This is a genomic window from Micromonospora sp. DSM 43699, from assembly GCF_055517075.1.
The window spans coordinates 1-56367 of the sequence record NZ_JBTMMT010000030.1; the positions used below are offsets into that span (position 1 = coordinate 1).

Here is a 56367-nt window from a genome sequence, read left to right on the forward strand (position 1 = left end):
CGTCACCGCCACCCCGAATCGTCACCCAAACCTCTTTATCACCAGCCCAGCCAGCCCCAGCCCAGCCAGCGCGGGCGGGGCAGCGCCGGTGGGGCTGGCCGAGTGATCCGGTTGTCGCTCGGCGCGGTGATCAAGAAGTTTGGGTCAGCTTTCGGCGGAAGGTTGACGTAAACCTCTTGATCGCCGGGGACAGGGCGGGGCGCCGGGGACAGGGCTGGGCGCGGGGGACAGGGCTGGGCGCGGGGGACAGGGCGGGGCGCCGGGGACAGGGCTTGGCGCGGGGGACAGGGCGGGGCGCCGGGGATGGGGAGGGTGGGGTGGTGGGTGGGGGTTAGCGTGCGGGCATGAACGACTCTGCGGACAAGCGGTCCGCCTTCATCGTCGACGTGTTGAGCGAGGAGTTCGGCGCGTCGATGGCGCTCGATCCGGCGGCGTTCCGTCGCAAGTTCCGCAAGATGGCGGCGTCGCCGTTCTCCTTCTACCGGGGCAGCGCCGCGCTGTTCTACGCCGACCAGCGCGGCGACTTCGCCGACGACGCGTTCCTCGACGAGCGGACCAGCCGGGTGTGGATCCACGGCGACCTGCACGCCGAGAACTTCGGCACCTACATGAACGGCTCCGGGCACCTGGTGTTCAACGTCAACGACTTCGACGAGGCGTACGTCGGGCCGTTCTCCTGGGACCTCAAGCGGCTTGCGGCGAGCGTGGCGTTGCTCGGCTACGCCAAGGCGCTGTCCGACCGGGCGATCGGTGAGCTGGTCACCGGCTTCGCCCGGTCGTACCTGACCGAGCTGCGGGCCATCGCCGCCGGTGGGGACGACGCGATCGGGTCGATCACCCTGGACAACGCCGACGGGGTGCTGCGCCGGGTGCTCCAGCAGGCCCGGCTGAGCACCCGGGTCGACCTGCTGGCCGCGCAGACCACCGTCGACAACTACGAGCGGCGGTTCGCCCTCGGCGACGGGGTCTACGAGATCGACGGGGAGACCCGGGAGCAGGTCTGCGCCGCGTTCACCGGGTACCTGGGCACGTTGCCCGAGGCGACGGCCCGGTTGCGTCCGGTCGCCACCCAGATCAAGGACGTGGTGCTGCGCAAGGGGGTGGGCATCGGTTCGGCCGGGCTGCCGTCGTACAACCTGCTGCTGGAGGGGCACACCGAGGCGTTGGAGAACGACGTGGTCATCTACATGAAGCAGGCGCAGGTGCCAGCGGTGGCCAGGCATGTCGACGACGAACGGGTCCGGGGCTACTTCCGGCACCAGGGCCACCGGACGGCCGAGTCGCAACGGGCGTTGCAGGCGCACGCCGACCCGTGGCTGGGCTTCACCGAGCTGGCCGGGGCCGGTCAGCTCGTCGCCGAGGTCTCCCCGTACGCCGCCGACCTGGACTGGTCGGACGTCAACGAGCCCGAGGAACTGGCCGGGGTGCTCGCCGACCTGGGCCGGGCGGTGGCCCGGATGCACTCGGTCGCCGACGACGAGTCCAGTCACGACCTGGTGGACTACTCCACCGAGGAGGCGATCGTCGCGGCGATCGGCGAGGACACCGAGGGCTTCGTCGGGCACCTGGTCGAGTTCGCCCACGCGTACGGGGTCCGGGCCCGCACCGACCACCAGCTCTTCGTCGACCTGTTCCGTAACGGCCGGCTCCCCGGCATCTGAGCCGCACCACCGGGGATCACTGGCCGAACTCCAGCACCACCTTGATGTCCTCGTCGGCGTGCGCGTACGCCTGCGCGTACGCCGACACCGGCACCCGACGGGTGATCAGCGAGTTCAGCCAGGACTGGTCGGCCTGGGCGAGCGCCCGGGCGGCCAGTTCCCAGTGCCGCCGGTTGGCGTTGACCGAGCCGAACACCACGTTGTTCTCCAGCACCAGCGCCCGGTTGAGCGCCCCGGCGTCGAAGTCGATGGTCCGGCCCCCACTGGACACCCCGGTCAGGCAGACGATCCCGGCCGGGCCGACCTTGCACATGGCGTCCAGCACCACCGTCGGTGCTCCGGTGCACTCGACCACCACGTCCGGCTCGAAGTCCAGCTCGTTCACCGACACCGTGTGGTACGTCGCGCCGAGCGCCCGGACCAGGTCCGGTTTCGGGCCGGTGGTGCTGCGGTCCAGCACGTGCACCGACAACCCCCGTTGGACGGCCAGCAGGGCGGCCAGCAGCCCGATCGGCCCGGCTCCGGTGACCAGCACGGTCTGCGGCTTCCACTCGGCCCGGGTGCCGATCTGCGCGATGTGGTCCCACGCCTTCGCCACCACGCTCGCCGGCTCCAGCAGCATGCCGACCGGGGCGAGGACCGGGTCCAGCCCGACGGCGAACTTGGGTTGCACCCGCCACCGGTCCCGGGCGAAGCCGGACAGCCCCTTGATCCCATGCTCGGTGTACCGGCCGTTGCGGCACATGTCCCACTCGTCGACCGCGCAGTTCGGGCAGGGCACCGGGTCGGGGTGCCGGACGACGCCGGCCACCAGGTCACCGGCCTGCAGGGTGCCGGACGGATCCTCCAGCACCCGGCCGAGCGACTCGTGACCGAGCACCAGTTCCCGCTGGCCGGGCGGGGCCTCGCCGTAGTCCCCGGCGATGATCTCCTGGTCGGTGCCGCAGATGCCGACGGCGAGCGCCTCGACCAGGATGGCGCCCTCCTCGGCCGCCGGCTCGGGCCAGTCCTGCACCAGTCGCAGCGAGTCGCGGACCCCGGGAGTCACCGTCACAGCGCGCACGGCCCCATCTTTCCCCGCCCGGCCCCGGCCCGCTCGGCAACGCCACAGATGCCCGGCCCTGCCCTGCCCCGGCAGGCGCCACAGATGCCCCACCCCGGCCCGCCGGGCAGAGGCACGGAAAGCCCGGCTCGGCCCACGCAGATGCCCGCCCAGGCCCCGCCTGGCAAGCGGCAGACGCCGGGCGCCGGCCCGCCGGGCAGAAGCACAGAAGCCCGCCCGCTCGGCCCACGCAGATGTCCGTCGGGCGCGGACGACCGGACGGGCGCACCCGGGGCCGGGCCCACGGCCATAGGATCGACCGCATGACTCCGGAAGAGGTCGGTCGGCGGGTGGTCGCGCTGCTCACGCCGGTCGAGGCGACCGCGTCGGTGTCCGGCGGGCAGGCCCATGCCCGGGCCACCGTCGACGTACCCCCGACGGCCTGGGCGGACACGCTCCGCGCGGTACGCGACGACGCCGAGCTGGGCTGCGACTTCTTCGACTGGCTCTCCGCCGTCGACGAGTTGGCCGGCGGCTTCGACATCGTGGTCCACCTGTGGTCGACCCGGCACCGGCACGGGGTGCTGCTGCGGACCCGGGTGCCGAGGGAGACACCGACTGTGGCGTCGGTGGTCGACGTCTTCCCCGGGGCGGCGTGGCACGAGCGGGAGACCCACGAGATGTTCGGCGTCGACTTCGCCGGCCACCGGGGGCTGACCCCGCTGCTGCTTCCGCCGGAGTTCGAGGGGCACCCGTTGCGCAAGGAGTTCGTGCTCGCCTCCCGGGTGGCGAAACCGTGGCCGGGGGCGAAGGAGCCGGGCGAGTCCGAGGCCGGTGGCGGTCGCCGGGCGGTCCGCCCGCCCGGGGTGCCCGCCCCGGGGGAGTGGGGCGTGGTGCCGGCCCCGGCCGGTCCGGTGACGGTGGCTGCCGGGACGGCCCCGGCCCGCCCGCCCCGGGAGCGTCCGGCCCGATCCGCCCCGGGGGCCCGTCCGCCGCGTACCCCCCGCCCCGGCGCTGCCGGCGACGGCCCGGCAGCCACCGATCGCCCGGCTTCCGACGGACCCGCGGCGACCGGCGGCCCGACCCCCGGCGGCCCGACCGGCGGCCCGGCGCGCGGCGGCCAGGGCGGCGACGAGGGGGGTACGGCCTGATGCCGACCTGGTTGGAGCTGGTGATCCGGATCGGCGGGGTGCTCGTCGCCTTCCTCACCCTGCCGCTGATCGTCGGCCAGGCCGAGCACAAGGTGATGGCGCACATGCAGGGCCGGCTCGGTCCGATGTACGCCGGTGGTTTCCACGGCTGGGCGCAGCTCGTCGCCGACGGGATCAAGTTCGTCCAGAAGGAGGACATCACCCCGCGCGAGGCGGACCGGGCGGTGTTCCGGCTGGCCCCGGTGGTGGCCCTGGTGCCCTATCTGCTGGTGCTGCTGGTGATCCCGCTCGGCCCGGACGACCTGGTCGGGCAGCCGCTGGACATCGGGCTGTTCTTCGTCCTGGCGGTGGTCGGGGTCGGCGTGGTGGCGGTGCTGATGTCGGCGTGGGCCTCGGCCAACAAGTACAGCCTGCTCGGCGGGTTGCGCGGGGCGGCCCAACTGCTCGGTTACGAGCTGCCGCTGGTGCTGGCCGCCGCCTCGGTGGCGATGGCGGCCGGGACGCTGAGCCTCGGCGGGATCGTCGAGGCGTGGCAGCCGTGGTGGCTGTTCTGGCAGGCGCCCGCGATGATCGTCTTCTTCGTTGCCGGGCTGGCCGAGATCCGGCGGCCCCCGTTCGACATGCCGGTGGCCGACTCCGAGCTGGTCTTCGGTTACATGACCGAGTACACCGGGCTGCGGTTCGCGTTCTTCCTGCTCGCCGAGTACGTCGGCATCGTGGTGATCGCCGCGCTGACCACCGTGCTCTTCCTCGGTGGCTGGCAGGGGCCGTTCGCCGACGCCCAGCTCGGGTGGTTGTGGACCCTGCTGAAGGTCTTCGCCGTCTCGTTCGTGATCATCTGGCTCCGGGTTTCGTTCCCCCGACTGCGGGAGGACCAGCTCCAACGACTGTGCTGGCTGGTCCTGGTGCCGGCGGCGCTGGCCCAGTTGGTGCTGACCGCCGCCGTACGCCTGTCGTTGCACTGAGCCGGGCGTCCGGGATCACCGGACGCCCGGCTCGGTGCGGGTCGAGGTCGGGTCCGGCGGGGTCCCGGGCGGCTACCCGGGGCCCCGCCGGCACGCGTCACGGCGCGGCGTAGAGCAGGCGGTTGGGGGAGCCGGTGCCCGGGTTGACCACCTTGCCGGTGGTGGCGGCGGCGATCAGCGCGCTCTTGGCCGTGGCGAGGGTGGCCGTCGGGTTGGTCTGCCGGTAGCGGGCCAGCCAGCCGGTGACGTGCGGGGCGGCCATCGAGGTGCCGGACCAGCCGCTGGCCACGGCCGTGTTCGAGGCGATGCCGGCGGAGGTGATGTCCACCCCCGGGGCGAAGATGTCGACGCAGGTCCCGTAGCTGGAGAACGAGGCCCGGTTGTCGCTGATGTCGGTCGCCGCGACGGTGATCCCCCGGGTGGAGCGGGGGCCATTGGTGCAGGCGTCGGTGTTGAAGTTGTTGGCGATGAAGACGGGGTACACCCCGTGGTCGATCAGGTTCTCGATCGAGGTGTTGGCGGAGGTGCCGTAGCCCTGGAGGCTGAAGTTCGCCACCGAGGTGGTCGCGTGGTTGGTGGCCAGCCAGTCGACCCCCTCGATCAGGTCGGTGCTCCACCCTGAGTTGTCGCACTGGAGGACCCGGACCGCCCGGAGGGTCACCGACTTGGCGACCCCGTAGGTGGTCCCGCCGATGGTGCCGGCGACGTGCGTACCGTGGCCGTGGCAGTCGTTGGTGCCGTTGCCGTCGCCTACCGCGTCGTAGACCCCGGCGGCCCGGGTGCCGAAGTCGACGTGGGTGGCCCGGATGCCGGAGTCGACGATGTAGGCGGTCACCCCGGAACCGGTCGAGGTGTAGCCGAAGCTGTTGCTCAGCGGCAGGTTGCGCTGGTCGATGCGGTCCAGCCCCCAGGACGGCGGGTTGCTCTGCACCGCCTGGATCGACACCCCACCGGCTGCCGTCTTCCCGCGCGGCGTGGTGCCGGCCTGGGCCGACTTCCCGGTCCGGACGGGTGCCTGGCCGGCCCCGCTGGGGGTGGTGCTGGTCAGCCCGCCGTGGATGCGGGTGTCCCGCTCCACGTACTGCACGCTCGGGTCGCTGCGGACGGCGGCGAGGGCGGCCGGTGGCAGGACGGCGGCGTACCCGTCGAGGACCTGGGTGTAGCGGTTCAGCACGGTGCCGCCGGCCCGCTCGGCGGTGGCGGCGGACTGGCTGGTCCGGGCGAGGCGGGCGGTGCGCTCGCCGCTGCCCGGCTTGTCGGAGAGGACGACGATGTACCGGTCCGGCGCGGCCTCCGGGCCACCGGCCAGCAGCGGCGCGGGCGCGGCCCGCCCCGGGCCGGGAGTGCCCGGGGCCGCGACGGCGGCGTGGGTGGTGGCGAGCGCACCGGCGAGGACACCAGCGAGTACGCCCAGACGTGCGGCTGTGCTACCCAGCTTGCGCAAGGCTCGTTCCTCTCAACAGGGGAGTCCACAAAGGACAGTGCTGCCCGAAGCCGCCCGCAGATCGCGGCACCGAACCCCCCTAGTTGAACAGGTTATATTGACCATCGTGTTAACTCTTGAACACCCCACGTGAATGTGCGACACCTCTCAGTGCCCACCCCCGTGCCCACCCCCATGCCCACCACCGTGTCGATCATGGAGTGGTGGTGGGCGCTTGGCGCTGGTTCGAGACCTTTGCGGGCCACCACAACTCCATGATCGACAGCCTGTCGGTCTCGGGGTCAGCCGATCGGGGTGTGCGAGGGGGGGACCTGTTCGGTGGGGAGGGGAGGTTGGGGGGGAGTGCCTTTGCCGAAGGGGTGGCCGCCGAGGGTTTCCCGGCCGTGGGGGGAGAGCCAGTTGACGAGGTCCGGGCCGAGGGGGACCACGCCTGTCGGGTTGATGTCCCGGTGCACCTCGTAGTAGTGCCGCTTGATGTGGTCGAAGTCGATGGTGTCACCGAAGCCGGGGGTGGCGAACAGATCCCGCGCGTACGCCCACAGCACCGGCATCTCGCTCAGCTTCTGCCTGTTGCACTTGAAGTGGCCGTGATAGACCGGATCGAAGCGGACAAGCGTGGTGAACAGCCGCACGTCTGCCTCGGTGATGGTGTCGCCGACCAGGTAACGCTGGTTGGTGAGCCGGTCGCTGAGCCAGTCCAGCCGGTCGAACAACCGCCGGTACGCCTTCTCGTACGCCTTCTGCGAGCCGGCGAAGCCGCACCGGTACACGCCGTTGTTGACGTCGGCGAACACCACCGCGTTCACCTCGTCGATCTCGGCGCGCAGCGCCTCCGGGTAGAGCTGCGGGGCGCCCTCCCGGTGGTACGCCGTCCACTCGGTGGACAGGTCCAGGGTCATCTGCGCGTAGTCGTTGGTGACCACCTGCCCGGTCGGCACGTCGACGATCGCCGGCACGGTGATCCCGCGCTCGTAACCGGGGAACCGGGCGAAGAACGCGTCCGCCAGCCGTTCGATGCCGAGCACCGGGTCCCGCCCGCCCGGGTCCAGGTCGAAGGTCCAGCTCCGGGCGTCGTGGGTCGGCCCCGCCACCGCCATCGGCAGCGCCTCCTCCAACCCGAGCAGCCGCCGTACGATGATCATGCGGTTGGCCCACGGGCAGGCCCGGCTGACCACCAGCCGGTAACGGCCCGGCTCGACCGGATAGCCGTCCCGCCCGTCGGCGGTGATCCGGGTGGCGATGTACCGCTGGTCGCGGGTGAACTCACCGCCCGGCTCGACGTACTTGCCACCGGTCGTCGTGCCTGCCTCGTCGCCCACGTCGCCCCCAGAGTCTGCGTCGTTCGTGTCTCTGCCCCATCCTGACTGATCTCCGCGCCCTCGGCCCCCCGAGTGCCGGTCCCGGCACCGGGCGTAGTCCCCGAACGCGGGGGTCCGCCCCGGGCGTCGGCCCCCGGATACCTCTCCTGCGGGCGTCGGCCCGGCGGGCGGGCTGGTTACGCTGCCCGGATGATCGACGTGGAGGCGGTGGCCCGGCGGTTCGTGGCCGACGTGTGGAACGCCGGCCGCGAGGAGTCGGCGTACGAGCTGGTCGCCGAGGGGTGCCCGGGGCTCGGCGGCACCGGCCCGGCGGCGGTGCTGGCCTGGCACCGGGACCGCCGGGCAGCCTTCCCTGACCTGCGCTACAAGCTGGTGGACGTGGTGGCGACCGGGGAGCGGGTGGCGCTGCGCTGGCGGGCCGCCGGCACCCAGGCGGGACAGTTCGGCCCGGTGCCGCCGACCGGGCAGGTGGTCAGCTATTCCGGGGCGACGTTCCTGCGTTTCGACGCCGCCGGCCGGATCGTCGACGTGTGGAGCGTCAACGAGCTGTTCCAACTGCTGCAACAGTTGGGCGTGGAGATGCTGCCGCCGCTCACCGACGCCGGGGCGTGATCCGGGCGACCGACAGGTTCACCGGGAACGGCTCCCCGGTGTCGACGAACTTCGTCCACCGCCCGGTCTCGACGTAGGCCTCGTTCACCGCGTCGATCTTGTAGGTGTGCACGACCAGGCCGTCGTCCTCCACCTCGATCCGCCAGTAGAACGGGATGCCGGCCTGCGCGTACAGGGTCGGCTTGAGCACCCGGTCGATGGACCGGGTGCCGGGGGAGACGATCTCGACGGCCAGCACCACCTCGTGCGCCTCGTACCGGGACGGTTCGCGGGCGGCGGCGGTGGACGTGGTCACCAGCACGTCGGGGATGAAGGAGCGGGTCCGGTTGATCCGCACCTCCACGGCCTGGGTCACGTCGTAGTCGTCGGGGCATTCCTCTTCGAGCGCGACCATCAGGCGGCCGGCGATGGTCTGGTGGATGCGGGTGGGGGAGACGGGCAGGATCAGCACTCCATCGAGAAGTTCGCGGCGGCGGCCGTCCTCGGGCAGCGCGTCCAGATGGTCGGTCGTCCAACCGCCCTCGGGTGGCTGGTCGCTTCGCAACGCGGCGGTCATCGGTCGGTCCTTTCCGGTGCGTCGTTCTCCCCGGCTGTCACGGTAGCGCCGGCAAACGCCGGGTGGTGGTCGCGCGCGCCGTGGCCACAGGGCAGGATGAGCCCATGAGCGAGCGCATCAGGGCGACACGGTGAGCGAGCGCGGCGGCATTCCCGGCGAAGGGCTGGTGAAGGGGCTGGCGGTCACGTTGAAGACGATGACCCGCCGGTCGACCACCCAGCAGTACCCGGACGTCGCCCCCGAGCTGCCGCCCCGCTCCCGGGGCGTGATCGCGCTGCTGACCGAGAACTGCACGGTCTGCATGCTCTGCGCCCGGGAGTGCCCCGACTGGTGCATCTACATCGACTCGCACAAGGAGGAGGTGGCGGTGGCCGGCGCGGCCCGCCCCCGCCAGCGCAACGTCCTCGACAAGTTCGACATCGACTTCTCGCTCTGCATGTACTGCGGCATCTGCATCGAGGTCTGCCCGTTCGACGCGCTCTACTGGTCGCCGGAGTTCGAGTACGCCGAGTACGACATCAAGAACCTGCTGCACGACAAGGACCACCTCGGCCAGTGGATGGCCACCGTGCCGCCGCCGCCCGCGCACGACCCGCACGGCGAGCCGGCCAAGGAGGAGACCACCGCCGCGCGCAAGGCCGCCGCCCCGACCAGCTCCGCCGCCCGCCCCACCGTGGTACGCCCCGAGTCCGCCCCCGCCCCCGCCGCCCCCCGCACCGCCCCCGGCGTAGCCCCCGTCGCCCCCGAGCCCGGCCCCGCGCCCGCTCAGAGCCCGGAGCCCGGCCCCGCCCCCGAGCCCGGTTCTGCCGGCGACGGAGGTGCCTCGCGGTGACCGGTGCGGACGTGCTGCTGCTCGCCCTGGGCGCGGTGGCGGTCGGGTCGGGTGTGCTGGTGGTCGCCACGAAGCACCTGGTCCGGGCGGGCCTCTACCTGGTGCTCTGCCTGGGCGCGCTGGCCGGCGACTACCTGGTGCTCACCGCCGAGCTGGTGGCCTGGGTGCAGGTGTTGATCTATGTGGGCGCGGTGGTGGTGCTGTTGCTGTTCGCGGTGATGCTGACCCGCGCCCCGATCGGGGCCTCCGACGACCTGGACCGGCCGGGCTGGCCGGCGGCGCTGATCGGCGGCGGTGCCGGGCTGGGGCTGGCCGCGCTGCTTGTCGACGCGTTCCGCCTGTCGACGGTGGAGCTGCCGGCGGCGGGCACCGCCGAGGGCATCGGCGAGCAGGTGTTCCGCTCCTGGGTGCTGCCGTTCGAGGTGCTGTCGGTGCTGCTGCTGGCCGCCCTGGTCGGCGCGATCATCCTGTCCCGCCCGGACATCGGCCGCCGCCCCGCTGCCGCCCCGCAGTCGCGAACAGGGGAAATCCGGTGAGGCCGGTCATCCCGTACGTCACCGCGGCGCTGCTGTTCGGCCTGGGCGTCTACGGCGTGCTGCGCCGGCGCAACGCGGTGCTGGTGCTGATGGCTGTGGAGTTGATGCTCAACGCGGTCAACCTGATCCTGGTCACCGCGGACACCACGGTGCAGGCCGTGCTGCCGCACTCCGGGCAGGTCTTCGCGCTCTTCGTGATCGTGCTGGCCGCCGCCGAGATCGGGGTCGGGCTGGCCATCGTGCTCCAGCTCTACCGGCTCCGGGCCAGCGTCACCGTGGACGACGTACCGCTCACCGAGCCGGCCGTCGACCGGGTCGGGTCGGCCGTCGACCGGGCCGGGGTCGGTTCGGGCGGCGAGCGGACGGAGGTCGACAGGTGACCGGGCTGCTCGGGGCGGCACTGCCCCTCGTACCACTGGTTGCCGGGTTGCTCGGGTTGCTGCTGCCGCCGGCGCCGAAGGGACCGGCCAGCAGGGAAGGCGCGGCCACCGGGGAGGACGCGGCCCGGCGGGCGGCGATCGGCCTCGGGGTGGCCGGCGCGGCCGGCGCGCTGCTGGTCGCGGTGCTGCTGCTGGTGCGGCTCGGCGACCCGGTGGAGACCAGCACCACCTGGATCGACCTGGGTGGGCTGCGGGTCACCCTCGGGGTACGGCTGGACGGTGCCGCCGCGCTGGTCGCGGTCGCGGTGGCGGCGGTGGCGCTGGCGGTGCAGGTCTACTCGGTGGCCTATCTGCGGCGCGGCCCGCACGACGACGTCGAGGTGGACCACCGCTACCCGCCCTATGCGGCGCAGATCAGCCTCTTCACCGCCGCGATGCTGCTGGTGGTGGTCAGCGGGGACCTGATCCTGCTGCTCGTGGGCTGGGAGGTGATGGGCCTCTGCTCCTACCTGCTGATCGCCCACGACCGCCGGCTGCCCGAGGCCCCGGCCGCCGCGATGAAGGCGTTCCTGGTCACCCGGGCGGGTGACGTCGGTTTCCTGCTCGGCATCGCGCTGCTCGGCGTCTCGGCCGGCAGCTTCCGGATCGCCGACGTGCTCGCCCACGACTATTCCGCAGGCACCCTGACCGCTGCCTGCCTGCTGCTGCTCGCCGGGGTGGCCGGCAAGAGCGCCCAGTTCCCGCTGCACACCTGGCTGCCGGACGCGATGGCCGGCCCGACCCCGATCTCCGCGCTGATCCACGCCGCGACCATGGTCGCCGCCGGGGTCTACGCGGTGACCCGGCTCTACCCGCTGTTTACCCAGGCCCCGGTGGCGTTGGCGGTGCTCGGGGTGCTCGCCTCGATCACCCTGCTGCTCGGCGCGTTCGCGGCCACCGCCCAGGACGACCTGAAGCGGGTGCTCGCCTGGTCGACGGTCTCCCAGATCGGCTACATGACGGGCGCGCTCGCCGTCGGTGCCCCGGCCGCCGCGCTGTTCCACCTGCTCGCCCACGCCGCGTTCAAGGCGCTGCTGTTCCTCGCCGCCGGTGCGGTGATCCACGCCGTCGGCACCACCCTGCTGTCCCGGATGGGCGGGCTGCGCCGCAGCATGCCTGTCACCTTCTGGTGCACGCTGATCGGCCTGGGTGCGCTGGCCGGGGTGCCGCCGCTGTCCGGCTTCTGGAGCAAGGACGGGGTGCTCGCCGCCGCCGAGTCGGCCGCGCTCGACGGCACCGGTCCCGCCCCGGCCTGGGTCGGTTGGCTGGTCTGGCTGGCCGGGCTGCTCGGGGTGCTGCTGACCGCCGCGTACGCCACCCGGCTGCTGCTGCGCGCGTTCTTCGGCGAGCCCCGGCTGCCGCTGCTGCACCCGCACGACCCGCCGGCCCTGATGCGCTGGCCGGTGCTGCTGTTGGCCGTCCCGGCCACGCTGCTCGGGCTGGCGGGCTTCACCAGGTGGTTCTGGCACCGCCTCTTCTTCCCGACGGTGCCCACCCTCCCGCCCGGGGACCAGGTGCTGGTCCACCTCGGTCCGGCACTGCTGCTGCCGCTCGTGCTGCTGCTGGCCGGCGCGGGGCTGGCCTGGGCCGGTTGGCGGCGGGATCCGGCCGCCGACCCGGCCCGCGCGCTGGGTCCGCTGCGGCCGGTGTTCGCCCGCGCCTTCCGCCTCGACGACCTCCAGCACACCCTGGTCGTACGCCCCACGACGGCGCTGGCCCGGGTGGCGCGTACCGGTGACGAGGTGGGGGTGGACGGCCTGGTCGAGGGGGTGGGCCGGGGGGCGTCCGCCCTCGGTGCCGGGCTGGCCGGGCTGCACCGGGCGGCGCTGCCCCGCGCGACGGCGGCGGTGCTGGCCGGTGCCCTGCTGATCGGCCTGGCCGCCGCCCTGATCGGAGTCTCCTCATGAGCTTGGGACAGGTGTTGCTGGTCGCGGTGCTGGCGTTGCCGGCGGTGGGGGCGGCGCTGGTCGCCGTCGTGCCCGGGGAGCGGGCGGCCCGGCTGCTCGGCACGGCGGTCGCCGGGCTGACCCTGGTCGGGGCGGTGCTGCTGGTGCTCGGCGACCACGGCTGGTTCGGCTACGGCCCGGCCCCCGCCGTGCAGCCCTGGCACCAGGTCGACCTGCCCTGGGTGCCCGGCCTCGACCTGCGCTTCCACCTCGGGGTGGACGGCATCTCCTGGCCGCTTGTGGTGCTCACCGCGCTACTCACCCTGCTCTGCTGCGGCTACACGGTGCGCCGGGTGCCCGAGGGCGGGGGGAGCGGCCGGGCGCTGGTGGCGCTGCTGCTGGTGGTCGAGGTGGGCATCCTGGGCACCTTCCTCGCCCTCGACCTGGTGCTCTTCTTCGTCTTCTTCGAGGTCGTCCTGCTGCCGATGTACGCGATCATCGCCGGCTGGGGCGGCACCGGTGCGGACCTGCCGGCCCGCGAGGCGGCCCGTGCGGCGGCCCGCAAGTTCGCCCTCTACACGCTCTTCGGCTCGGTGCTGCTGCTGGTCGGCGTGTTCGTGGTGGTGGCCGCCGCCGGCACCGCCGACCTCGTCGCGCTGACCGGTGGGGCGGGGTTGTCCCGGGGCACCCAGTTGGCCGCGTTCACCCTGCTCGGGCTGGCGTTCGCGGTGAAGGCACCGCTCTGGCCGCTGCACTCCTGGCTGCCCGACGCGCACACCCAGGCCCCCACCGTCGGCAGCGTCATCCTCGCCGGGGTACTGCTCAAGATGGGCACGTACGGCCTGATCCGGATCGCGGTCGGGGTGGCCCCGGAGGGTGCCCGCTGGGCTGCGCCGGTGCTCGGCGTGCTGGCCGTCGCGGCGATCCTGGTCGGCTCGCTGGTCTGCCTGGCGCAGGAGGACCTGAAGCGGCTGATCGCCTACTCCAGCGTCGGGCACATGGGGTTCGTGCTGCTCGGGGTGGCGACGCTGACCGCCACCGGCATCCAGGCGGCGCTGATCGGCAACGTGGCGCACGGGGTGATCACCGGGCTGCTCTTCTTCCTCGCCGGGGCGGTCAAGGACCGGGCGCACACCGGGGCGCTGGCCGAGCTGTCCGGGCTGCGGGAGACCGCGCCCCGGCTGGCCGGGCTGCTCGGCTTCGCGGCGGTCGCGTCGCTCGGCCTGCCCGGGTTGGCGGGTTTCTGGGGTGAGGCGTTCGCCGTGGTCGCCGCCGTCGAGCGGGGCGGGCCGCTGTGGACCACCCTGGCGGTGCTGGCGGCGGTCGGCGGGGCGCTCACCGCCGCGTACTTCCTGCGGTTGCTGCGCCGGGTGACCCACGGGCGGCCGAGCCCGGTGGTCGGCCGGTTCACCCCCGCCCTGGCCGGGGTGGAGCTGACCGCCTGGGTGCCGCTGGTGCTGCTCGCCCTCGCCGTCGGCCTGGTGCCCACCCTGGTCCTCGGTTACGCCACCGGCCCGGTGGACGCCCTGGTGGGGATCGTTCGGTGAACGGGGTGCTTCGGTGAGTCTGGTGCAGAGCGTCGACAACGTGGCGTTGCTGCCGGCGTACCTGGCGGCCGGCACCGCCGTACTCGTGCTGCTGGCGGATCTGCTGATCGGCCGGGCCGGCGCGACGGTGGCCGTGGCCTGCGCGGGCGTCGTCGCCACCGGGGTCGGCGCGGTGGTGGTCGGCGCGGCCGGCACCCGGCGGACGTTCTGCGTCGGTGCCGACTGCTCGTGGGTGTTCGACGGCCGGGCGGCCCTGATCGCGGGGGTGTTCGCCCTGCTCACCTTGGGCGTGCTCGGGCTCTCCGGTCCGCTGCTGCGCGGCGGTCCGACACCTGTCGGCGAGTACTGCTTCCTGCTGGCCTGCTCGATGACAGGTGGCGTGGTGCTCGCCGCGGCCGGCGACCTGATCACCCTGATCGTCGCCCTGGAGACCCTGACCCTGCCGCTGTACGTGCTTGTCGGCCTGCGCCGGGGCAGCCTGGCCAGCGCCGAGGCGGCGGTCACCTTCTTCGTGGTGAGCGTGGTGGCGACGACAGTCACCCTGCTCGGCGCGGCCCTGCTCTACGCGGCGACCGGTGGCCTGCACCTGGACCGGCTCGGTGGGTTGCTGGCCGATGCGCCCGACCTGCCGTTGATCCCGGCGGCGGTGGCGCTGGTGGTGCTCGGGCTGGCCTTCAAGGTGGCGGCGGTGCCGTTCCACGCCTGGGCGCCGGCCACCTACGACGGCGCGCCGCTGCCGGTGGCGGCCTACCTGTCCACCGCGTCGAAGCTGGGCGGGGTGGTGGCCCTGCTCGCGGTGGTGCAACGGGCACTGCCGGCCGAGGTGACCGGCCCGGTGCTGGCCCTGCTGGCGGTGCTCACCATGACCGTGGGCAACCTGGTGGCGCTGCGCCAGCGGCGTACCGTCCGGTTGCTCGCCTGGTCGTCGGTGGCCCAGGCCGGTTACATCCTGGCCCCGCTGGGGGTGCTGGCGCTGACCGCCGGCCGGGGCGACGACGTCCGGGCCGGGGCGTACGCCGCCGCGGTGGCGTACGCGGTCTTCTTCGTGGTGGTGGAGCTGGCGGCGTTCGCGGCGCTCGTGGCGCTGCGCCCGGCGGGTGCGGACGGCGGCACGGTGGCGGACCTGCGCGGAGTGGCCCGGCGGCGGCCCTGGGCCGGGGCGGCGTTCGCGTTGGCCCTGGTCGGGTTGGCCGGCCTGCCTCCCGGGCTGGCCGGGCTGTTCGCCAAGGTGACTGTGGTCCGGGCGCTGCTGGACGGCGGGGCCGGCTGGCTGGCCCTGGTGGTGGCGCTGAACGCGGTGATCGGCCTGGCGTACTACCTGCGCCTCGCCGCCACCCTCTACGCCGACCCGACCCCGCTGCCGGCCTCCCCGGCCCTCGCCGGGGCACCGACCGTGCCGGCCGGGGAGCCCACCGGGGTCGCACTCGGTGTCGCGTCCGGTCGGGCGGCCTGGCCGGTCACCGTGGCGCTCGCCGGGGCGACCGCGCTGGCCGTGGTGATCGGCTTCGCCCCCCAACTGGTGCTGGACCTCGCGGCCCGCTGACCCGGCGGCCCGCTGACCTGGTGTCCCGGGTCGTCCCTGGTGTCCGGTCCGTCCAGCGGGTTCACAGCTTCCTTCAGTCAACTGCCAGTCATGAGCTGGATGGTTGACGGGTACCGGTGACGTTGTACCGGTCAGCGGGTCCCGCGCGACCCGCGCACCGAAGGAGCGATCGTGCATCACAACCGTCTGAAGACCGCAGCGCTGCTGGGCCTGCTGACCTCGCTGATCCTCGCGGTCGGCTACTGGTTCGGCGGGAGCGGCGGCCTCGTCATCGCCGTCGTCGTCTCGTTGCTGATGAACGGTGTGACCTATTTCTTCTCCGACAAGCTGGCGTTGCGCTCGATGAAGGCGCAACCGGTCAGCGAGGCCCAGTTCCCCGAGCTGTACCGGATGGTCCGCGAGCTGGCCACCGAGGCCGGGCAGCCGATGCCCCGGCTCTACGTCAGCCCCACCGCGCAGCCCAACGCGTTCGCGACGGGTCGTAACCCGGCCAACGCGGCGGTCTGCGTCACCCACGGGATCACCGAGATCCTCGACTACCGCGAGCTGCGCGGGGTGATCGGCCACGAGCTGTCGCACGTCTACAACCGGGACATCCTGATCTCCAGCGTGGCGGCCGGTCTGGCCGGCATCATCACCATGCTGGCGAATCTGGCGTTCTTCATCCCGCTGGGCGGGAGCAACGACGAGGACGGCCCGAACCCGGCGGTGTTGCTGCTCACCATCATCCTCGGCCCGATCGCGGCCACCGTGATCCAGTTGGCGATCAGCCGGAGCCGGGAGTTCCAGGCGGACGCCTCGGGCGCGCAGCTCACCCGGGACCCGTTGGCACTGGCCAGCGCCCTGCGCAAGATCCATCTGGGCACCCAGGCCCGACCGCTGCCCGCCCAGGGCCAGCTGACCAGCACCGCCCACCTGATGATCGACAACCCGTTCAAGCGGGGTGGCGGCATCGCCGCGCTCTTCTCCACCCACCCCAGGATGGAGGAGCGGGTGGCCCGGCTGGAGCAGATGGCCCGCAACGCCGGGCCGGTGCAGTTCCAGCGCTGACCCGATCCCGAGCGACACTGACCGCGCCCGCGTCCGCCCCGGACGCGGGCGCGGTCGTCTGGTGTCAGCGGGGAGAGCCGGTCGGCTGCGGGCCGGTGTCGGCCGGCAACCGGTCGGGGCGGGTCAGCAGCACCACGACCAGCAGCAGCACCCCGGCCAGCAGGTACGCCACGGCGGGCCCGAACAGCGCGGCGGCCGACCCGAGCAGGAAGATCCCGCAGCCGCCGACGACGATGTTGGCGGCCACGATGGTGGCCTCCACCTGCCCCATCCGTTCCACCGGGGCCAGCCGGGCAAAGGTGGCCTGCGCGCCGATCAGCCAGCCGCCGCCCGCGCCGATCAGCGCGTTGGCGCAGGCCAGCGCCCAGACCGGGGCGTGCACGGCGACCAGGAGGGCGGCCAGCAGCAGCGCCCCGGCCAGGGCGGCGGCCACGGCGACCTGCCCGGTCAACCGGCCCAGCCAGGTGCCGCGCCCCAGCGCCAGCACGAAGATCGCCCCGCCCAGCGCCGACGAGGCCAGCACCACCGGCCGCCAGGCCCCACCGGCGAGGTTCGGGGCGAGGGTCTCGGGCAGTGCGCCGGAGAGCACCGTGCCGAGGGTGAGCAGGGCGACGCCGCGCAGCACCGGGTGCCCGGCGATGGTCCGGATGCCGGCGGTGGCAGGTGGGCGCTGACCGCGCCGCCGCTGCTGCCCGGTCGGCAGCCCGGCCAGCACCATCGCCGCGACCAGGAACGAGACCAGGTCGATCAGGAGCGCCACCCGGGGGCCGAGCGCCACGGTGATGCTCGCCCCGGCGACCAGGCCGATCACCTGCCCGGCCTGGTTGGCGAACGCGGACAGGCCGAACAGCGGCAGCCGCAGCGTGGCGTCCACCGCCTCGGCGGCGACCGCCACGTTGACGCTGGAGTAGGCGGCCCGGACCGCGCCGAGCAGCCCCGCCGCGACGATCGCCGGCACCGGCTCGGGCACCGCCAGGGGGACCGCGATCAGCACCGCGCCGGCCACCGAGAGCCAGACCAGCAGGGTACGGCGGGCCGGCACGTCCAGCCAGCCGCTGAACACCGTGGCGACAAGCAGGGCCGGCAGGGCGCGGGCGGCGTACACGGCGGCGGGCCCGAGGACCGACTGCGTCTGGTCGTACGCGAGCAGCAGCAGCGCGGCCAGCCCGACGAAGTCGCCCAGCTCGGAGATGCCCCGGGCGGTGACCAGGCGGGAGGCCACCGGGTGGCGGAACAGGGCCCGGTAGCCGGGGGGCGGCGCGAGCCGTGCGTCGGCGTCGGTCATCAGCTCGGCCGTACCTCCCTGCGGCGTCGGAATGAACCTGTAGGGCACATCCATCTGGTTCGATCAGCAAGTTACCCTCTCGCCGCCACCGGGTCAGCGGCCCGGGGTGTGAGTGAATCGACCATTCCCGGAGCGACCTGCGGCGTTAGGGTCTACAGGGTTCTGACTCGTTACCTGATCGTCTCCTTGGGGGTGCACCGTGGCCGCACTGCGCCAGTACCTGGGCGTCTGGCGGATTCCCGGGGCGCCGCTGCTGCTGCTCCTCGGTGTCGTCGGCCGGCTCGGCATCGGGATGACCCCGCTGGCGTTGCTGCTGGTCGTGGAGCAGGTCACCGGCCGGTACTCGCTCGCCGCCGTGGCCGGCGGCATCTACGCGCTCTCCGGTGCCGCGCTCAGCCCGGTCGCCGGCCGGCTGGCCGACCGGGTCGGCCCCACCCCGGTGCTGCTGGTCACCGCCGTGGCCCACCCGCTGGCCCTGTTCGGGCTGCTCGGGGCGAGCCGCGCCGACGGCACCGACCTGCGCCTGATCTACCTGGCCGCCGGGGTGGCCGGGGCCACCTACCCGCCGCTGACCGCCGCCATCCGGGGGGCCTGGAACGACCTGACCGCCCCGGCGACCGGCCGCTACCAACTGCGCAACACCGCGTTGGCCGCCGAGACGTCGCTGTTCGAGGTCGTCTTCGTCATCGGCCCGCTGCTGGTGGCCGGCTTCGTCCTGCTGGCGGATGCCGCCGCCGCCCTGGTCGGCGCGGCCGTGGCGACCCTGGTCGGCACCGCCGGGGTGGCGCTGGGCCGGGTGATGCGCGCCTGGCGACCGCACGCCCGCGAGCACCACGCCCGGGGTCTCGGCCCGCTGCGGGTGGGTGGCTTCCCGGCGCTGCTGGTCTGCGTGGCGGGCCTCGGCATCGCCTTCGGCGCGGCCGGGGTGATCGTGCCGGCGTTCGCCGGCAACCAGCCCACCGACGACCCGCAGAGCCTGGCCGGCGTGCTGCTCGCCGTCTGGGGGGCGGGCAGCGCCGTGGGTGGTTTCTGGTTCGGGGTACGCCGCCCGGCGGCCAACATGACCCGACAGTTCGCCTGGCTGCTCGCGGCGGTGGCCGGCACCCTGGCGCTCTTCGCGGTGATGCCCGGCCCGGTGTCGCTCGGCGTCGCCCTGGTGATCGGCGGGGCCACCATCGCCCCCGCGCTGACCCTGGAGAACACCCTGGTCGGACGGATCACCCCGACGGGCATGCTGAACGAGGCGTACACCTGGGTGGTGACCGTGTCGGTGGCGGCGAGCGCGGCCGGCGGCGCGGTCGCCGGCCTGATCGTCGACCACACCGGCGGGGTGCCCTGGGCGTTCCTCTTCGCCGCCGCAGCCGTCGGCGTCGGGGCCGGCGTCGCGGCGCTGCCCGGCGGCCCGATCGCCCGCGCCGAGGCCGCCGCCACCTGCACCGAACACCCCGTCACCGTCTGATCCGCGCGCCCGTCACCGCTTGCCGGGGTACGCCGTAGCGCACCGCCCGATCCGGTACGCGCGCCGAGCGGCCGTCCCGTCCAGGGGCGACCGCTCGGCGCGTGGAACCCGGCAACCGGGGTAACCGGCGGCGCATGTTCCTCTTCTTCTCGAACCGGATGGGCTGTCTCGGCTCGATCCTTGTCAGCGCGATCCTGACCGTGGTGCTGCTGTTGATCTTCTCGCGCTGATGAGATGGGTGTAGGTGCGCAGGGTGAAGCCGGAGTCGGCACGGCCGCCCGGCCCGCCACGTCAAGCGGACCTTGACGGCTCGTACAGGCGCTGGCGGGTCGGGCTGGCCCGCTCCCCAGAGGGCGGTCGACGGCAGACGGGATAGTCGCGGTGGTAAGTCGTATGGGTGCGTCAACGAGTCTGCCAAGATGCCCAGCGTGAGCCAACTCCCCGAGGACGTGCGGTCGGCCTGTCGGTACTTCGCGTTCTACATCGCGAACGGCACCCTCGATGTCGAGCTTCTCGACGGCATCGACTACAGGCCAGCCCTCGTGCAGTTCGGGTCGCCACTCGAACAAGTCTTCGCGATCTTTACAAACGTGCTCGACGTGCAGCCTGACGGCAGCGTTACCAACGCAGGAGAAGCCATGTGCCGGGCAGCTCAATACGTGCGCCGGTACTGCGACCCGAGCTACATCGTCGATCCGCCATTCGAAGATTGGGAAACCGAACTGGTGTAGAAGGAACGCAAGTGCGAGGGGGTCGAACTGGGTGACTACCGGGTGAACGCTGAGGGACAACCACGGACGGTCAGGGATCGTTCGCGCAGCTCGTAGGCTCATCAACAGCAGGTCAGGCGACCGTGATCGTTCCTTCACACCGAAGAGTTCATTCGACGAACGCGCCATCCGGCAGCATGATCTCGTCGCGCACCAGCGGAACGAACGCCGACCAGCCCCCGTCATCCACAGCGACCACCATGCGGATACGCCCATCGCCGCCATCGAGGGCGTAGCTGACCACGCTGTACTGCTTGCCATCCTCGCCGACGAACTGGCGTACGTCCTTGTCGTCGAGCATCGCGCGCCACCCGCCATAGCTGACGCGTTGCCATTCAGTCAGACGTGCATCGGCGAGCCGCCCTGCTGTCTCCTTGTTCATCCCCACGTACTCAGCCTCTCACCCGGACGACGCTTGCCCTCGATGACGTGCCCGATGCAGGGGTGAACATGAGCCAGCGTCGGCATCACGGTGGCCACAACCCGAAACCCCCGTGTTCCTCTACCGGGCGATGCGAGGGGAGGGGGCCCGGTTGCTGTCGACAGCAGTGGTGACAGCAACCGGGCTGGGCGCCGGAGACGGGCAGCGTAGAGCTACGGATCAGCGCCCGACGTCAGAGACGTGTGTGGCTGCGCCCGGACGAGACCGCCCAGAACCTACAAGGCGAGGGGTTGGAACGCGGGAGGTCGCGGGTGGGTCGACGGGACCGGGCCAGGCCGTCGGAGGCCGATCATGAGCGACCAACGACGACCACTGGTGACGACGTTTGCCCAGTTACAGGGCGTGGCTGGCCCGGTTACCAGGCCGGCCAGGGCTTGGCTACCTGTAGTTGGTGAACTGGAGGGCCACCCCGAAATCCTCGCCCTTGAGCAGGGTGATGACGGCCTGGAGGTCGTCCTTCTTCTTGCCGGTCACCCGGAGCTGGTCGCCCTGGATCTGCGCCTGGACGCCCTTCGGGCCCTCGTCGCGGATCTTCTTGCTGATCGCCTTGGCCTTCTCGGACTCGATGCCCTGGATCACCTTGGCGTCGATCTTGAAGATCTTGCCCGAGGACCGGGGGTCACCCGCGTCCAGGGACTTCAGCGAGATGTTCCGCTTGACCAGCTTCTCCTTGAACACGTCTAGCGCGGCGGCGACCCGCTCCTCGGTCTCCGCCTGGAGGCTGATCGCCTCCTCTCCCGACCAGGAGATCTCGGCGCCGGTGCCACGGAAGTCGAACCGCTGGGCAAGCTCCTTCTCCGTCTGGCGAAGGGCGTTGTCGACCTCCTGCCGGTCGACCTTGCTCACGATGTCGAACGACGGGTTCGCTGCCATGCTGATGCTCCTGCTTGTCCGGCGGTGTGTCAGGGTCGTCGCGGCGCTGACCAGCCCCACGACCCTCTGACGGTACCCGGTTGCCACGCCCCCGGGGGCGACCGCTATCCTTGCTCCGCTGCCGCGTTACGGCGCGGTGGTGTGCCCTGGCGGGTTGCCCGAGCGGCCAATGGGAGCGGACTGTAAATCCGTCGCGAAAGCTACAGAGGTTCGAATCCTCTACCCGCCACCAGGCGCAGATGCGGCCCCTGACCAGCAGGAATGCTGATCGGGGGCCGTTGTCCTTGATCTAGCGGAGTCCGGCTGAGTCCAGCCGTTGACGACTGGTTGTGGGCAGATGGTGGGCGGGTCGATCTTGTCCGCTGAGAGCTCTTCTGGGGCTGCGAACGCTGGGGTTGGTGGCCCGTCCCGGTCTGGCGGAGTCCGCGCGTGTAGCGATCGGCTGAGGGGTCCGCGGTGAGGTGTCGCCGGGCTGCGAGAGAGGGGCCGGGGCAAGCCAGTCCCGGGGTTGGACTGGCGCGGCAGTCGGAAGCCCTGATCGTCGACAAGGCCGACCGGTTCGGCTTCCGTACCGCCTGGCCGTGATCGTGTCGCCGGCCGGTTCAACAGACTCGGGGCGGCGGTCCGGCGGTAGTCGGTGGGCAGCACCAGCAGCGACTTGTCGCCCCAGCGCTGCACCACGTCGCTCTCCGCCCCGGGTGCCATAGGCGGCCGGGGGCGGCTTGCCGCCGGCCGGGTTACCGCCCCGCGCCGCGTGAGCGCGGCACCTTGATCCAGAACAGAGCAAATCGGCAATAAGAAACCTACCCTGCCCTGTCCTACCCGGTCCATGGTGTCCCGGATGACCACGGCTAGTGCCGCCAGTCTTTCCCCGAACCCCTCCGGCGACGCGCCGATCACCTCCAATCGGACGGATCCACGAGCTAGACAACGGGCCAGCCCTAGCTTGGGCGCTCGGAGGGCATGCCAGAATGTCGCAGCCTCGTTCTAACGTCGTCCATATGACTCTCACCGAAGTGACTCGCGCCGGTGTCCTCGCCGCCATCAAGGAGTTCGACCGCCTTGGCCGCGAACGGTTTCTCAAGGTGACGGGCTTCGGCCGTGCACGGGCTTACTACCTTGACTACGAGGGACGCCTCTACGACTCCAAACCGGTCATCGGCTATGCACATGGCGTCAGCACGGGAACAACATCTTGGGGACTGACCAAACTCAGAGGCGGCGACAAGACTATCGCCCAACGGCTGGAAGCGCTCGGCTTCACTGTTGCCTTTCTGCCAAACCCTGACTGGACTCGCGACGAGATTATTCTTGTCTGTGAGCTGGTTGAAGCCAACGGCTGGCACCAACTCGACGCTACCGACGAGCGTGTCAAGGCCCTTTCTGAACTGTTGCAGAGCACAGGGATTCACCGCGGCCGCCGCAACCCGGACTTTCGCAACCATGCCGGCGTCGCCTTGAAGACCTACAACATCGTGGCCGACAGCAGCAACGGCAACCAGCTTGACAAGCTGGTACGCGAGGAGTTCCGCGCCAACCCGCAGGAGATGCGTGCGTTGGCGGGCCGGATCCGGGAGCTACTCCGCGAAGGTTTGGGCGGAGAGCCAGTGACGGATCCCGACGTGGAAGAGACGTCGGTGCGTGAGGGGGGAGTAGTGCTGCGCGCCCACCTCCGACGGGAGCGCGACCCCAAGCTTCGCCGTAGGAAGCTCGCCGATGTAAAGCGCCGCGGCCTACCGATCGTGTGCGAGGTATGTGGATTTGACTTCGAGCGAGTCTACGGCGACCGGGGACGCGACTACATCGAGTGCCACCACCGCACCCCCCTGCACGTCACCGGCGAGACAGATACGCGGCTCCGCGACCTGGCGTTGATCTGCTCCAACTGCCACCGGATGGTGCATCGCGGCAACCCGTGGCTGACGGTTGAAGCACTGAAGACCCTCGTCGTCGGACGGGCAGCCCTCTAGCGTTCGGCGCTGCGGTCATCACCGCTCCGGCGAGTCGGTCGGCGCGCAGTCGACCTGCCATCAGCAACTACGCCGTTACTGCGAGTCGTACGGATGATCGAATCATCACAGATGAGTGTCATGCCTGGGGAGACCCACCAGCGCGCCTATAGGCTGCACCGATGATGGGCGAAGGAGGAAGCATGGAGAACGCGCCCATCAGGGCGGCGGAGTTCTTTGCTGGTATCGGACTGGTCCGAACCGCCCTTGAGCGTGTGAAGGGCGCTCAGGTGCAGGTTGTGTGGGCCAACGACATCAAGCAGGCCAAGTACGACGCCTACGCCGCCAACTTCCCTGACGCGGAGGAGCACTTCAAGGTCCGTGACATCCGCATCGTCAAGGCTGCGGACCTCCCCGAGGGCATTGAGCTCGCGACGAGCAGCTTCCCATGCATCGATCTCTCACTCGCCGGTAACAGGCGCGGCCTGGTCGGCGATCAGTCGGGGATGTTCTGGGAGTTCGCCGAGATCTTAGAGGCCATGTCTTCCCCGCCGTCGGTGATCCTCCTTGAGAACGTTCATGGATTCGCCACTAGCCACGGGGGCGAGGATCTCGCGGCCGCACTGGCTCGCCTGTCGAAGCTCGGCTACTCCTTGGATGTGCTCGCGATCGATGCTCGGCACTTCGTGCCGCAGTCTCGGCCACGGATGTTCATCGTCGGCATCCAGGAGGAGAAGCTTCCAAGCCAAGCCCGGCATGGCGTCCCACCGATCACTGATGCGCGCCCCGCCTGGGTCCGGGCTATCCACGAAAAGCATCGCCAAACACTGGATATGCACTATATCGACCTCCCAGCCTTGCCCGAAGGTCCGCCGGACCTGGATGGCTTCGTGGAGACGGAGGTCAGCCCTGACTTGTGGTGGGGCAACGATCGGGTGGAAGCCTTCCTCAAGTCGTTGAGCATTGTGCAGAAGGCTCGCTTTGACGCTCTTCTTGCAGGCGACGTCATCACGTACCGGACTGCCTATCGACGTACTCGTCAGGGCGTCTCAGTGTGGGAGCTTCGCAAGGACGGCATCGCTGGGTGCCTACGGACCACGGGCGGTGGGTCAAGCAAGCAGGCTCTGGTTCGCCTGGGAAGGGGCAGCAAGGCGATCCGATGGATGACCCCCCGGGAGTACGCCAACCTCATGGGTGCCCATGACTACAAGCTCGTCGCGGGTACGCCAAACCAGCAACTTTTTGGGTTCGGCGACGCCGTCGTCGTAGACGTCATCGAGTGGATCGGCAACCACTACCTAGTGCCGGCCCTGAGGCCAGACAGCACGGGGGTCGCGGAGTAGCCTCACCGGGTCATCGCTCTACGTTGACTCGGAGGCAGCCATGTTGCCGCGCCAGATCGAGCTGGCTACGACCGTCCTCCCACGCGAGGTCCAAGCGATCCGCGAGGCGATCGCTCAAGCCCTCAGGGCAAGGGATCCTGAGCGCCCTAGCCAGGCCATCGGGCAGGCTAAAGCGGGCATCTACGCTTTTTACGATTACGACGGCGAGCCGATCTACGTAGGCCAAACCGCCGAAGGGTTCAGCGTGCGATTGGGCCGGCATCTGACTGGCCAACGCTCCGACGCTGTAGCCAAATACGTCTTAGACCCCTTCGAGGTGCGCACCATCTCCATGTGGTCGCTTCCACACATCGGAGATATGCCGGCTAGGGAGCGGAAGGCAGCGCTAGACCCATACGAGTACACCGTCTATCGGCAGCTGCTTAGGGCTAGCGCCTTCGGTGCGATCCTCAACGAAGGAGATATTCCGGCAGGCCCGCTTCAGGAGCTGCCAGAACCAGTCACCCGCATTATCGTCCCTGACGAGATCTTTCCCGACCGCAGCCACCCCGACGTGCGGATCGCTCGGCGCGCTCAGACCATCTCGCTACTAGCCAAGAACATTAGCGAGCGCAAGGTGTCACCAGGATTGCGCCGGACTCTTGTAACCCAAACTGAGCGACTGAACGCCTTGGCCAGGAAGCGCTATGAGGCGTTAGGCGGTGCCATCGATAACGAGGGTGCTGAGGGTGTGGTGGAGGAGCCTGATGACCTCTTCTCGGGCACCTAAAGTAAAGGCGCAAGGAGCAGCAAGAAGACTTCCGCCAGCGCCGCCGCCATCATCCGCTAGTAAGACCATGAAGGCGAACCGAAGTAAAGACACTGGGCCGGAACTTGCACTACGGCGAGCGCTCTTCGCCGAAGGGATGCGCTATCGCGTAGGCATCCGCATCAGCGCACCGGGACGACATGTGCGGCCGGACATCGTCTTTACGCGTCGCAAAATCGCCGTATTTGTAGACGGTTGCTTCTGGCATGGATGCCCCCAGCACGGTCGCATGCCGTCCGACCCATCAGGCTATTGGCGAGAAAAGCTTGCTCGAAACCGGACCCGAGACGCGGCCGTGAACGAATCACTACGCAGCGCCGGTTGGACTGTAGTGCGGATTTGGGAGCATGTGCCTCTTCCTGAGGCTGTAGATGCAATCAGACAGGCAGTGAGTCATGCGGCTGTGCCCAGAAGCCAGGACTAGGAGTCTGAGTTGCCAAAAAGAGCCCCCCGCCCGGTCCCACCCCGAGCAACGCGCCTCATCAGGGCTAAGTATGACGAGTTCATGCGCTCTCCTGATCCGAACCAACCCGGGTGGAGCATCGGACAGGCTAACGCAGCCGTCTACGGGTTCTATGATTTCGACGGCGAGCCGATCTACGTTGGCCAGACTGTTGCAAACGTCAAAGACCGCGTAGGCCGGCACCTTACGGGGCAGCGCTCCGACCCTGTCGCCAAATTTGTATTGGACCCGTTCGAGGTGGCTGAAGTTGAAGTATGGACAACTCCCGAAATAGCGAATATTTCCTCCAATGCTGCCGAAAGAACCCGAGCCATGAGGCCCTATGAAGCGGCCGTTTACTACAAGTTGAAGCGCGAGTCAAGGTTCGATGCTGTTCTCAATGAGGCAGTGCCGCACAAATTTGCACCGTTAAAGCTCCCACAAAGTGTCAGAGGGAGAATCATCCCAGATGAGTTGTGGGAAGACCGAAAGCATCCGGACGTTCGAATCGCTCGTAGGGCGGCGCATGTCGGAAGGCTTGCCCAATTGGTTAGCGAGCGGCAGCTCCGCGGTGAGGGCCTCCGACGCACTCTTCACCTTCAAACGCAGCGCCTTGAGTGGCTCACGCATCGGCGGCTCGTCGAGCTGAACTTCGTCGAGGCTCGGCCGGGAGAACCGACGGACGTCAAGGAGGACTGACATCAACGCAGAGGCACGCTGCGCGTGGCCGGTGTGCGACTGCAAAGGCCGTCCGAGGATGACTGACGGATGCTCACCGCGTGCGTCCGCTGGCAGGCCCCTCGTGCTCGGGTGCAGCCTTCCTACACTGACGGCCCGAGCTAGCCCTGCCTGTGGCGCGCAAATTCGGGGCTCCCGTTTCGGGCCATGTCCTGAAAGGATGGTCCTGGCCGAACCCTAGAGGGTGGAGCCGGGCAGGCTCAGGCAGCTCCGCCAGGTCCTGCTAGCCCTGGTCTAGACATGCGGAGATATGAGATGGCACCATCGAACGCTGACAGGTTGGTCGTAGATTCGCATTTTCAGGAGTTTTGCGAGACAGAGTATCCTGGAGAAGACGTCGACGATGTATTCGAAAAGTACGCCGTCATTCAGGTGCTAAAGCCGAGAGACCTTTCCTCCGACGAGCTTTCCGCGGGGATCGTGGACGGGGGAGGCGACGGCGGTATCGATAGCCTGTTTGTCTTTTTGAATGGCATACTGCTCAGCCCGGACAGCCCATTTCTGATTCCCGGAGACTCCTCGCTCAGGAGTTTGGCACCGCACCCCGAACTTACGGTTTTCCTTATTCAGGCCAAGAATAAGAACAAGTGGGAGGAGTCCGTGTGGGAACACCTGCTTAGTTCACTAGCCAAGCTCTTGGACTCCGGCGCAAAGGACGCGGAGCTTGAAAAGATCTTCAAGCCCGCCGTAGTTGAGCGCACGGGCATCTTGCGGAAGGCGGTCCGGTCGCTAGGGTCGAAGTTTCCCAAGGTTGTGTTCCGATTGGTTTACGTCACGAAGGCACCGGAGCCCAACCTTACTTCAAGCATCTCGGCGAAGGGTGACCAAGTCCGCCTGCTCGTCGAATCCTTGCTCACTACGGGCGCAGAAGTAATCGCCGAGCACGTAGGGATCAGGGGGCTCTACGTCTTGGCCGGCACAGACTACAGTGAGCCAGCCACTCTGGTGTTCAGGAACCTGATCCGTGAGCGGGGATCGTTTGTCGGAGTTGCAAGCATCTCCGACTACCTCGAATTCATTAGGGACAAGAAGACGCATGCTCTGAGGGAAGAGCTTTTCGACTACAACGTCCGGGACTTTGAAGGCGATAACCTCGTTAACGAAGCCATTGGGCAGACGTTGGCCGGTCCTGATGACGTGGATTTTTGGTGGCTCAATAATGGCGTGACCGTTATCGGTGATCAGGTGGATAGTCCTCAGCAAACGCTTACGATTTCTCGTCCACTGATAGTGAACGGACTTCAGACCTCGTACGTTCTCGATAGGGCCGATCGGGAAAATACGCTCCACCCCGACCGTCTCCAAAACGGCATAGTTGTCCGCGTCATTGCATCTACGGACGAAGAGATTCGTGACCGCATCATCGCAGGAACAAACCGGCAGACTCAGGTTCCCGGGCCCGCGCTGTTCGCCACACAGCCACGACAACGAGAAATTGAAAAGTTTTTGAAGGTTCACAACTGGTACTACGAACGCCGAAAGAATCGATACAAAAACCAGGGAATGCCCGCTAGGCGGCGCGTTACAATGGGCTTGCTAGCGCAAGCCCTAATCACCCTGCTTCTTACTCAGCCCGACGTGGCCAGGGCTCGACCCTCTACCATGCTGTCTCGAAGGGGCGGATATGAAAGCATCTTCCCCGAGTCGCTAGACCTAGACGCATACCTAGCGGCCATCGAGTTGCTTTCGCAAGTGGACGATTTCCTCAAGAGCGACGGTGCAAAGCAAATCCTTGACGAGTTTACGAACACGCGGTTCTATGTCTTGGCGGGGTACGCAATTACTCGACTTCGCATCAAAGACCCCAGCAACCTGCGATTCGGGACAAACTATCATCGGCTTATTGGGTCGCCGAAGAAGGCTTCCCTCATCAAGGCCTTGACGATACTCGCCGCGGCCGCGAATTCGTTTCAACAGACGCACTCCGGGATGGCCCGTGATGCCGTCTTTAAGAATGCGGACTTCCGGGACGAGTACTTTTCGCTGCTGACTAGCCCATCTACGTCCATCAGGCTTCGGTGATCCTATCGCCGGATAGGCTTCCCTGGCGCTTGTACTATGGACATGCCCAGATGCCATCCCATCTGGCTCTCACCCGCCCTCCTTGGGGAGCGGCCCGCCGCCCCGGCCCGCCATGTTATCCATGAAGAGCCTTGGCACAGATTTGGACAATGGCGGGTCGGGTGTAGTCTGCTCGGCCCGCCCGGTTCGACGGCAGGCGGGATGGCCTACCGCAACCACCCACGGACCGTGACCCGCCGGCGGAGCCCGGCCATCCTAGAGCCGGAGCGCCCCGCCGGAGGCGCAGTAGCCGCAACCCCGGGACCGCCGTCAGTTTGCCGACTCAGCCGGCGGCGCTCCCGTGCGCCGGCGCGGGCTCGTGGCCCGGCCGGCCGCCGACCCACCACTACCGCCGACGGCCTATCGTTCTGCGCCGGCACTCCGGGCTGCCCAACTTTCCGCGCCAACGCTGTGCAATCAGACGTGACGGCCGTAGAGCGTGAGGTTTCCCGGCAGCGGTCGGCGCGCGCCCTGGCGGCGCGTGCGGCCCGTTGCGGCCTGCCTTGAAGGGCTATTGAAGTCCGCACGGACCCTACTGCTTGGCTTGCAGTAGGCGGTAGGCCCTAACGATTGCCTCGACGGCCCCATTTCTTCGAGTGACGCTCTGGTGTTCGGTCAGGGCAGTACCCACCTCGACAGCAAAAAGGGCAGCAAGCTCTGGGTCCGCTGGGACTTGGCGCTCTCGTGTCTTCGTCTCGGGGCCCTCGCCGGGGCCTTCCTTGTGTCTTTGGGGATTCGCGTAGGTGCCGCGGCCGTGTTCGGTAGCGACCAAGCGTTCATCCCGCAAGACTGAAATGGCCTGGCGGATTGTCCCGCGACTTGCCCGGAACTCGGCGGTGAGCGCGCTCTCGGTTGGCAAGAGGGAGCCTGGCGGGATGGCGCCGCTCTCGACGCGCTCCCTCAACTCGTCGGCGATGGCGCGATCCCGGTGCTCGTCGGTAACCTGCGCGATCGCCTGACCGTGGATGGTGGTGAGGTCCTGGCCGTCGTCGGCCGCCAGTTGGCCGAGCAGCGCCCCGCCGAGCCGGCGGGTGTACCAGGCGACGCCGTGGAGGCAGGTCGATGTGGTGCCGGATAGGCCGGCACCGTCGAGCAGGACGACGGCATTCGGTACGGCACCGGTGAAGTCTTCGTTGGGCTGGTCGGGCTTGGCCGGGCTGGTTGCCATGACGACCTGCATCAGCGTCCTCTACACGGCTCAGGGGCGGTGATCCGATCCGGCGGGTGGCGTCGGTGGCCGGCTTCGAATCGGTGACTATCAGGCTGGGTCGGCCATCCGAACCACCCGAGTACGATGTGGTGCCGGATAGGCCGGCACCGTCGAGCAGGACGACGGCATTCGGTACGGCACCGGTGAAGTCTTCGTTGGGCTGGTCGGGCTTGGCCGGGCTGGTTGCCATGACGACCTGCATCAGCGTCCTCTACACGGCTCAGGGGCGGTGATCCGATCCGGCGGGTGGCGTCGGTGGCCGGCTTCGAATCGGTGACTATCAGGCTGGGTCGGCCATCCGAACCACCCGAGTACGAGGATTACTGATCGATGTGAAGTGCGGGTTACCCGACTTCGGTTGAACGTTTCCGGGTCAGGATGACTCCGGCAAGGACCAAGGCGATACCCGCCACGATCGCGGTCGTGATGGCTTCGCGGAGGATGACCCAGCCGAGGAGCACGGCGACGACGGGCAGCAGGTAGGTAACTACCGAAGCGGCAGTCGGCCCCTCGTCGTCGATGATGCGGTAGTTCAGGACGTAGGCGGCCCCGGTGCCGAGCACCCCGAGTACGAGCAGGCTCACCACCGCGTCGAGCCGCCACTCCGGCGGTTCCAGCCCGGCGAACGGCAGCGCCGGAACAAGTAGCACGGTAGCCGCGCCGAGTTGAGCCGCCGACAGCATGAGCGGCGGGATTCCGCGCCCGGTCAGGAACCGACCCATGTAGACGTAGCCGAGCCCATAGCTGGCGGCTGCGGCGAGGCAGGTGAGCCCGCCCCAACTGGCGATCTCACTCGCGGATTCCCACGGCGAGAAGATGACCACGACGCCGAGGAACCCGAGGGCGAACCCGGCGGCCTTCTTCATGGTGACGGCCCGGTCGACGCCGACGAGGAACGCCAGGAGCAGTGTCCACAGCGGCGTGGTCGCGTTGAGCACCCCGGCCACGTTCGACCCGATCGTCTCCTCAGCGATGCCGAACAACAGGTACGGCACGGCGTTGGCGACCAGGGCGGCAACGAACAGGTGACCCCAGAGCCGGCCTTGCCTCGGAAAGCGAAGTCCCCGGGCCAGGGCGATCGGGGTCAGGATCAGGAAGCCGAGCAGGAGCCGGGCGAACACGATCTGCACCGGGTTGAAGCCCCGCAACGCGAGCTTGATCCAGAGGAAGCCGGAGCCCCACAGCAGGGCGAGAGCGGCCACCCGGGCGATGCCTGCCCGGCTGATGTGCGGGCGGTCAGTCTTCAACAGGCATCTCGTAGTCGAGGCCATTCACGTCGGCGCGCATGACGAAGCGGGTCACCTCGAAGGCTCGTTCATCACCATCGAGACTGGTGTGCAGCAGTTCGATCACGGGCACGCCCGGCGGTATCGAGAGCGCCCTCACCTCTTCCGGTGTCGGCATCCGGGCACTGACCTCCTCGCGGATCCGCGCGATCGGGTAGCCCAGATCCTCGAACCGTTGGTAGATGCTGCCCCGGCCGAGTTTCTTCTCGCTCGCCAGCGGCGACCCCTCGACAATCCCCGCCGGGATATAGGTCACCCCGACCTGCATGGGTTCGTCGTCGGCGAAGTACCAGTTCTCCCGTCGGACGACCTCCTGACCGGCGTCGAGCCCCAACCGGTGGGCGACTTCGGCGGGCGGCTCGACGGTGGTCACTGATCGGCACTCGGTGTGCGGGCTGCGCCCCTGCCGCTCCACCTCGATCCGGAACGGCGAGAGCCCGGTTTCGTTCCGTGCGCGGCGGGAGTACCGGTCCCGACCCATCCTCACCAGCGGACGCCGCAGGCGTACGAACACGCCTCGACCTTGCTGCGCCTGGGCAAGGCCCTCGGCCTGCAAGATGCCCAACGCCTCCCGGGCGGTGTTGCGGGCGGTGGCGTACCTGGACGCCAGTTCGCGTTCGGAAGGTAGCTGGTCGCCGTCCCCGAGGTCACCGCGCACGATGGCGGCTCGTAGCTCCTCGGCGATGCGGCGGCTCGGCGGCTGCCGCTCCTGTTGCTCACTCAACTGGATCACCACTCCTCAAGGTGGCACCCAGGTTAGCGCAACTGGCTCAAGCCAGCTATTGACAGGACGATGGCCTTCCCTGAAGCTGGCTTAAGCCAGTACTGGTTCAAGCCAGTTGATCCAGGTCCGTCTGTCAGGAGCGGGCTTCTGGATTCGGCAGCCTGAAGTCGGCCTGGCCAGTGCGGCGGCGGCGAACAACCCGGGGTCATCGGTCCCCGGTTACCTGTGGAGGTGTGATGTCTGGCACTCATCGTCGATGTGGCTGGTTCTCGTCTTGGCGGTCCCGAAGGCGTTCACCGTCGCGACCCGGCCGCCACAGCGCCCCGCCCGGCCGCAGGCCTACCCCGACCAGCCCGCCCGGCGGTTCTGCCCTCCCCGCGCCGTGGTGGTCGGTCGGGGCCACCCGGGAGCTGCCCACGCTGCGGTGCGCCCCGCTGCTGACGGTGGGCCAGGCGCGTCGGGGCAACGGTGGGCGGTGGCCGCGATGACGCGTACCGGAAAATCCGCAGTCACCACCCACCCGCGGTGGTGTACCCCCGAGCGCTGCGGATTCCTCGCGCCGCCGGTGATGCCGCACATGGCCCGCCGGCATCGCGGCCCGATGCTCCGGGTCGGTGGGACTCGGGCGAGTGGCCTCGTCATGACCTACCTGATCAGCGCGGCGGTCCCGGGCGTGCCGCTCGTCGGTGTGCACGTGGCGGGCCGGGCCGGCAACGCCTGGGCCGAGTTGTCGCTGCCCCAGGCCACCGAGCTGGCCGAGCAGCTTCGCGGCCTGCTGACCGAGGCGACCGAGCAGGACGACGCGGGCCAGGACCACGCCGAGCAGGACGACGGGGACCGGGACCACGCCGGCCGGCAGGGGGACGGCGATGAGTGAGGGGGCTCGGCCGGTGGTCTGCCCGGCGTGGTGTCGGGGGTGTGGGCCGAACGATCCGATGCACAGGGGGTTCCTCGCCACCGTGGGGCGGGAGCGGACCGGCTGGGTGAACCTGCAACTGCTCGTCGACCGGTTCATCAGGCGCGAACCGTCGATCAAGCTGGACGCCACCCGGTACGGCGGCACCCAGGCCGTGCTGCTGTCGAGCGGGCAGGTCGACCGGCTCATCGAGGAGTTGACCCAGGCGCGGCGGCTGATGCGGGCACCGGTCGGCCCGCCGGGGCGGGCGGGGGAGCGGCGGTGAGCGGCGGTGGCCCGCAGCGCCCCGGGGCGGCGGCGTCGGCGAGGATCGCGGGATGTCCGACGACCGTTTCCTGCGTATCCACAGCCCCGAGTTCCAGGCGATGGCGGCGAGGGTCCTGCGGGTCACCCAGCTCACTTCCCGGCTGAACAACCTCCCGTTTGACGACGAAGCAGGCAAAGCGGAGTTGTTCGCGCAGATCTTCGGCCGGCCCCTGCCGCCGAGGGTCACCATCTACCCGCCCTTCTACACCGACCACGGCCTGCGCCTGGAACTCGCGGAGCGGGTGTTCGTCAACCAGAACTGCACGTTCCTGGATTACGCCGGCATCCGGCTCGCCGAGGGCGTGCTGGTCGGCCCGAGGGTCACCTTCATCACCGGCGGTCACCCGGTCGATCCGCAGGAGCGGCGGGAGTGGCTGACCGGTGCGCCCATCGACGTGGCCGAGAACGTGTGGATCGGGGCCGGCGCGACGATCCTCCCCGGCGTCCGCATCGGCCGCGACGCCGTGGTGGCGGCCGGCGCGGTGGTCGCCGACGACGTCCCGCCCGCCACCCTGGTCACCGGCCCCAAAGCGACGGTACGCCGCCAGTGGTGACCCCCGGCCCGACCCCGGCGTCGCCGCGTCGGGGGCGGGCCGGTCGCGTGTCCCGGCGACGCTGGGTCGGTCAGCGCCCGTCCCGGCCGGGTCGCGCCGACTCCGGCGTGGCCTCGTGGCCGGGCATCCCGTGGGTACGCCGCCGCTGCTTCATCTCCGCCTCGTAGATGTGCCGCCGGCCGCCTGCCAACTTCTCCCGCGCGTCCCGCTCGATCTCCTGGAACGTGGCGTAGTAGCCGTCGTCGAACTCCTCCACGATCTGGAACGTCCACCGGCCGGGCAGCAGGTTGCGCCCCAACAGCTCGTGTTCGACCCGGTCGGCGACCTCGTCGTGCCCGGCCCCGCGCAGCAGCGTCACCACCTGGTCCAGGGTGAGATCCGCGCCGCCGACGAGCTGGTGTGCCGAGTAGAGATGCCCGCGCACCCGGTGGATCGTCTCCAACGCCTCACTCAACTTGCCCAACGCCTCGACCGTCGCGTCGTCGACCCCCGCCGGCCGCGCGTGCTCCACATCCACCGCCCCATCCTGACCTGCCATAACCCCCGACATACCCTCAAACCACCCCAGCTATCCCACGGTCTCCCTGCCGACACCCACCTCAGAAAACAGCCCTCCTCGTCAATCCGCCAGGCGGAACGCCAGTTGCGTCTTCCATGTGCTCCGGTCCGGGTCGTCGTCCGGGCCGCTGTGGTAGATCTCCAGCCGGCAGCCCCAGCGCTCGCCCGCCTCGCTGTCGCTGGCGTCCCAGCGCAACCCGTTGCGCGCCGCCCACGCCAGGAACGCCCCGGTCACCGCCACCAGCTCGTCGGGATCGCCGACGTGGGTGGTGGTGAGGTAGCGGCCGGCGGGGAGCACGCCTGCACGCATCGGCGCCTCCACCGCGATCTGCGCGTCGGCCGGCACCGGCACGCCCGCCTCGACCTCCAGCTCCCGCGCCATGTCGATCACGTGGTACCGCAGGAAGGCCGGGCCGGGCCCGGTGACCCCCTGCGCGGCCAGCCAGGTGGTCATGTCGGACATGGTGCCGGCGAAGTCGCCGATGGTCTCCATGGTCACCGTGCGTCTGATCCCCACGTACGGCTGGGCCGGGCGTTCCTCGATCACCGGCGTCACCGGCGGATGCGATGTCATGGATTCACGACACCATTGCGGTACGACAATCGGGGGTCGGGCTCTTCTGAGAGGTGTTTCACCTGCTAGCGGCAGCTCGCCACCGTACGACTGTTTTGTCGTTGATCTGGTGCGGAGTCCGTCGACTCCCGACAGGCCGCTTCCGTACCCGGCGAAATGAGCTATGGTGATCGATGTGACGGTTCCGGGAGCAGTCGTCGCGACCCTCGGGTCCGAGGGTCGCCCTGCCGCCCGGGGAGCGGCTCCGCGCCGTTAAAGATCGGGTTTGCGTCGATAGTGACATTGAGCGATTCGTGGAGGCTGTTACCCGTCCTGGTGCCGCTGATCTGGCACGGGGAGGTGACGGCGGTGGGCCGAACGGCGGAACCTGCCCGCTGCTCGGACCAGCGCCGCTCTTCCCGCTTTTCTGGGTACCCGAGGTGTGGCACGATCGTGGAACCTCCACCATCCCCCGTGAACACTCACTCGACAGGAGCAATCATGTCTGGTCGAAGGCTGGGCCGGCTGTTTGGCTCGCTCCTCGTGCTCGCCACCATCCTGGGTGGACTTGCCGTCACCGGCATCCGCGCCGCCGACAGCGGTGCGCAGATGGCCGACGTCGTCTGGACCATGGGCAGCGCGCGCTAAGCCCCCGCGTCGTCCCCGCTCCCGGTGCCCTGGGGGCGACGTCTCTCAGGGAGAGGGTGGCGGATGGCCAGCCGAGATCAGCGGCGTAAGTCCACCGAACGCGCCTGGTTCATCACCGCACCCCTGGCCCTGTTGGCCATCGTCTTCAGCACCGCGATCGGTGTCCTGCGCCCCGAATTCCGGGATTGGGGCCTGGCGTTTCTGATATTCGTGGCGATGACGGGGATCAGCATCCCGGTTCTCAACGTCATCGTCCGGCGTCAGTCGGTCGGAGTGACGTTGACCGAGGTGCCCCTCGTCGTCGCGCTCTTCTTCCTGCCGCCGCTGACGGTGGTGTTGATCTACACGCTCTCCGTGCTGATCTGGAGCGCGTCGCACCGCTTCGCGCCGGCCAAGTTGTGGTTCAACGTGGCCAAGGCGGCGGCGGCCACCTCGCTGGCCGGGCTGCTCCTGCTCGCCCTGCCCCCGCTGGAGGGGGTCGGGCCGGGCACCTGGGGCATCCTCTTCCTGGCGGTCAACACCATCACCCTGGTCAGCCTGCTCTCGGTGGCCGGGGTGCACGTGCTGTTGCAGGGTTGGCAGGCCGGTCGGGAGGCGCTGCGTACCGCGCCTTCGGTCTTCCTCACCACCTCCATCAACGCCTCGGTCGGCCTGCTCGTCCTGATCGCGTTGAAGACCACCTGGTGGTCGGTGCTGCTGCTGGCGGCGCTGTTCGCGGCGCTGTTCCAGGTCTACCGGTCGTACTCCCAGTTCTTCCGGCAGCACCGCACCCTCACCGGCATGTACGACCTGACCCGGCTGCTCTCCACGAGCGCCGAGGGCGCGCTCGCCGACATCCTCCTGGACCGGGTGCGGGGCCTGATGCAGGCCGAGTACGCCACCCTCTGGCTGCCCGCCCAGCGGCGGCACCCCGAGGTGCTGCTGACCGCCCGGGTGGACACCCCGGGCCTGCTCGACTTCGCACCCACCCCGACGGTCTTCCGGGAACAGGCCCGGGAGCTGGGCAAGACACTGTCCATCGGTCGGCTGCTCGGCGACGACACCGCGCTGCGCCGCGAGGTGGGCGCCAAGCAGGTCAAGGACGCGATCGTGGTGCCGCTGCGCTCCGGCCAGGCGGTGATCGGCACCCTGGAGGTCACCAACCGGCTCAGCGACATCGGCCACTTCACCCCCAGCGACATCCCCGTCTTCGAGACCGTGGCCGCGCACGCCGCCGTCGCCCTGGAGAATTCCCGACTGGTCGACAGGCTGCGGCACGACGCTTACCACGACGCGCTGACCAAGCTGCCCAACCGGCGACGGATCACCGCGGCGCTGGCCGAGGCGGTCAAGATTCGCGCGCCCGGCGAGGTGGTCGCCGTGCTGCTCTTCGACGTGGACGGGCTGCGCCAGGTCAACGAGTCGTTGGGGCATGCGGCGGGGGACAAGGTCCTCGTCGAGGTGGCCGAGCGGCTGCGCGCCTGCGCCCCGTCGTCCGCCCTGGTGGGCCGGGCCGGTGGCGACGAGTTCCTGGTGACGCTGCGGCTGGAGAACGCCGAGGCGGCCCTGGAGCTGGCCGCCCAGTTGCGGGAGCAGATCCGCGACGAGATGGTCTTCGACGCGCTCACCCTCGACGTGGACAGCGCGGTCGGGGTGGCGGTGCACCCGGATCACGGCAGTGACGCCGCCGTACTCATGCAGCGGGTCGACCTGGCGGCCACCGCGGCCAAGGCGGTGCCCGGCAGCGTGCAGCTGTTCAACCCGGCGCTGGAGTCGCGGTCGCTGCGCCGGCTCGGGCTCGCCGGCGACCTGCGCCGCGCCCTCGACGAGGGCGAGTTGGAGGTCTACTTCCAGCCGAAGGTGACCCTGCGGGACCGCCGGCTGCTCGGGGTGGAGTGCCTGGCCCGCTGGGAGCACCCGGCGCACGGCACGGTCTCCCCGGAGGACTTCGTCGCGGTGGCCGAGCACACCGGGCAGTTGGGCCGGCTCACCGAGTTCGTGCTCCGCGAGGGGCTGCGGCGCAGCCGGGACTGGAGCCACACCGGGCAGCCGCTGGCGGTGTCGGTCAACATCGCCGCCCGCTCGCTGACCGACAGGAACTTCCCGGACCGGGTCGGCGAGCTGCTCACCGAGTACGGCGTCCCGCCGCACCTGCTGACCGTCGAGATCCCGGAGGCCGCGGTGCTGGACGGCACCGAGCGGCCGATCCCCACCCTGCGCCGGCTGCGGGATCTCGGGGTCCGGCTCTCGGTGGACGACTTCGGCACCGGCAACTCGTCGCTGGCCCAGCTGCGCCGGCTGCCTGTGCACGAGGTGAAGGTGGACAGGTCGTTCGTGCAGGGGATGGCGACCGACCCGGGCGACCTGGCGATCGTGAACGCGGTGGTGACGCTCTCCCAGCAGTTCGGCCTGGCGGTGGTGGCCGAGGGGGTGGAGAGCGAGCTGACCCTGGAGTTGCTCCAGGACATCGGCTGCGAGATCGGGCAGGGCTTCCTGTTCAGCAGGCCGCTGCCGTACGAGCGGCTGGAGGCCTGGTTCGGTGCCCGGGTGGACCAGGAGGCGACCGAGCCGGGCGCCCTTCCCAGGCTCCGCGCGGTGCCCTGAGCAGGGCCGATGTGGCACCCGGGGATCCGGTTTCACCCCTGGCGCGGTGCCGTGTAATGTATCCCCTGCGCGACGCCCTCCGGGGTGATCGGGTAGGCCCCCTTAGCTCAGTCGGCAGAGCGTCTCCATGGTAAGGAGAAGGTCTACGGTTCGATTCCGTAAGGGGGCTCAGAGGGTCCGGCTGGACCCGCCTGCGGCGGTGTAGCTCAGATGGCAGAGCAAGCGGCTCATAATCGCTGTGTCGCCGGTTCAAGTCCGGCCACCGCTACTCTCGTCCTCCGGGCTCATCCCCGGCGGTCGGTGGGACGGGCGCCACTGGCGCCCACTTTGCATGTCCAGGCATCGTCCGCGTAGGCTGATGCGCTGTAGTTGATATCCGTAGCGAGGAAGGCACTCCGCCGTGGCGAAGGCGACCGATGTCCGGCCGAAGATCACTCTGGCGTGTGTGGAGTGCAAGGAGCGCAACTACATCACGCGTAAGAACCGTCGTAACGACCCGGACCGCATCGAGCTGAAGAAGTTCTGCCCCCGGGACGGCAAGCACACCGCCCACCGCGAGACCCGCTGACCCTCGGCCGGCACCACGCCGGCCCGGTCCGCGACCGACGAACCCGAACGCCGATCCGCACGGATGGCGCGGCCTGAGAGCCGCCTGCCCGTACGGGTCGGCGTTTCGGCGTCCCGTGTAGGTTCGGCGGCATGTCCCTGGACCCGTCCTTCGTCGGCCGGACGTATCCGCCGACCGCCCCCTACCAGGTGGGCAGAGAAAAGATCCGCGAGTTCGCCACCGCCATCGGCGCCACCGACCCGGCCCACCACGACCCGGCGGCGGGCCGTGCCCTCGGCCACCCGGACGTGGTCGCCCCGCCCACCTTCCCGGTCCTGGTCACCATGGCCGCCAGCCAGCAGATCGTCGACGATCCGGCGCTCGGGGTCGACTACAGCCGGGTGGTGCACGGCGACCAGCGCTTCGCGTACACCCGGCCGGTGGTGGCGGGGGACGAACTGGTCTGCGTGAACACCATCGAGAAGATCAGCAACCGGGGTGGGCACGCCTTCCTGACCACCCGCACCGACGTGACCACCGTGGCCGGCGAGCCGGTGGTCGCCGTCTGGTCCAAGCTCGTCGTACGTGGGGAGTCCTGACGTGGAACTGCCGACCCGGACGTACCGGGTGACCCGCGCGGACCTGGTCCGCTACGCGGGCGCCTCGGGCGACTTCAACCCGATCCACTGGAGCGAGCGGACGGCCACGAAGGTGGGCCTGCCCGGGGTGATCGCCCACGGCATGTTCACCATGGCACTGGTCGGCCGGGCGGTCGCCGAATGGGCCGGGTCGCCCGACGCGGTGGTCGACTTCGGGGTGCGGTTCACCCGGCCGGTGGTCGTCCCGGACGACGACGAGGGCACCGAGATCACCGTCGACGCGGTGGTCAAGGAGGTCACCGAGGCGGGGTTGACCAGGCTCGATGTGACAGCCCGGTGCGGCGGCGAGAAGGTCCTCTCGCAGGCCCGCGCGACCGTCCGGACGGCTGGCTGACAGCCTCCGGAAACGTACCTGGCGGGACCGGTTGGGAAAGTCGGGGCGGTACCCGTACACTGGTCCGCCGTGGGGCAAGTAACCCCTGCTCGGCCGTGTAGGCCGGGTGGGGCGAGCGTTGCCGCACAGGGGTGTAGCTCAATTGGCAGAGCAGCGGTCTCCAAAACCGCAGGCTGCAGGTTCAAGTCCTGTCACCCCTGCGCCTCAGGCCTGACCGTTCCCGTGGGTCGCGCCGCCGCAAGGCGGCGTCCGGCCCGTGGTGGTGGCATCGGCGGGGTGGTTCCGAGGCGACTCGGGGCCCTTCGTCCGGTCCGCCGGCCGCGGCCCGTCGCGGGACGGTTGGTCCGGCCGGCGTGACCAACGCGCCGCGTACGCCGTCCGGCGTACGAACCGACATCCGCGACGGAGGGCGAAGTGGCCGAGAGCAAGCGGCGCGGCGAGGACGCCGGCGACGACGGTCTGCGCGACGAGCGTGACGAGGTCGTCGACGAGGTGACCGCCGACGGCGACGCCACCGACGATGACGCCACCGACGCGGATCCCACCGACGCGGACGAGCCGGTATCCCGGGGCGGTACCGCGACCCGGTCGCGGACCCGCGCGGGTGAGGCCGACAGCAAGCCGAAGACCCGGTCCGAGACCGACCGGGTGGGGCCGTTCGCCCGCATCGCGCGTTTCTTCCGCGAGGTCGTCGCCGAACTGCGTAAGGTCATCTGGCCGACCCGCAAGGAACTGCTGACCTACACCGCCGTGGTGGTCACCTTCGTCGCGGTGATGCTGACGATCGTGGGCCTTCTCGACTTCGCCTTCGCGAAGGGCGTGCTGTGGGTCTTCGGCAGCCCCAGCTGACCGGCCTACTGAGCCGATAGTGACGGAAGTGAGCAAGCGTGCCTGAATACGACGAGACCGCCGAGACCACGGACGACCAGTCCACGGTCGCGACGGCGGCGAGTGACGAGTCGGTCGAGGCCGCCAGCGAGCCGGAGTTCCCGACCACGGAGCCGGAGCCGGAGCCGGATTACGACCCGGTCGCCGAGCTGCGCCAGAAGCTGCGCTACGCGCCCGGCGACTGGTACGTGGTGCACTCGTACGCCGGCTACGAGAACAAGGTCAAGACCAACCTCGAGACCCGGATCATCTCCCTCGACATGGAGGAGTTCATCTACCAGGTCGAGGTGCCGACCCGGGAAGAGGTCGAGGTCAAGAACGGCAAGCGTTCGCAGATCCAGGCCAAGGTCTTCCCCGGTTACATCCTGGTCCGGATGGAGCTGACCGCCGAGTCCTACTCGTGCGTGCGCAACACGCCGGGGGTCACCGGCTTCGTCGGAGCCACCGACCGGGCCGACCGGCCGGCGCCGCTGAGCCTCGACGAGGTGATCAAGTGGCTGGCCCCGGCGGTGGAGACCGAGCAGAAGAAGGCCAAGCCCGAGATCAGGGTCCTCGACTTCGAGGTGGGCGACTCGGTCACCGTCACCGACGGCGCGTTCGCCTCGCTGCCGGCGACGATCAGCGAGATCAACGCCGATCAGCAGAAGCTCAAGGTGCTGGTGTCGATCTTCGGCCGGGAGACCCCGGTCGAGCTGAACTTCAACCAGGTCGCCAAGATCTGACGACGTTCCGCGTCGCCGGCGGGGGGCAGCAGCCCCCCGCCGGCGACGTCGTTCCACCCCGGCGCGGACCTCGGCGCAGAGGGTTCCCGGGCGCTGCGCTACTCTTGAACGTCGCTGTGGCAACGCGCTGACCGTGCGCGCCCGTGGCCGGCACCTTTCCCAGTTCCAAGCCCCAGGAAGTGACATGCCTCCGAAGAAGAAGCTCGTCAAGACGTTCACGCTTCAGCTGAAGGCGGGCCAGGCGACCCCGGCTCCGCCGGTGGGCCCCGCGCTCGGTCAGCACGGCGTGAACATCATGGAGTTCTGCAAGTCCTACAACGCGCAGACCGAGGCCCAGCGGGGCGACATCGTCCCCGCTGAGATCAGCGTGTACGAGGACCGCTCCTTCACCTTCGTCCTGAAGACCCCGCCCGCCGCCCGGCTGCTGCTCAAGGCCGCCGGCGTGGACAAGGGCTCCGGCGTGCCGCAGAGCCAGAAGGTCGGCTCGGTGAGCCAGGCCCAGGTGCGCGAGATCGCCGAGAAGAAGATGGTCGACCTCAACGCCAACGACATCGACCAGGCTGCGAAGATCATCGCCGGCACCGCGCGGTCGATGGGCATCGTCGTCAACGACTGACCCCGGTCGGTCCCCAAGATCAGTTCGTGGGAGGGCACGCGTCGACCGCGGCCCGCCAGAGACCACAGGAGTAACCCGAGATGCAGCGCAGCAAGACGTACCGCAAGGCCGCCGAGGCCGTCGACAAGTCGAAGCTCTACACCCCCGCCGAGGCGGTCAAGCTCGCCAAGGACACCACCAGCGCCAAGTTCGACGCCACGGTCGAGGTCGCCATGCGCCTCGGCGTCGACCCCCGCAAGGCGGACCAGATGGTCCGTGGCGTGGTCAACCTGCCGCACGGCACCGGTAAGACCGCCCGCGTGATCGTCTTCGCCGCCGGCGCGAAGGCCGAGGAGGCCGTCGCCGCCGGTGCCGACGAGGTGGGCACGGACGAACTGGTCGCCCGGATTCAGGGCGGCTGGCTCGACTTCGACGCGGCGATCGCCACGCCGGACCAGATGGCCAAGATCGGCCGGATCGCGCGGATCCTGGGCCCGCGCGGCCTGATGCCGAACCCGAAGACCGGCACGGTGACCATGGACGTCACCAAGGCCGTCTCGGACATCAAGGGCGGCAAGATCACCTTCCGGGTGGACAAGCACTCCAACCTCCACCTGATCATCGGCAAGGCCTCGTTCTCCGAGGCCCAGCTGATCGACAACTACGCCGCGGTCCTCGACGAGGTGCTCCGCGTCAAGCCGTCCGCGGCCAAGGGCAAGTACCTCAAGAAGGTCACCCTGGCCACCACGATGGGTCCGGGCGTCCCGATCGACCCCAACGTGGTGAAGAACGTCCAGGAGACCGGCGCCGAGGGCTGAGCCCGGCTTCTCCTGCGAAGGGGCCCCGCCACGTGGCGGGGCCCCTTCCGTATGCCCGGTTGTGGCAGGCTCGCCCCATGCGACTGGAGGACGTCCGGCTCCGGTACCGCCGGGGTGGCCCGTGGGTGCTGCGCGGTGTCACCGCCCGGCTCGACCCGGGCGAGGTGGCGGTGGTGCTCGGCCGCAACGGGGCGGGCAAGTCGACCCTGCTGCAACTCTGCGCCGGGGTGCTGCGCCCGGCCCGGGGCCGGGTGGTAGACCGACCCCCGCACGTCGGCTGGGTGCCCGAACGGTTCCCCGCCGACCAGCCCTTCACGGTGACCCGCTACCTGAGCGCCATGGGCCGCATCGCCGGCCTGGGCCGGGCCGACGCCGACCGGGCCGTCGACCGGTGGACCGACCGGCTGGGCCTGGCCGGGTTCCGTGAGGTCCGTCTGCCCGACCTGTCGAAGGGCACCGCGCAGAAGGTCGGCCTGGCCCAGGCGATGCTGCGTACCCCGGGCCTGCTGGTCCTCGACGAGCCCTGGGAGGGGCTGGACGCCGCCGCCCGGGGCCTGGTCCCGGAGCTGGTCGACGAGGTGTTGGCCGCCGGGGGAGCGGTCCTGGTCAGCGACCACCGGGGGGAGACGGTCCGACTCCCCGACGCCCGACACTGGACGGTGGCCGACGGCCTGGTCACCGAGGAGCCGGCCACCCGCCCGTCGGCCGTCGCGGTGGTCGAGGTCGCGGTGCCGGCCGCGCGGTTGGCCGGCACCGTCGCCCGGTTGCGCGCCGACGGCCACCACATTCTGCGGGTACGCGAACCCACCGCCCCGCCCCCGGGGCCGGCTCCGCCGGAGACCCCCGTCCCGCCCTCGCAGGCGACAGCACCACCTGCCCCCGACCCGTCCCCGGTGGTGGTGCCCTCGGTGGTCGATCCGTCTTCCAGTGGTGGGCCGATGGATGGCCCGACTTTCGGGGGTGGATCGACGGCTGACTTCGGGCGGGACGGTCGGGCGGAGGAGGCAGCCCGGTGAGCGCGCTGATCCGGATGCGGTTGGCCGGCTTCCTGCGTACCGGACGGGCGCTGGCACCGCTGCTGGCCGGCCTGGTCGCCCTCGGCATCCTCTACGGCGGCGGTCGGGCCCGGCCGGCGGAGGCGTACGGCGTCTGCGCCGTGGTGCTCTTTCCGGTCCTGGCCTGGCAGACCAAGATCCTGCTGGACGTCGAGCCGGACGTGCAGCGCCGGCTGGCGCAGGTCCTGGTCGGCCCGGCCCGGGCCCGGTTGGCCGGGCTGCTCGCGGCGATGATCGCCGGAGCGGGCACTGTGCTGGTGGCCCTGGTCTTCCCGTGGCTGGTCGGCGGGATGGCCGTGCCTGGCCCGGGTGACCTGCCGCTACCGGTCGCGCTCACCCTCGGGCTCTGGGCACACCTGCTTGCTCTGCTGCCCGCCACAGCGGTGGGCGCACTTGCCAGCCGCGCCCTGACCCGCAACGCAGGGTACGGCGTCGCGGTGCTGGCGGTGGGCGTGGTCGGCACCCTCGCGCTGGGCCTGCGTGACTCGGTGGTGCCCTGGCTCGTGCCGCCGGTGCTGGCGACCGCCCGCGCGCTCGCCGGCCCCCTGTCGGCGGGTACCGCCCTGCTCCTCTCCGGCTGGGCCCTCGCCTGGACCGGGCTGGCCCTGGCCGGCTACACCTGGCAACGCCGGACCCACCCCTGACGCCGACCTGGAAGACCGGGTAGACCCCGGCCACACCACCTCGCCGGCCGATCCAGCCGCCGGTCCCTTTGGTCCGGTCGCTTTGGTCCGGGCCCTTTGGTCCGGGCCCCGGGTCTGGTACCCCTGGCTGGGTCACCTCGCCATGCCATCTGCCGGGTGACCCTGGCTGGGCTACCTGGTACGCCCGCATGATCATCCTCGACACCAGCCAACACGACACCGACCAGACCGACCCCGCCCCGGTCGCCGCATGACATCAGACCGGATCACGCGATGGCCGTCCCTTACACCACCAGCGCGGACGTGATCGGGGTCACCAGTCATGTCACCTGCCGGGCCATCTCGCCGGATCATCTGGTCAGGCCACCTCGTCAGCCTGCCCCGACAGTCTCGGTCGTGCGCCCCTCCAGCAAGGCCGTGCGCCCCCTGTCAAGGTCGTGCTGGATCCAGGATGTAGTGGTGTCCGCCGTCGATGAAGGCCACTACAACCTGGACAACACCGTTGCGTTAGGTGGAACGGCTGTTCGTCAACCAGCGCTGCCTCGCCGATCATGGAGTTGTGGTGGGTAACAGAACGCCCGTAGAACCCCCAAAGTCGGCACCACCACTCCATGATCGCCAAGCGGGCCCACCTCGCTCCCCGATCGGGCACTTCCTGTCCCGGGTTGACCAGCCACCCACGGCGTTAACGCAACGGTGTTGACAACATGGTTGCAGCACGATCTTGCCGGTGCCGGTGCCGGTGCCGGTGCCGGGGCTAGGGCTGAGGGCTGGGGGCGCGGGGCGGCGGGGTGGGGCCGAGGGGTACGGGGTGTGCGCGGGGCGGCAAGTGAGGGGGTGCGGGTCCGGGGCGGCAGGGGTAACGGGCCGGCAGGGCGGGGCCGAGGGGGAGGGCCGAGGGGTGCAGGGCAGGGCGGGGTGAAGGGTGCGGGGTGCGGGGTGGTGGCGGGTGGGTCGCGGGGTGATTTGGCGTTGGGTGGGCACGTCGCGTAACCTGGGCCGGTAGTTCCACCCAGAGACCGCTGGTCACCGTGCCCCGGCACGGTCGAAGGCTCCGCGACGACGGGCGACCCGCGCAGGGCGGTAAGCGTAATTCGGCTCCTTTCCGTGGTCCATGACCGCGGTGATCGGTCCGGCCTCGCCCCGCGCGCCCTGCGCCGGGGCTTTTTCGTTGTCGTGACGCCTCCGGCGCCGTCGTAGAGCCTCGTGCTCCTCGGCGGCGACCAGCTCCGAGTAACGAGAGAGGAGGGACATGGCGGACAAGCCGATCCGGGCCGACAAGGCCACGGCAGTCGCTGAGCTGACCGAGAGCTTCCGTACCTCGGGCGCTGCGGTGCTCACCGAGTACCGTGGTCTGACGGTTTCCCAGCTCACCCAGCTGCGGCGCTCGCTCGGCAAGGAGACCACCTACACGGTTGCGAAGAACACGCTGGCCAAGCGTGCCGCGACCGAGGCGGGCATCTCCGGCCTCGACGAGCTGTTCACCGGTCCTACCGCGCTGACTTTCGTTTCGGGCGACGTCGTCGAGGCGGCGAAGGGGCTTCGCGACTTCGCGAAGGCCAACCCGAAGCTCGTCATCAAGGGCGGTGTCTTCGAGGGCAGGGCCATTTCCGCGGCCGAGGTCACGAAGCTTGCCGACCTGGAGTCCCGTGAGGTGCTGCTGGCCAAGCTGGCCGGCGCGATGAAGGGCAACCTGAGCAAGGCCGCGGCCCTGTTCCAGGCACCGCTCTCCAAGGCCGCCCGTGCGGCGGCCGCCCTGGCGGACAAGAAGCGCGAGCAGGAGGGCGCCGAGGCGGCCTGAGGCCCTCCCGGCGCACCACATTCTTAGTTTTCACTGCGAGAAAGGACGCCAGACATGGCGAAGCTCAGCACCGACGAGCTGCTCGACGCGTTCAAGGAGATGACGCTGATCGAGCTCTCTGAGTTCGTGAAGCAGTTCGAGGAGACCTTCGAGGTCACCGCCGCCGCTCCGGTCGCGGTCGCCGCTGCCGGCGGCGCTGCCGCCCCGGCCGAGGCCGAGCCGGAGAAGGACGAGTTCGACGTCGTCCTCGAGGCTGACGGTGGCAAGAAGATCCAGGTCATCAAGGTCGTGCGTGAGCTGACCGGCCTGGGCCTCAAGGAGGCCAAGGACGCGGTCGAGGCCGCGCCGAAGGCGATCCTGGAGAAGGTCAACAAGGAGACCGCCGAGAAGGCGAAGGCCAAGCTCGAGGGTGAGGGCGCCAAGGTCACCCTCAAGTGACCTGAGGTCGGCCTCGGGCTGACCTCGGCGCGTGTCCGGCTCGGGTGAGCCGTGGCACACCGCATCATGGCGGGCGGTGATCCGATTTTCGGATCACCGCCCGTTGCGCGTGGTGACTCCGGGTATCAGTGGTGTGAGCAGGGTGTTCGCACCCGTTGTGCGACCCGGCGGTGACGCCGTGGGTAACCCGTCAGTGGGAAACCCGGCGAGCAGCCGGGATGAGGCTCTTGACGCAGCCCCGGCCTGCCAGGCACGCTGACACCAGCAAGACCTTCCGCGCTTGCGACGGCCCCCTCTCGGGTAAGGCTGCGGCAGCATCAGCAGCCGCTCCGACCTGAGTGGCCCCGCCAGGAACGTCGCGTTCCGAGCGGCCCGGTCCGACCCCCGATCGGGGGTCCCGAGGCACGTTCCGCGACGACCTGCGGGATGGGCTGGACAGCGGTTAGCCTCTCGGCTACACTGCTAGTTTGCGCTGCCTTCCGACGTAGCCCCTGCTCGGAAATGTCCGGTTACGGATATTTTTGGTGGGGTCATTGGAGTGCACGCATACCAGCCGTTCTGCAGCACCGGTCCTCGGAAGGACGCATCTTGGCAGCTTCCCGCCCTGCGAAGACCAGTCGTACGTCGAGCGCTTTCGCTCCCCGCCGAGTTTCTTTCGGCAGGATCACCGAACACCTCGAGGTCCCCAACCTCCTTGCCATCCAGAACGAGTCCTTCGACTGGCTCGTCGGCAACGAGGCTTGGCAGGGCCGGTCGGCGGACGACCCGCACGCACGCTCGGGTCTCGCGGAGATCCTCGACGAGATCAGTCCCATTGAGGACTTCTCCGGCACCATGTCGCTCTCCTTCTCGGCGCCGCGCTTCGACGAGGTCAAGGCCTCGATCGAGGAGTGCAAGGAGAAGGACCTGACCTACTGCGCGCCGCTGTTCGTGACCGCGGAGTTCACCAACAACACCACTGGCGAGATCAAGAGCCAGACGGTGTTCATGGGTGACTTCCCGATGATGACGCCGAAGGGCACCTTCATCATCAACGGCACCGAGCGCGTCGTGACCAGCCAGCTCGTCCGTTCCTCCGGCGTGTACTTCGACAAGCAGCCGGACAAGACCTCCGACCGCGACCTGTCCAGCGTCAAGGTGATCCCGAGCCGGGGTGCCTGGCTGGAGTTCGACATCGACAAGCGCGACACCGTCGGTGTCCGGATCGACCGTAAGCGCCGTCAGGCCGTCACGGTCGTCCTCAAGGCCATCGGTTGGTCGGCCGAGCGGATCCGCGAGCGGTTCGGCTGGTCCGAACTGATGATGACCACGCTCGAGAAGGACCACATCGCCGGCCAGGACGAGGCCCTGCTCGACATCTACCGCAAGCTCCGCCCTGGCGAGCCGCCGACCCGCGAGAACGCCCAGACCCTGCTCGACAACCTCTTCTTCAACCCGAAGCGGTACGACGTCGCCAAGGTCGGTCGGTACAAGTTCAACAAGAAGCTCGGGCTGAACGTGCCGATCACCACGGGCACGCTCACCGAGGACGACATCGTCTCCACCGTCGAGTACCTCTGCCGGCTGCACGCCGGTGAGGACGGCTACGAGGCGGACGACATCGACCACTTCGGCAACCGCCGGATCCGGACCGTGGGTGAGCTCATCCAGAACCAGGTCCGGGTCGGTCTGTCGCGGATGGAGCGGGTCGTCCGGGAGCGGATGACGACGCAGGACGTCGAGGCGATCACGCCGCAGACCCTGATCAACATCCGCCCGGTGGTGGCGGCGATCAAGGAGTTCTTCGGTACGTCCCAGCTGTCCCAGTTCATGGACCAGACCAACCCGCTGGCGGGGCTCACCCACCGGCGGCGGTTGAACGCGCTCGGCCCGGGTGGTCTGTCCCGGGAGCGGGCCGGCTTCGAGGTCCGCGACGTGCACCCGTCCCACTACGGCCGGATGTGCCCGATCGAGACGCCCGAAGGCCCGAACATCGGCCTGATCGGCAACCTCTCGACGTTCGCCCGGGTCAACCCGTTCGGCTTCATCGAGACGCCGTACCGAAAGGTCGTCGACGGCCGGGTCACCGACCAGGTCGACTACCTGACCGCGGACGACGAGGACCGGTTCGTCAAGGCGCAGGCCAACGCACCGCTGCAGGCCGACGGCACCTTCGCCGAGGACCGGGTCCTGTGTCGCCGTAAGGGTGGCGAGACCGAGGACGTGATCCCGAGCGCCGTCGACTACATGGACATCTCGCCGCGGCAGATGGTCTCCGTCGGCACCGCGATGATCCCGTTCCTCGAGCACGACGACGCCAACCGTGCCCTGATGGGCGCCAACATGCAGCGTCAGGCGGTGCCCCTGGTCAAGGCCGAGGCCCCGCTGGTCGGCACGGGCATGGAGTACCGCGCGGCCGTGGACGCCGGCGACGTCGTCGTCGCCGAGGTCGGCGGTGTGATCGAGGACCTCTGCGCCGACTACATCACCATCCACCAGGACGACGGTCACCGCCGGACGTACCTGCTGCACAAGTTCCGCCGCTCCAACTCCGGCTCCTGCGTCAACCAGAAGCCGGTGGTCTTCGAGGGCGACCGCGTCGAGGCCGGCCAGGTCATCGCCGACGGTCCGTGCACCGACGAGGGCGAGATGGCGCTCGGGCGCAACCTGCTGGTGGCGTTCATGTGCTGGGAGGGCCACAACTACGAGGACGCGATCATCCTGTCGCAGCGCCTCGTGCAGCAGGACGTGCTCACCTCGATCCACATCGAGGAGCACGAGGTCGACGCCCGGGACACCAAGCTCGGCCCGGAGGAGATCACCCGCGACATCCCGAACGTCAGCGAGGAAATGCTCGCCGACCTCGACGAGCGCGGCATCATCCGGATCGGCGCCGAGGTCGTTCCCGGTGACATCCTGGTCGGCAAGGTCACGCCCAAGGGCGAGACCGAGCTGACCCCCGAGGAGCGGCTGCTCCGCGCGATCTTCGGTGAGAAGGCGCGGGAGGTCCGGGACACCTCGCTGAAGGTGCCGCACGGCGAGACCGGCACGGTCATCGGTGTGCGTACCTTCTCCCGCGAGGACGGCGACGAGCTGCCGCCGGGCGTCAACGAGCTGGTCCGGGTCTACGTCGCCCAGAAGCGGAAGATCCAGGACGGCGACAAGCTCGCCGGCCGGCACGGTAACAAGGGCGTCATCTCGAAGATCCTGCCGATCGAGGACATGCCGTTCCTGGAGGACGGCACCCCGGTCGACATCGTGCTGAACCCGCTGGGTGTGCCGTCGCGAATGAACATCGGGCAGGTGCTGGAGACCCACCTCGGTTGGGTCGCCAAGACCGGCTGGAAGGTCGAGGGCGAGGACGCCGACTGGAAGCGTCAGCTCCGCTCGATCGACGCGCACGAGTCCGAGGGGGACACGAACGTGGCCACCCCGGTCTTCGACGGTGCCCGTGAAGAGGAGATCTCCGGCCTGCTCGCGTCGACCCTGCCCAACCGGGACGGCAACCAGCTGATCGGTTCCTCGGGTAAGGCGCGGCTGTTCGACGGCCGGTCCGGCGAGCCGCTGCCGGACCCGATCGCGGTCGGTTACATCTACATCCTGAAGCTCAACCACCTGGTCGACGACAAGATCCACGCCCGTTCGACCGGTCCGTACTCGATGATCACGCAGCAGCCGCTGGGTGGTAAGGCGCAGTTCGGTGGCCAGCGCTTCGGTGAGATGGAGTGCTGGGCGATGCAGGCGTACGGCGCTGCCTACGCCCTGCAGGAGCTGCTGACCATCAAGTCCGACGACGTCCTGGGCCGGGTCAAGGTCTACGAGGCGATCGTCAAGGGCGAGAACATTCCCGAGCCGGGCATCCCGGAGTCGTTCAAGGTGCTGCTCAAGGAGCTCCAGTCGCTGTGCCTGAACGTCGAGGTGCTCAGCAGCGACGGGGTGGCCCTGGAGATGCGCGAGACCGACGACGAGGTGTTCCGGGCCGCGGAGGAGCTGGGCATCGACCTGTCCCGGCGCGAGCCGAGCTCGGTCGAAGAGGTGTAAGTGGTGTGGGTTGGGGGCCGGCAGGCCCCCAACCCCGCCCGTGATCTAGCTGTAAAGACGACGACATAGGGGACATAGTGCTCGACGTCAACTTCTTCGACGAGCTGCGTATCGGCCTCGCGACCGCGGACGACATCCGTCAGTGGTCGCACGGTGAGGTCAAGAAGCCTGAGACGATCAACTACCGCACCCTCAAGCCGGAGAAGGACGGACTCTTCTGCGAGAAGATCTTCGGCCCTCAGCGGGACTGGGAGTGCTACTGCGGTAAGTACAAGCGGGTCCGGTTCAAGGGCATCATCTGCGAGCGCTGCGGCGTCGAGGTGACCCGGTCGAAGGTCCGTCGTGAGCGGATGGGGCACATCGAGCTGGCCGCCCCGGTCACCCACATCTGGTACTTCAAGGGCGTCCCGAGCCGGCTGGGCTACCTGCTGGACCTCGCCCCCAAGGACCTCGAGAAGATCATCTACTTCGCCTCGTACGTCGTGACGAGCGTGGATGCCGAGGCGCGCCACCGCGACATCTCGACCATCGAGAACGAGATCCTCGCCGAGAAGCGGCAGTCCGAGAACAGCCGCGACTCGGAGATCGAGAAGCGCGCCGCCAAGCTCGAGGCCGACCTGGCCGAGCTGGAGGCCGAGGGTGCCAAGGCGGACGTCCGGCGCAAGGTCAAGGAGGGCGGAGAGCGCGAGATGCGCCAGATCCGCGACCGGGCCCAGCGCGAGATCGACCGCCTCGACGAGGTTCTCGACACCTTCCGCAAGCTCGACTCGAAGCAGTTGGTCACCGACGAGCTGCTCTACCGCGAGCTGCGCGACCGGTTCGGCGAGTACTTCACCGGCGGCATGGGCGCCGAGGCGATCAAGGCGCTGGTCCAGAACATGGACCTCGACGCCGAGGCCGAGAGCCTGCGCGAGACGATCCGCTCCGGCAAGGGGCAGCGGAAGATCCGGGCGCTCAAGCGGCTGAAGGTCGTCGCGGCGTTCCTGAACACCCGCAACTCGCCGCTCGGCATGGTGCTGGACTGCGTCCCGGTCATCCCGCCGGACCTGCGCCCGATGGTGCAGCTCGACGGTGGCCGTTTCGCGACCTCCGACCTGAACGACCTGTACCGACGCGTGATCAACCGGAACAACCGCCTCAAGCGGCTGATCGACCTCGGCGCACCCGAGATCATCGTCAACAACGAGAAGCGGATGCTCCAGGAGGCCGTCGACGCGCTGTTCGACAACGGCCGTCGCGGTCGGCCGGTCACCGGCCCGGGTAACCGCCCGCTCAAGTCGCTGTCGGACATGCTCAAGGGCAAGCAGGGCCGGTTCCGGCAGAACCTGCTCGGCAAGCGCGTCGACTACTCCGGCCGTTCGGTCATCGTGGTCGGCCCCAAGCTCAAGCTGCACCAGTGCGGTCTGCCCAAGCAGATGGCGCTGGAGCTGTTCAAGCCGTTCGTGATGAAGCGGCTGGTCGACCTCAACCACGCGCAGAACATCAAGTCCGCCAAGCGGATGGTCGAGCGGCAGCGGCCGGTCGTGTGGGACGTGCTGGAAGAGGTCATCGGCGAGCACCCGGTGCTGCTCAACCGGGCGCCGACCCTGCACCGCCTGGGCATCCAGGCCTTCGAGCCGCAGCTGGTCGAGGGCAAGGCGATCCAGATCCACCCGCTGGTCTGCACCGCGTTCAACGCCGACTTCGACGGTGACCAGATGGCGGTGCACGTGCCGCTGTCCGCCGAGGCCCAGGCCGAGGCGCGGATCCTGATGCTGTCGTCGAACAACATCCTCAAGCCGGCCGACGGCAAGCCTGTCACCATGCCCACCCAGGACATGGTCATCGGTCTCTACCACCTGACCCACCTCATCCCGGGTGGCCGGGGCGAGGGCCGGGCGTTCAGCTCGGACGCCGAGGCGCGGATGGCCTTCGACGCGAGCGAGCTGCACCTGCAGACCCCGGTGAAGATCCGGCTGCGCAACGTGGTGGGTGTGGACAACGGCACCGGTGCCGAGCCGTGGGTCGCGCCCGAGGGCTGGACCGAGGGCGACCCGGTGACCGTGGAGACCACGCTGGGCCGGGTCCTGTTCAACGAGACGCTGCCGCAGGGCTACCGCTTCGTGAACTACGAGATCCGCAAGGGTCAGCTCTCCGCGATCGTCAACGACCTCGCCGAGCGCTTCCCGAAGGTGGCCCTGGCGGCCACCCTGGACGGCCTCAAGGAGGCGGGCTTCCACTGGGCCACCTGGTCCGGCGTCACCATCGGCATGGAGGACGTCATCCCGCCGCCGCGCAAGCGGGAGATCCTGGAGAAGTACGAGAAGGAAGCCGACCGGATCGACAAGCAGTACCAGCGTGGTCTGATGACCGCCGAGGAGCGACGCGGCGAGCTCATCGAGATCTGGACCAAGGCGACCAACGAGGTCGCCAAGGAGATGGACACCGCGCTGCCGCAGGAGAACCCGCTGTGGAAGATGATCAACTCGGGTGCCCGCGGTAACCTGCTCCAGCTCCGGCAGATCGCGGCGATCCGTGGTCTGGTGGCCAACCCGAAGGGTGAGATCATCCCGCGGCCGATCAAGGCCTCGTACCGGGAGGGTCTGTCCGTGCTGGAGTACTTCATCTCCACCCACGGTGCCCGTAAGGGTCTGGCCGACACCGCGCTGCGGACCGCCGACTCGGGTTACCTGACCCGTCGTCTGGTGGACGTCTCGCAGGACGTCATCATCCGCGAGGAGGACTGCGGCACCGACCGGGCGATCCCGATGCAGATCGGCGAGCGCCTGGAGGGTGGCCGGCTGGTCGTGCACGAGCACGCCGAGACCAGCGTGCACGCCCGGACCCTGGCCGACGACATCAAGGGGCCGGACGGCACCGTGGTGGCCCACCGGGGTCAGGACGTCAACTCCATCGGGGTCGACCAGATCGTCGCCGCCGGGGTGGAGACGATCCGGGTGCGCAGCGTGCTCACCTGCGAGTCGAAGCTGGGCGTCTGCGGTGCGTGCTACGGCCGCTCGTTGCCGACCGGCAAGACCGTGGACGTCGGCGAGGCGGTCGGCATCATCGCCGCCCAGTCGATCGGTGAGCCGGGCACCCAGCTGACGATGCGTACCTTCCACACCGGTGGTGTCGCGGGTGAGGACATCACCCAGGGTCTGCCGCGTGTCCAGGAGATCTTCGAGGCCCGGATCCCGAAGGGCAAGGCGCCCATCGCCGACACCCCGGGTCGGATCCGGATCGAGGACGGCGAGCGGTCCCGGAAGATCATCGTGGTGCCGGACGACGGTAGCGACGAGATCGTCTACGACAAGATCTCCAAGCGGGTCGGGCTGCGGACCCACGACGGGGACCACGTCGAGGTCGGCGAGAAGCTCACCGAGGGCACCATCGACCCGCACGAGCTGCTGCGCATCCTCGGCCCGCGGGCGGTCCAGGTCCACCTGACCCAGGAGGTCCAGGAGGTCTACCGCTCGCAGGGTGTGCTCATCCACGACAAGCACATCGAGATCATCATCCGCCAGATGCTCAAGCGGGTGACGGTCATCGACTCCGGCTCGACCGAGTTCCTGCCGGGTGTGCTCGTCGACCGGGCGCTGTTCGAGTCGGAGAACCGCCGACTGGTCGGCGAGGGTGGCGAGCCCGCCGCCGGTCGCCCGGTGCTGATGGGTATCACCAAGGCCTCGCTGGCCACGGACTCCTGGCTCTCGGCGGCCTCCTTCCAGGAGACCACCCGGGTGCTGACCGACGCGGCGATCAACTCGCGCAGCGACTCGCTGGTCGGCCTCAAGGAGAACGTGATCATCGGTAAGCTCATCCCGGCCGGTACCGGCATCAGCAAGTACCGCAACGTCCGGGTCGAGCCGACCGAGGAGGCGAAGGCCAAGGTCTACTCGATGACCGGTTACCCGGAGACCGACTACGGCTTCGGCCCGGCCAGTGGCCAGGCTGTGCCGCTTGACGACTTCGACTTCGGGTCGTACCGCTAGGCACCACCGACGAAGGCCCCCGGCAGCGTGCCGGGGGCCTTCGTCGTAGCCGGGGTCCACGGCCGTGCGGTCGTCGGTGGTTGCCGACCGGCCCGTCGGTAGGTGGGCGAACGCCCGGCTGCGGGGGTGGACCGCCGGGGAGTGCCCGGTACGGCGGGACGGCCGGGCATGATGGTGGACATGACGACCGCTCCGGGGCAGGTGCCGGTGACGCACCAGCCGCCACGTCATCCGCTCGACCCCGACCCGGTGCGTGCCACCAAGGCACGGGCCGTCTTCGCGCTCGGCCTGATCGGGGCGCTGACCGGGCTGTTCGTCGGTGGGGTGGTGCCCGCCACGGTGGCGCTCCAGTTGGCCCGGCAGGCCCGTCGGGAGGCGTACGCCTCGGGTGGTTTCCTCACCGGGGCGGCCTGGCTGCGGCGGGGGGAGCGGTTGGCCTGGGTGGGGTTGGTGCTGGTCGCGGTGGCCGTGGTGACGCTCGTGGTGATCGGCGTGGTCCGGCTGACAGGTTCCCCGTCCGGGCAGGACTTCGCCCCGAACGTGGACTGACCCGGCGGGGTGATGATCCGGTGGGGAGCACCCACGGTGCGTGGCGGCGGTAGCCTGGCCGGTGTCCGTCGCGTGACGGTGGACCCAGTTCGCGACAGGAGGACCCCGTGACGGAACCGGCGTCGCCGTCGGCAGGCGACCCGGGCGGGCCGCCCGCCGGTTCCCCGGAGCCTGCCTCGCCCTCCGGTTCGCCGGTGCCTGGCCCGGCCGGCTGGCCGCGTCCCTCCGGCCCGACCGGGATCGGGTCGTACTCCGGGTCGGGTGGGTCGTATCCCGGCGTGCTGCCGGCGGGTGACCATCCGCCGACGCTGCCCGGGCCGTACCCGGGACAGCCGGCGGGTCCGACGGCCGGGCCGGGCTGGCCGGCACCCTCCGGGCCCGGCTGGTCAGGGCCCTCCGGACCCGGGCCCGGCTGGTCGGGGCCTTCCGGGCCTGGACCCGGGCCGCTGCCCCCGCCTCCACCGGACGCCCCCCGCCTGCCGAAGCGGGTCGACCCGGTCCCTGGTACGCCCTTCGCCGTGGTGCACCTGGACGTGCCGGCGGTCACCTCCGGTCCGGCGGTGGGGTCGCTGGTCGCCGGGGTGGTGTCGATCCTGGTCTCGTTGCTGGTGATCTGCTTCGGCGTCGGGGGAGCGCAGCTCGGCGGTGCCTGGGCGGCCGGCGCGTTCACCGTGCCGGGCGTGCTGGCCGGCGGCGCGGCGATCGTCGCCGGGATGCTGGCCCGTCGGCAGATCCGGCGGGCCGCTCCGCCGCCGGCGGTGCGGTTCACCGGTCGGGGCCTGGCGACGGCCGGGATCAGCTGTGGCGGGGTGGGGCTGGTGCTCAGCCTGCTGGGGTTGGGGCTGGCGTTGCTGGTGCAGTTGGCGTGACCCCGCTGTCCGGGGTGACGGGCCCCGCTGTCCGGGGTGACGGGCCGGGCCGTCCGGGGGTGGCGGGCCGCGGCCCGCGACAGCCGGTACACTGGAGCACCTGAGGGGCCCGACCCGGGCGAGCAGGCAGGCACACGGCGTGACCGGTGGGAAGTTGTGAGACCCGGCGGACCAACCCGTTTTGACCTGTGCGGCTGTGGTAGGTACTCTTCTCTCTTGCGCCCGGGCAAGCCTGGGTGGCTCGTGCGTGCGCGGGATTCGGATTTGCTCCGGAGATCGAGCGGCCGTACGACACAGTCCAAGACCCGGTGCGCGACGACCGCACGCCGGTGACAGAAAGCCGGTGCGCGCGTGAGCGTCGGCACCGGGACCGCGAATCGGGCGACACG

General features: G+C 69.7%; 51 protein-coding genes and 4 tRNA genes. 43 read left to right on the top strand and 12 right to left on the bottom strand.

Features of this window, described 5'->3' with window-relative positions:
- Positions 1-344: 344 nt before the first annotated feature.
- Positions 345-1661, top strand: coding sequence for a DUF2252 domain-containing protein (locus AC0AIB_RS16485; RefSeq protein WP_328342745.1), 1317 nt, complete (start codon positions 345-347; stop codon positions 1659-1661).
- A 16-nt stretch (positions 1662-1677) separates the two neighbouring features.
- Here the strand turns inward: AC0AIB_RS16485 and AC0AIB_RS16490 are convergent, their stop codons facing one another.
- Positions 1678-2724 carry a glucose 1-dehydrogenase gene (locus AC0AIB_RS16490; RefSeq protein ID WP_465096999.1) on the bottom strand — a complete coding sequence of 349 codons (1047 nt, stop codon included), beginning with the start codon at positions 2722-2724 and terminating at the stop codon, positions 1678-1680.
- Between the two features lie 302 nt (positions 2725-3026).
- Between AC0AIB_RS16490 and AC0AIB_RS16495 the strand changes: the two genes are divergently transcribed.
- Entirely contained in the window at positions 3027-3854 is an 828-nt protein-coding gene (locus AC0AIB_RS16495) for an NADH-quinone oxidoreductase subunit C (RefSeq protein ID WP_328342751.1), read from the top strand.
- On the top strand, positions 3854-4819 hold the full coding sequence (gene nuoH / locus AC0AIB_RS16500) for an NADH-quinone oxidoreductase subunit NuoH (RefSeq protein ID WP_328342753.1): 966 nt from the start codon (positions 3854-3856) through the stop codon (positions 4817-4819). Before AC0AIB_RS16495 ends, nuoH begins: the two co-directional genes overlap by 1 nt.
- Positions 4820-4916: 97 nt before the next feature.
- Here the strand turns inward: nuoH and AC0AIB_RS16505 are convergent, their stop codons facing one another.
- Positions 4917-6263 (bottom strand): S8 family peptidase, encoded by a 1347-nt coding sequence (locus AC0AIB_RS16505; protein WP_328342755.1) that lies wholly within the window; start codon positions 6261-6263, stop codon positions 4917-4919.
- Positions 6264-6544: 281 nt separating this feature from the next.
- Complete coding sequence (locus tag AC0AIB_RS16510) at positions 6545-7582, bottom strand: glutathione S-transferase family protein (protein ID WP_328342758.1); 1038 nt, start codon at positions 7580-7582, stop codon at positions 6545-6547.
- Between the two features lie 189 nt (positions 7583-7771).
- Here AC0AIB_RS16510 and AC0AIB_RS16515 point away from each other — a divergent pair, with 189 nt between their 5' ends.
- Positions 7772-8194 carry an ester cyclase gene (locus tag AC0AIB_RS16515; protein WP_328342760.1) on the top strand — a complete coding sequence of 141 codons (423 nt, stop codon included), beginning with the start codon at positions 7772-7774 and terminating at the stop codon, positions 8192-8194.
- Here the strand turns inward: AC0AIB_RS16515 and AC0AIB_RS16520 are convergent.
- The gene (locus AC0AIB_RS16520) at positions 8175-8750 is read right to left on the bottom strand and encodes a Uma2 family endonuclease (protein ID WP_328342762.1); all 576 of its coding nucleotides are present in this window, start codon (positions 8748-8750) and stop codon (positions 8175-8177) included. The two genes, AC0AIB_RS16515 and AC0AIB_RS16520, sit on opposite strands and share 20 nt — an antisense overlap.
- A 130-nt stretch (positions 8751-8880) precedes the next feature.
- On the opposite strand from AC0AIB_RS16520, the gene AC0AIB_RS16525 reads away from it, so the two are divergent.
- The 7 genes from AC0AIB_RS16525 to htpX all read left to right on the top strand — a co-directional run bounded on the left by AC0AIB_RS16525 (position 8881) and on the right by htpX (position 16563).
- Positions 8881-9582, top strand: coding sequence for a NuoI/complex I 23 kDa subunit family protein (locus tag AC0AIB_RS16525; RefSeq protein WP_465097000.1), 702 nt, complete (start codon positions 8881-8883; stop codon positions 9580-9582).
- Positions 9579-10118, top strand: a complete 540-nt coding sequence (locus tag AC0AIB_RS16530; protein ID WP_328342766.1) for an NADH-quinone oxidoreductase subunit J family protein — start codon at positions 9579-9581, stop codon at positions 10116-10118. Before AC0AIB_RS16525 ends, AC0AIB_RS16530 begins: the two co-directional genes overlap by 4 nt.
- Complete coding sequence (nuoK, locus tag AC0AIB_RS16535; protein WP_328342768.1) at positions 10115-10498, top strand: NADH-quinone oxidoreductase subunit NuoK; 384 nt, start codon at positions 10115-10117, stop codon at positions 10496-10498. Before AC0AIB_RS16530 ends, nuoK begins: the two co-directional genes overlap by 4 nt.
- Positions 10495-12444: an NADH-quinone oxidoreductase subunit 5 family protein gene (locus AC0AIB_RS16540; protein ID WP_465097001.1), complete on the top strand. Its 1950-nt coding sequence runs from the start codon at positions 10495-10497 to the stop codon at positions 12442-12444. Before nuoK ends, AC0AIB_RS16540 begins: the two co-directional genes overlap by 4 nt.
- Positions 12441-13970, top strand: coding sequence for a complex I subunit 4 family protein (locus AC0AIB_RS16545; RefSeq protein ID WP_465097002.1), 1530 nt, complete (start codon positions 12441-12443; stop codon positions 13968-13970). The genes AC0AIB_RS16540 and AC0AIB_RS16545 overlap by 4 nt, the downstream gene beginning before the upstream one ends.
- Positions 13971-13983: 13 nt before the next feature.
- A complete protein-coding gene (locus AC0AIB_RS16550) occupies positions 13984-15513 on the top strand; it encodes an NADH-quinone oxidoreductase subunit N (protein ID WP_465097003.1) in 1530 nt (509 codons plus the stop codon).
- Between the two features lie 171 nt (positions 15514-15684).
- Positions 15685-16563 carry a zinc metalloprotease HtpX gene (htpX, locus tag AC0AIB_RS16555; protein WP_282268412.1) on the top strand — a complete coding sequence of 293 codons (879 nt, stop codon included), beginning with the start codon at positions 15685-15687 and terminating at the stop codon, positions 16561-16563.
- Between the two features lie 64 nt (positions 16564-16627).
- Here htpX and AC0AIB_RS16560 read toward each other — a convergent pair whose 3' ends face one another.
- On the bottom strand, positions 16628-17848 hold the full coding sequence (locus AC0AIB_RS16560; protein ID WP_465097004.1) for an MFS transporter: 1221 nt from the start codon (positions 17846-17848) through the stop codon (positions 16628-16630).
- Positions 17849-18047: 199 nt separating this feature from the next.
- Here AC0AIB_RS16560 and AC0AIB_RS16565 point away from each other — a divergent pair, with 199 nt between their 5' ends.
- Positions 18048-19307 carry an MFS transporter gene (locus AC0AIB_RS16565; RefSeq protein ID WP_465097005.1) on the top strand — a complete coding sequence of 420 codons (1260 nt, stop codon included), beginning with the start codon at positions 18048-18050 and terminating at the stop codon, positions 19305-19307.
- A gap of 428 nt (positions 19308-19735) precedes the next feature.
- The gene (locus AC0AIB_RS16570; RefSeq protein WP_465097006.1) at positions 19736-20038 is read left to right on the top strand and encodes a DUF7677 family protein; all 303 of its coding nucleotides are present in this window, start codon (positions 19736-19738) and stop codon (positions 20036-20038) included.
- A gap of 148 nt (positions 20039-20186) precedes the next feature.
- Here AC0AIB_RS16570 and AC0AIB_RS16575 read toward each other — a convergent pair whose 3' ends face one another.
- Both AC0AIB_RS16575 and AC0AIB_RS16580 read right to left on the bottom strand, forming a co-directional pair.
- The gene (locus AC0AIB_RS16575) at positions 20187-20459 is read right to left on the bottom strand and encodes a hypothetical protein (RefSeq protein ID WP_465097026.1); all 273 of its coding nucleotides are present in this window, start codon (positions 20457-20459) and stop codon (positions 20187-20189) included.
- 438 nt (positions 20460-20897) lie between these two features.
- Positions 20898-21392, bottom strand: coding sequence for a YajQ family cyclic di-GMP-binding protein (locus AC0AIB_RS16580; protein ID WP_091242112.1), 495 nt, complete (start codon positions 21390-21392; stop codon positions 20898-20900).
- A 148-nt stretch (positions 21393-21540) separates the two neighbouring features.
- Here AC0AIB_RS16580 and AC0AIB_RS16585 point away from each other — a divergent pair.
- From AC0AIB_RS16585 to AC0AIB_RS16615, 7 genes are all read left to right on the top strand, one after another.
- A tRNA-Tyr gene (locus tag AC0AIB_RS16585) sits at positions 21541-21624 on the top strand.
- 769 nt (positions 21625-22393) lie between these two features.
- Positions 22394-23362: an HNH endonuclease gene (locus AC0AIB_RS16590; protein ID WP_465097007.1), complete on the top strand. Its 969-nt coding sequence runs from the start codon at positions 22394-22396 to the stop codon at positions 23360-23362.
- Positions 23363-23544: 182 nt separating this feature from the next.
- Positions 23545-24684: a DNA cytosine methyltransferase gene (locus tag AC0AIB_RS16595; RefSeq protein WP_465097008.1), complete on the top strand. Its 1140-nt coding sequence runs from the start codon at positions 23545-23547 to the stop codon at positions 24682-24684.
- A 40-nt stretch (positions 24685-24724) separates the two neighbouring features.
- Positions 24725-25453, top strand: a complete 729-nt coding sequence (locus AC0AIB_RS16600) for a GIY-YIG nuclease family protein (RefSeq protein ID WP_465097009.1) — start codon at positions 24725-24727, stop codon at positions 25451-25453.
- Positions 25431-25916 (top strand): very short patch repair endonuclease, encoded by a 486-nt coding sequence (locus AC0AIB_RS16605; protein ID WP_465097010.1) that lies wholly within the window; start codon positions 25431-25433, stop codon positions 25914-25916. Before AC0AIB_RS16600 ends, AC0AIB_RS16605 begins: the two co-directional genes overlap by 23 nt.
- Positions 25917-25997: 81 nt before the next feature.
- Positions 25998-26633, top strand: a complete 636-nt coding sequence (locus tag AC0AIB_RS16610; protein ID WP_465097011.1) for a GIY-YIG nuclease family protein — start codon at positions 25998-26000, stop codon at positions 26631-26633.
- A 294-nt stretch (positions 26634-26927) separates the two neighbouring features.
- Entirely contained in the window at positions 26928-28694 is a 1767-nt protein-coding gene (locus AC0AIB_RS16615; RefSeq protein WP_465097012.1) for an AIPR family protein, read from the top strand.
- Between the two features lie 571 nt (positions 28695-29265).
- On the opposite strand, the gene AC0AIB_RS16620 is transcribed toward AC0AIB_RS16615, so the two are convergent.
- The 3 genes from AC0AIB_RS16620 to AC0AIB_RS16630 form a co-directional block, all read right to left on the bottom strand.
- Positions 29266-29913, bottom strand: coding sequence for a GntR family transcriptional regulator (locus AC0AIB_RS16620; protein ID WP_465097013.1), 648 nt, complete (start codon positions 29911-29913; stop codon positions 29266-29268).
- A gap of 374 nt (positions 29914-30287) precedes the next feature.
- On the bottom strand, positions 30288-31190 hold the full coding sequence (locus AC0AIB_RS16625; RefSeq protein WP_465097014.1) for a DMT family transporter: 903 nt from the start codon (positions 31188-31190) through the stop codon (positions 30288-30290).
- Entirely contained in the window at positions 31180-31962 is a 783-nt protein-coding gene (locus AC0AIB_RS16630; protein WP_465097015.1) for a GntR family transcriptional regulator, read from the bottom strand. The genes AC0AIB_RS16625 and AC0AIB_RS16630 overlap by 11 nt, the downstream gene beginning before the upstream one ends.
- A gap of 631 nt (positions 31963-32593) precedes the next feature.
- Between AC0AIB_RS16630 and AC0AIB_RS16635 the strand changes: the two genes are divergently transcribed.
- From AC0AIB_RS16635 to AC0AIB_RS16645, 3 genes are read left to right on the top strand one after another with little or no spacing between them, the layout of a single operon-like run.
- Positions 32594-32830, top strand: coding sequence for a hypothetical protein (locus tag AC0AIB_RS16635; protein ID WP_465097016.1), 237 nt, complete (start codon positions 32594-32596; stop codon positions 32828-32830).
- A gap of 58 nt (positions 32831-32888) precedes the next feature.
- Complete coding sequence (locus AC0AIB_RS16640; RefSeq protein WP_465097017.1) at positions 32889-33134, top strand: precorrin-4 C11-methyltransferase; 246 nt, start codon at positions 32889-32891, stop codon at positions 33132-33134.
- Positions 33135-33186: 52 nt separating this feature from the next.
- Positions 33187-33729, top strand: a complete 543-nt coding sequence (locus AC0AIB_RS16645) for a DapH/DapD/GlmU-related protein (protein ID WP_465097018.1) — start codon at positions 33187-33189, stop codon at positions 33727-33729.
- 70 nt (positions 33730-33799) lie between these two features.
- Here the strand turns inward: AC0AIB_RS16645 and AC0AIB_RS16650 are convergent, their stop codons facing one another.
- Positions 33800-34279, bottom strand: a complete 480-nt coding sequence (locus AC0AIB_RS16650; protein ID WP_465097019.1) for a hypothetical protein — start codon at positions 34277-34279, stop codon at positions 33800-33802.
- Between the two features lie 69 nt (positions 34280-34348).
- The gene (locus AC0AIB_RS16655; protein WP_465097020.1) at positions 34349-34861 is read right to left on the bottom strand and encodes a GyrI-like domain-containing protein; all 513 of its coding nucleotides are present in this window, start codon (positions 34859-34861) and stop codon (positions 34349-34351) included.
- Positions 34862-35341: 480 nt separating this feature from the next.
- Here AC0AIB_RS16655 and AC0AIB_RS16660 point away from each other — a divergent pair, with 480 nt between their 5' ends.
- From AC0AIB_RS16660 to AC0AIB_RS16755, 20 genes are all read left to right on the top strand, one after another.
- Complete coding sequence (locus AC0AIB_RS16660; RefSeq protein ID WP_328342805.1) at positions 35342-35488, top strand: hypothetical protein; 147 nt, start codon at positions 35342-35344, stop codon at positions 35486-35488.
- A 63-nt stretch (positions 35489-35551) separates the two neighbouring features.
- Positions 35552-38071 carry a putative bifunctional diguanylate cyclase/phosphodiesterase gene (locus tag AC0AIB_RS16665; RefSeq protein WP_465097021.1) on the top strand — a complete coding sequence of 840 codons (2520 nt, stop codon included), beginning with the start codon at positions 35552-35554 and terminating at the stop codon, positions 38069-38071.
- Between the two features lie 96 nt (positions 38072-38167).
- A tRNA-Thr gene (locus tag AC0AIB_RS16670) sits at positions 38168-38240 on the top strand.
- A 26-nt stretch (positions 38241-38266) separates the two neighbouring features.
- Positions 38267-38339 (top strand) — tRNA-Met (locus AC0AIB_RS16675).
- Positions 38340-38471: 132 nt separating this feature from the next.
- Positions 38472-38639 carry a 50S ribosomal protein L33 gene (gene rpmG, locus AC0AIB_RS16680; RefSeq protein WP_091242082.1) on the top strand — a complete coding sequence of 56 codons (168 nt, stop codon included), beginning with the start codon at positions 38472-38474 and terminating at the stop codon, positions 38637-38639.
- 131 nt (positions 38640-38770) lie between these two features.
- Positions 38771-39217, top strand: a complete 447-nt coding sequence (locus AC0AIB_RS16685; protein ID WP_465097022.1) for an FAS1-like dehydratase domain-containing protein — start codon at positions 38771-38773, stop codon at positions 39215-39217.
- Between the two features lies 1 nt (position 39218).
- Positions 39219-39611: a MaoC family dehydratase gene (locus AC0AIB_RS16690; protein ID WP_328342811.1), complete on the top strand. Its 393-nt coding sequence runs from the start codon at positions 39219-39221 to the stop codon at positions 39609-39611.
- A 127-nt stretch (positions 39612-39738) separates the two neighbouring features.
- Positions 39739-39811: transfer RNA gene (locus tag AC0AIB_RS16695), tRNA-Trp, on the top strand.
- Positions 39812-40025: 214 nt separating this feature from the next.
- A complete protein-coding gene (secE, locus tag AC0AIB_RS16700) occupies positions 40026-40460 on the top strand; it encodes a preprotein translocase subunit SecE (RefSeq protein WP_328342813.1) in 435 nt (144 codons plus the stop codon).
- 38 nt (positions 40461-40498) lie between these two features.
- Complete coding sequence (gene nusG / locus AC0AIB_RS16705; protein WP_328342814.1) at positions 40499-41221, top strand: transcription termination/antitermination protein NusG; 723 nt, start codon at positions 40499-40501, stop codon at positions 41219-41221.
- 184 nt (positions 41222-41405) lie between these two features.
- Positions 41406-41837, top strand: a complete 432-nt coding sequence (gene rplK, locus AC0AIB_RS16710; RefSeq protein ID WP_208568215.1) for a 50S ribosomal protein L11 — start codon at positions 41406-41408, stop codon at positions 41835-41837.
- 80 nt (positions 41838-41917) lie between these two features.
- The gene (gene rplA / locus AC0AIB_RS16715; RefSeq protein WP_328342819.1) at positions 41918-42634 is read left to right on the top strand and encodes a 50S ribosomal protein L1; all 717 of its coding nucleotides are present in this window, start codon (positions 41918-41920) and stop codon (positions 42632-42634) included.
- Positions 42635-42711: 77 nt separating this feature from the next.
- Entirely contained in the window at positions 42712-43650 is a 939-nt protein-coding gene (locus AC0AIB_RS16720; RefSeq protein WP_465097023.1) for an ABC transporter ATP-binding protein, read from the top strand.
- A complete protein-coding gene (locus AC0AIB_RS16725; RefSeq protein WP_465097024.1) occupies positions 43647-44333 on the top strand; it encodes a hypothetical protein in 687 nt (228 codons plus the stop codon). Before AC0AIB_RS16720 ends, AC0AIB_RS16725 begins: the two co-directional genes overlap by 4 nt.
- Before the next feature lie 1252 nt (positions 44334-45585).
- Entirely contained in the window at positions 45586-46134 is a 549-nt protein-coding gene (gene rplJ / locus AC0AIB_RS16730) for a 50S ribosomal protein L10 (RefSeq protein WP_067301385.1), read from the top strand.
- 54 nt (positions 46135-46188) lie between these two features.
- Entirely contained in the window at positions 46189-46572 is a 384-nt protein-coding gene (rplL, locus tag AC0AIB_RS16735; protein WP_091242050.1) for a 50S ribosomal protein L7/L12, read from the top strand.
- Positions 46573-47160: 588 nt separating this feature from the next.
- Positions 47161-50592 (top strand): DNA-directed RNA polymerase subunit beta, encoded by a 3432-nt coding sequence (gene rpoB, locus AC0AIB_RS16740; protein ID WP_465097025.1) that lies wholly within the window; start codon positions 47161-47163, stop codon positions 50590-50592.
- A gap of 77 nt (positions 50593-50669) precedes the next feature.
- Positions 50670-54560 carry a DNA-directed RNA polymerase subunit beta' gene (locus tag AC0AIB_RS16745; RefSeq protein ID WP_328342823.1) on the top strand — a complete coding sequence of 1297 codons (3891 nt, stop codon included), beginning with the start codon at positions 50670-50672 and terminating at the stop codon, positions 54558-54560.
- A gap of 180 nt (positions 54561-54740) precedes the next feature.
- Complete coding sequence (locus tag AC0AIB_RS16750; protein WP_328342824.1) at positions 54741-55109, top strand: hypothetical protein; 369 nt, start codon at positions 54741-54743, stop codon at positions 55107-55109.
- 476 nt (positions 55110-55585) lie between these two features.
- On the top strand, positions 55586-55978 hold the full coding sequence (locus tag AC0AIB_RS16755) for a hypothetical protein (protein ID WP_328349031.1): 393 nt from the start codon (positions 55586-55588) through the stop codon (positions 55976-55978).
- Positions 55979-56367: the final 389 nt, after the last annotated feature.

Excerpts from the sequence above, each read along its gene's own strand:
- AC0AIB_RS16485 (WP_328342745.1), top strand. The coding sequence starts at position 345 with ATGAACGACTCTGCGGACAAGCGGTCCGCCTTCATCGTCGACGTGTTG.
- AC0AIB_RS16495 (WP_328342751.1), top strand. The coding sequence starts at position 3,027 with ATGACTCCGGAAGAGGTCGGTCGGCGGGTGGTCGCGCTGCTCACGCCG.
- nuoH (WP_328342753.1), top strand. The coding sequence starts at position 3,854 with ATGCCGACCTGGTTGGAGCTGGTGATCCGGATCGGCGGGGTGCTCGTC.
- AC0AIB_RS16515 (WP_328342760.1), top strand. The coding sequence starts at position 7,772 with ATGATCGACGTGGAGGCGGTGGCCCGGCGGTTCGTGGCCGACGTGTGG.
- AC0AIB_RS16520 (WP_328342762.1), bottom strand. The coding sequence starts at position 8,750 with ATGACCGCCGCGTTGCGAAGCGACCAGCCACCCGAGGGCGGTTGGACG.
- AC0AIB_RS16545 (WP_465097002.1), top strand. The coding sequence starts at position 12,441 with ATGAGCTTGGGACAGGTGTTGCTGGTCGCGGTGCTGGCGTTGCCGGCG.
- AC0AIB_RS16560 (WP_465097004.1), bottom strand. The coding sequence starts at position 17,848 with ATGACCGACGCCGACGCACGGCTCGCGCCGCCCCCCGGCTACCGGGCC.
- AC0AIB_RS16575 (WP_465097026.1), bottom strand. The coding sequence starts at position 20,459 with ATGAACAAGGAGACAGCAGGGCGGCTCGCCGATGCACGTCTGACTGAA.
- AC0AIB_RS16580 (WP_091242112.1), bottom strand. The coding sequence starts at position 21,392 with ATGGCAGCGAACCCGTCGTTCGACATCGTGAGCAAGGTCGACCGGCAG.
- AC0AIB_RS16590 (WP_465097007.1), top strand. The coding sequence starts at position 22,394 with ATGACTCTCACCGAAGTGACTCGCGCCGGTGTCCTCGCCGCCATCAAG.
- AC0AIB_RS16595 (WP_465097008.1), top strand. The coding sequence starts at position 23,545 with ATGGAGAACGCGCCCATCAGGGCGGCGGAGTTCTTTGCTGGTATCGGA.
- AC0AIB_RS16600 (WP_465097009.1), top strand. The coding sequence starts at position 24,725 with ATGTTGCCGCGCCAGATCGAGCTGGCTACGACCGTCCTCCCACGCGAG.
- AC0AIB_RS16605 (WP_465097010.1), top strand. The coding sequence starts at position 25,431 with ATGACCTCTTCTCGGGCACCTAAAGTAAAGGCGCAAGGAGCAGCAAGA.
- AC0AIB_RS16610 (WP_465097011.1), top strand. The coding sequence starts at position 25,998 with ATGCGCTCTCCTGATCCGAACCAACCCGGGTGGAGCATCGGACAGGCT.
- AC0AIB_RS16615 (WP_465097012.1), top strand. The coding sequence starts at position 26,928 with ATGGCACCATCGAACGCTGACAGGTTGGTCGTAGATTCGCATTTTCAG.
- AC0AIB_RS16620 (WP_465097013.1), bottom strand. The coding sequence starts at position 29,913 with ATGCAGGTCGTCATGGCAACCAGCCCGGCCAAGCCCGACCAGCCCAAC.
- AC0AIB_RS16635 (WP_465097016.1), top strand. The coding sequence starts at position 32,594 with ATGACCTACCTGATCAGCGCGGCGGTCCCGGGCGTGCCGCTCGTCGGT.
- AC0AIB_RS16640 (WP_465097017.1), top strand. The coding sequence starts at position 32,889 with ATGCACAGGGGGTTCCTCGCCACCGTGGGGCGGGAGCGGACCGGCTGG.
- AC0AIB_RS16645 (WP_465097018.1), top strand. The coding sequence starts at position 33,187 with ATGTCCGACGACCGTTTCCTGCGTATCCACAGCCCCGAGTTCCAGGCG.
- AC0AIB_RS16650 (WP_465097019.1), bottom strand. The coding sequence starts at position 34,279 with ATGTCGGGGGTTATGGCAGGTCAGGATGGGGCGGTGGATGTGGAGCAC.
- AC0AIB_RS16655 (WP_465097020.1), bottom strand. The coding sequence starts at position 34,861 with ATGACATCGCATCCGCCGGTGACGCCGGTGATCGAGGAACGCCCGGCC.
- AC0AIB_RS16660 (WP_328342805.1), top strand. The coding sequence starts at position 35,342 with ATGTCTGGTCGAAGGCTGGGCCGGCTGTTTGGCTCGCTCCTCGTGCTC.
- AC0AIB_RS16665 (WP_465097021.1), top strand. The coding sequence starts at position 35,552 with ATGGCCAGCCGAGATCAGCGGCGTAAGTCCACCGAACGCGCCTGGTTC.
- AC0AIB_RS16685 (WP_465097022.1), top strand. The coding sequence starts at position 38,771 with ATGTCCCTGGACCCGTCCTTCGTCGGCCGGACGTATCCGCCGACCGCC.
- rplK (WP_208568215.1), top strand. The coding sequence starts at position 41,406 with ATGCCTCCGAAGAAGAAGCTCGTCAAGACGTTCACGCTTCAGCTGAAG.
- rplA (WP_328342819.1), top strand. The coding sequence starts at position 41,918 with ATGCAGCGCAGCAAGACGTACCGCAAGGCCGCCGAGGCCGTCGACAAG.
- AC0AIB_RS16720 (WP_465097023.1), top strand. The coding sequence starts at position 42,712 with ATGCGACTGGAGGACGTCCGGCTCCGGTACCGCCGGGGTGGCCCGTGG.
- rplJ (WP_067301385.1), top strand. The coding sequence starts at position 45,586 with ATGGCGGACAAGCCGATCCGGGCCGACAAGGCCACGGCAGTCGCTGAG.
- rplL (WP_091242050.1), top strand. The coding sequence starts at position 46,189 with ATGGCGAAGCTCAGCACCGACGAGCTGCTCGACGCGTTCAAGGAGATG.
- AC0AIB_RS16750 (WP_328342824.1), top strand. The coding sequence starts at position 54,741 with ATGACGACCGCTCCGGGGCAGGTGCCGGTGACGCACCAGCCGCCACGT.